55 protein-coding genes, 2 tRNA genes and 1 riboswitch (1 of these 58 only partly in view) are annotated in these 56021 nt (G+C 63.0%); of the genes, 32 read left to right on the top strand and 25 right to left on the bottom strand.

The annotated features are described in order from the left end of the window. The 6 genes from AC1Q61_RS08215 to AC1Q61_RS08190 all read right to left on the bottom strand — a co-directional run. Positions 1–337: the 5' portion of a DUF998 domain-containing protein gene (locus tag AC1Q61_RS08215; RefSeq protein ID WP_030536614.1), read on the bottom strand. It extends 440 nt beyond the left edge of the window; only the first 337 of its 777 coding nucleotides appear in the window; its start codon is at positions 335–337; its stop codon lies off the left edge, out of view. Between the two features lie 94 nt (positions 338–431). Beyond that, entirely contained in the window at positions 432–1187 is a 756-nt protein-coding gene (locus tag AC1Q61_RS08210) for a sirohydrochlorin chelatase (protein ID WP_118602583.1), read from the bottom strand. A gap of 4 nt (positions 1188–1191) precedes the next feature. Next, entirely contained in the window at positions 1192–2478 is a 1287-nt protein-coding gene (locus tag AC1Q61_RS08205; protein WP_020969973.1) for a sulfate adenylyltransferase subunit 1, read from the bottom strand. Beyond that, positions 2478–3413, bottom strand: a complete 936-nt coding sequence (gene cysD, locus AC1Q61_RS08200; RefSeq protein ID WP_058039499.1) for a sulfate adenylyltransferase subunit CysD — start codon at positions 3411–3413, stop codon at positions 2478–2480. The genes AC1Q61_RS08205 and cysD overlap by 1 nt, the downstream gene beginning before the upstream one ends. Beyond that, positions 3410–4123, bottom strand: a complete 714-nt coding sequence (locus AC1Q61_RS08195) for a phosphoadenylyl-sulfate reductase (RefSeq protein ID WP_042924073.1) — start codon at positions 4121–4123, stop codon at positions 3410–3412. Before AC1Q61_RS08195 ends, cysD begins: the two co-directional genes overlap by 4 nt. Continuing rightward, positions 4120–5850, bottom strand: a complete 1731-nt coding sequence (locus AC1Q61_RS08190) for a nitrite/sulfite reductase (RefSeq protein ID WP_019749031.1) — start codon at positions 5848–5850, stop codon at positions 4120–4122. The genes AC1Q61_RS08195 and AC1Q61_RS08190 overlap by 4 nt, the downstream gene beginning before the upstream one ends. Before the next feature lie 503 nt (positions 5851–6353). Between AC1Q61_RS08190 and hemW the strand changes: the two genes are divergently transcribed. Continuing rightward, positions 6354–7580: a radical SAM family heme chaperone HemW gene (gene hemW / locus AC1Q61_RS08185; RefSeq protein WP_492650873.1), complete on the top strand. Its 1227-nt coding sequence runs from the start codon at positions 6354–6356 to the stop codon at positions 7578–7580. 35 nt (positions 7581–7615) lie between these two features. Then, complete coding sequence (locus AC1Q61_RS08180; RefSeq protein ID WP_492650872.1) at positions 7616–8236, top strand: CG0192-related protein; 621 nt, start codon at positions 7616–7618, stop codon at positions 8234–8236. A gap of 26 nt (positions 8237–8262) precedes the next feature. Here the strand turns inward: AC1Q61_RS08180 and AC1Q61_RS08175 are convergent, their stop codons facing one another. Then, positions 8263–8586 (bottom strand): type II toxin-antitoxin system VapB family antitoxin, encoded by a 324-nt coding sequence (locus AC1Q61_RS08175; protein ID WP_003944521.1) that lies wholly within the window; start codon positions 8584–8586, stop codon positions 8263–8265. Between the two features lie 157 nt (positions 8587–8743). On the opposite strand from AC1Q61_RS08175, the gene hrcA reads away from it, so the two are divergent. The 5 genes from hrcA (at position 8744) to AC1Q61_RS08150 (ending at position 13977) form a co-directional block, all read left to right on the top strand. Then, on the top strand, positions 8744–9787 hold the full coding sequence (hrcA, locus tag AC1Q61_RS08170) for a heat-inducible transcriptional repressor HrcA (RefSeq protein ID WP_019749027.1): 1044 nt from the start codon (positions 8744–8746) through the stop codon (positions 9785–9787). Positions 9788–9868: 81 nt separating this feature from the next. Then, entirely contained in the window at positions 9869–11020 is a 1152-nt protein-coding gene (gene dnaJ / locus AC1Q61_RS08165) for a molecular chaperone DnaJ (protein WP_019749026.1), read from the top strand. Positions 11021–11022: 2 nt separating this feature from the next. Continuing rightward, positions 11023–11784, top strand: a complete 762-nt coding sequence (locus tag AC1Q61_RS08160) for a 16S rRNA (uracil(1498)-N(3))-methyltransferase (protein ID WP_021333396.1) — start codon at positions 11023–11025, stop codon at positions 11782–11784. A gap of 163 nt (positions 11785–11947) precedes the next feature. Further along, positions 11948–13186 (top strand): L,D-transpeptidase, encoded by a 1239-nt coding sequence (locus AC1Q61_RS08155; RefSeq protein ID WP_020908192.1) that lies wholly within the window; start codon positions 11948–11950, stop codon positions 13184–13186. A 14-nt stretch (positions 13187–13200) separates the two neighbouring features. Beyond that, on the top strand, positions 13201–13977 hold the full coding sequence (locus AC1Q61_RS08150; RefSeq protein WP_021333395.1) for an alpha/beta hydrolase family protein: 777 nt from the start codon (positions 13201–13203) through the stop codon (positions 13975–13977). On the opposite strand, the gene AC1Q61_RS08145 is transcribed toward AC1Q61_RS08150, so the two are convergent. Continuing rightward, positions 13969–15573 carry an MFS transporter gene (locus tag AC1Q61_RS08145; RefSeq protein ID WP_492650871.1) on the bottom strand — a complete coding sequence of 535 codons (1605 nt, stop codon included), beginning with the start codon at positions 15571–15573 and terminating at the stop codon, positions 13969–13971. The genes AC1Q61_RS08150 and AC1Q61_RS08145 overlap by 9 nt on opposite strands. Positions 15574–15701: 128 nt before the next feature. Between AC1Q61_RS08145 and AC1Q61_RS08140 the strand changes: the two genes are divergently transcribed. From AC1Q61_RS08140 to era, 5 genes are all read left to right on the top strand, one after another. Beyond that, positions 15702–16397: a TetR/AcrR family transcriptional regulator gene (locus tag AC1Q61_RS08140; RefSeq protein ID WP_019749021.1), complete on the top strand. Its 696-nt coding sequence runs from the start codon at positions 15702–15704 to the stop codon at positions 16395–16397. 112 nt (positions 16398–16509) lie between these two features. Next, positions 16510–17598, top strand: a complete 1089-nt coding sequence (locus tag AC1Q61_RS08135; RefSeq protein WP_019749020.1) for a PhoH family protein — start codon at positions 16510–16512, stop codon at positions 17596–17598. Positions 17599–17646: 48 nt separating this feature from the next. Next, positions 17647–18189 (top strand): rRNA maturation RNase YbeY, encoded by a 543-nt coding sequence (gene ybeY / locus AC1Q61_RS08130; protein ID WP_003944525.1) that lies wholly within the window; start codon positions 17647–17649, stop codon positions 18187–18189. A gap of 21 nt (positions 18190–18210) precedes the next feature. Continuing rightward, positions 18211–19515, top strand: coding sequence for a hemolysin family protein (locus AC1Q61_RS08125; RefSeq protein WP_019749019.1), 1305 nt, complete (start codon positions 18211–18213; stop codon positions 19513–19515). 24 nt (positions 19516–19539) lie between these two features. After that, positions 19540–20457 (top strand): GTPase Era, encoded by a 918-nt coding sequence (era, locus tag AC1Q61_RS08120; protein ID WP_019749018.1) that lies wholly within the window; start codon positions 19540–19542, stop codon positions 20455–20457. A 49-nt stretch (positions 20458–20506) separates the two neighbouring features. Here the strand turns inward: era and AC1Q61_RS08115 are convergent, their stop codons facing one another. Then, positions 20507–21061 (bottom strand): TetR/AcrR family transcriptional regulator, encoded by a 555-nt coding sequence (locus tag AC1Q61_RS08115; RefSeq protein WP_019749017.1) that lies wholly within the window; start codon positions 21059–21061, stop codon positions 20507–20509. 4 nt (positions 21062–21065) lie between these two features. After that, complete coding sequence (locus tag AC1Q61_RS08110) at positions 21066–22484, bottom strand: amidase (protein ID WP_020908187.1); 1419 nt, start codon at positions 22482–22484, stop codon at positions 21066–21068. 329 nt (positions 22485–22813) lie between these two features. On the opposite strand from AC1Q61_RS08110, the gene kdpF reads away from it, so the two are divergent. Genes kdpF through AC1Q61_RS08080 form a run of 6 tightly spaced genes read left to right on the top strand, consistent with a single transcriptional unit; the run spans position 22814 to position 30581 of the window. After that, the gene (kdpF, locus tag AC1Q61_RS08105) at positions 22814–22912 is read left to right on the top strand and encodes a K(+)-transporting ATPase subunit F (protein ID WP_007731078.1); all 99 of its coding nucleotides are present in this window, start codon (positions 22814–22816) and stop codon (positions 22910–22912) included. After that, on the top strand, positions 22912–24597 hold the full coding sequence (gene kdpA / locus AC1Q61_RS08100; RefSeq protein WP_113683712.1) for a potassium-transporting ATPase subunit KdpA: 1686 nt from the start codon (positions 22912–22914) through the stop codon (positions 24595–24597). Before kdpF ends, kdpA begins: the two co-directional genes overlap by 1 nt. Beyond that, positions 24594–26699 (top strand): potassium-transporting ATPase subunit KdpB, encoded by a 2106-nt coding sequence (kdpB, locus tag AC1Q61_RS08095; RefSeq protein ID WP_020969963.1) that lies wholly within the window; start codon positions 24594–24596, stop codon positions 26697–26699. Before kdpA ends, kdpB begins: the two co-directional genes overlap by 4 nt. A 6-nt stretch (positions 26700–26705) precedes the next feature. Continuing rightward, positions 26706–27356, top strand: a complete 651-nt coding sequence (locus AC1Q61_RS08090; protein ID WP_492650870.1) for a potassium-transporting ATPase subunit C — start codon at positions 26706–26708, stop codon at positions 27354–27356. 7 nt (positions 27357–27363) lie between these two features. Beyond that, complete coding sequence (locus AC1Q61_RS08085; RefSeq protein ID WP_492650869.1) at positions 27364–29904, top strand: sensor histidine kinase; 2541 nt, start codon at positions 27364–27366, stop codon at positions 29902–29904. After that, a complete protein-coding gene (locus AC1Q61_RS08080; protein WP_003944545.1) occupies positions 29901–30581 on the top strand; it encodes a response regulator in 681 nt (226 codons plus the stop codon). The genes AC1Q61_RS08085 and AC1Q61_RS08080 overlap by 4 nt, the downstream gene beginning before the upstream one ends. Before the next feature lie 9 nt (positions 30582–30590). Here the strand turns inward: AC1Q61_RS08080 and AC1Q61_RS08075 are convergent, their stop codons facing one another. Both AC1Q61_RS08075 and AC1Q61_RS08070 read right to left on the bottom strand, forming a co-directional pair. Further along, positions 30591–31571 (bottom strand): zinc-binding alcohol dehydrogenase family protein, encoded by a 981-nt coding sequence (locus AC1Q61_RS08075; RefSeq protein ID WP_042924097.1) that lies wholly within the window; start codon positions 31569–31571, stop codon positions 30591–30593. Then, a complete protein-coding gene (locus AC1Q61_RS08070) occupies positions 31568–32029 on the bottom strand; it encodes a MarR family winged helix-turn-helix transcriptional regulator (RefSeq protein ID WP_007731082.1) in 462 nt (153 codons plus the stop codon). Before AC1Q61_RS08070 ends, AC1Q61_RS08075 begins: the two co-directional genes overlap by 4 nt. A gap of 121 nt (positions 32030–32150) precedes the next feature. Here AC1Q61_RS08070 and dinB point away from each other — a divergent pair, with 121 nt between their 5' ends. Further along, on the top strand, positions 32151–33449 hold the full coding sequence (gene dinB, locus AC1Q61_RS08065) for a DNA polymerase IV (protein ID WP_492650868.1): 1299 nt from the start codon (positions 32151–32153) through the stop codon (positions 33447–33449). On the opposite strand, the gene AC1Q61_RS08060 is transcribed toward dinB, so the two are convergent. Both AC1Q61_RS08060 and AC1Q61_RS08055 read right to left on the bottom strand, forming a co-directional pair. Continuing rightward, positions 33446–34726 (bottom strand): LLM class flavin-dependent oxidoreductase, encoded by a 1281-nt coding sequence (locus AC1Q61_RS08060; protein WP_054187674.1) that lies wholly within the window; start codon positions 34724–34726, stop codon positions 33446–33448. The genes dinB and AC1Q61_RS08060 overlap by 4 nt on opposite strands. After that, a complete protein-coding gene (locus AC1Q61_RS08055; RefSeq protein WP_042924124.1) occupies positions 34726–35490 on the bottom strand; it encodes a 3-oxoacyl-ACP reductase in 765 nt (254 codons plus the stop codon). Before AC1Q61_RS08055 ends, AC1Q61_RS08060 begins: the two co-directional genes overlap by 1 nt. 17 nt (positions 35491–35507) lie before the next feature. Beyond that, positions 35508–35601, bottom strand: a riboswitch (TPP riboswitch). A 138-nt stretch (positions 35602–35739) separates the two neighbouring features. On the opposite strand from AC1Q61_RS08055, the gene AC1Q61_RS08050 reads away from it, so the two are divergent. Further along, positions 35740–36180 carry a DoxX family protein gene (locus tag AC1Q61_RS08050; RefSeq protein ID WP_042924126.1) on the top strand — a complete coding sequence of 147 codons (441 nt, stop codon included), beginning with the start codon at positions 35740–35742 and terminating at the stop codon, positions 36178–36180. 103 nt (positions 36181–36283) lie between these two features. Continuing rightward, complete coding sequence (locus tag AC1Q61_RS08045) at positions 36284–37273, top strand: AurF N-oxygenase family protein (RefSeq protein WP_003944493.1); 990 nt, start codon at positions 36284–36286, stop codon at positions 37271–37273. Here the strand turns inward: AC1Q61_RS08045 and AC1Q61_RS08040 are convergent. Then, positions 37270–38019 (bottom strand): TetR/AcrR family transcriptional regulator, encoded by a 750-nt coding sequence (locus AC1Q61_RS08040; protein ID WP_042924100.1) that lies wholly within the window; start codon positions 38017–38019, stop codon positions 37270–37272. The genes AC1Q61_RS08045 and AC1Q61_RS08040 overlap by 4 nt on opposite strands. 96 nt (positions 38020–38115) lie before the next feature. On the opposite strand from AC1Q61_RS08040, the gene recO reads away from it, so the two are divergent. The 3 genes from recO to AC1Q61_RS08025 are packed head-to-tail and all read left to right on the top strand — an operon-like array spanning position 38116 to position 40125. After that, the gene (gene recO / locus AC1Q61_RS08035; protein WP_029255636.1) at positions 38116–38931 is read left to right on the top strand and encodes a DNA repair protein RecO; all 816 of its coding nucleotides are present in this window, start codon (positions 38116–38118) and stop codon (positions 38929–38931) included. Next, complete coding sequence (locus tag AC1Q61_RS08030) at positions 38888–39706, top strand: isoprenyl transferase (protein WP_030536597.1); 819 nt, start codon at positions 38888–38890, stop codon at positions 39704–39706. Before recO ends, AC1Q61_RS08030 begins: the two co-directional genes overlap by 44 nt. After that, complete coding sequence (locus AC1Q61_RS08025) at positions 39703–40125, top strand: YbjN domain-containing protein (RefSeq protein WP_019749000.1); 423 nt, start codon at positions 39703–39705, stop codon at positions 40123–40125. The genes AC1Q61_RS08030 and AC1Q61_RS08025 overlap by 4 nt, the downstream gene beginning before the upstream one ends. Before the next feature lie 5 nt (positions 40126–40130). On the opposite strand, the gene AC1Q61_RS08020 is transcribed toward AC1Q61_RS08025, so the two are convergent. Both AC1Q61_RS08020 and AC1Q61_RS08015 read right to left on the bottom strand, forming a co-directional pair. Then, entirely contained in the window at positions 40131–40562 is a 432-nt protein-coding gene (locus AC1Q61_RS08020; protein ID WP_042924128.1) for a Fur family transcriptional regulator, read from the bottom strand. 11 nt (positions 40563–40573) lie between these two features. Further along, entirely contained in the window at positions 40574–40957 is a 384-nt protein-coding gene (locus tag AC1Q61_RS08015; protein WP_003944457.1) for an ArsR/SmtB family transcription factor, read from the bottom strand. Between the two features lie 198 nt (positions 40958–41155). Between AC1Q61_RS08015 and AC1Q61_RS08010 the strand changes: the two genes are divergently transcribed. Then, positions 41156–42547: a glycine--tRNA ligase gene (locus tag AC1Q61_RS08010; protein ID WP_003944491.1), complete on the top strand. Its 1392-nt coding sequence runs from the start codon at positions 41156–41158 to the stop codon at positions 42545–42547. Between the two features lie 94 nt (positions 42548–42641). Then, positions 42642–43223 (top strand): dihydrofolate reductase family protein, encoded by a 582-nt coding sequence (locus AC1Q61_RS08005; RefSeq protein ID WP_042924103.1) that lies wholly within the window; start codon positions 42642–42644, stop codon positions 43221–43223. Here the strand turns inward: AC1Q61_RS08005 and AC1Q61_RS08000 are convergent. Together AC1Q61_RS08000 and AC1Q61_RS07995 are read right to left on the bottom strand one after the other, a co-directional pair. Further along, positions 43198–43674, bottom strand: a complete 477-nt coding sequence (locus AC1Q61_RS08000; protein ID WP_042924106.1) for a MepB family protein — start codon at positions 43672–43674, stop codon at positions 43198–43200. The two genes, AC1Q61_RS08005 and AC1Q61_RS08000, sit on opposite strands and share 26 nt — an antisense overlap. A 48-nt stretch (positions 43675–43722) precedes the next feature. After that, positions 43723–44088: a nuclear transport factor 2 family protein gene (locus AC1Q61_RS07995; protein WP_042924108.1), complete on the bottom strand. Its 366-nt coding sequence runs from the start codon at positions 44086–44088 to the stop codon at positions 43723–43725. Between the two features lie 138 nt (positions 44089–44226). On the opposite strand from AC1Q61_RS07995, the gene AC1Q61_RS07990 reads away from it, so the two are divergent. After that, positions 44227–45033 carry a helix-turn-helix domain-containing protein gene (locus AC1Q61_RS07990; protein ID WP_042924110.1) on the top strand — a complete coding sequence of 269 codons (807 nt, stop codon included), beginning with the start codon at positions 44227–44229 and terminating at the stop codon, positions 45031–45033. Here the strand turns inward: AC1Q61_RS07990 and AC1Q61_RS07985 are convergent. Next, positions 45008–45745, bottom strand: a complete 738-nt coding sequence (locus tag AC1Q61_RS07985) for a polyprenol monophosphomannose synthase (RefSeq protein WP_003944487.1) — start codon at positions 45743–45745, stop codon at positions 45008–45010. The genes AC1Q61_RS07990 and AC1Q61_RS07985 overlap by 26 nt on opposite strands. 99 nt (positions 45746–45844) lie before the next feature. After that, on the bottom strand, positions 45845–47935 hold the full coding sequence (locus AC1Q61_RS07980; RefSeq protein ID WP_042924111.1) for a TPM domain-containing protein: 2091 nt from the start codon (positions 47933–47935) through the stop codon (positions 45845–45847). A gap of 69 nt (positions 47936–48004) precedes the next feature. Here AC1Q61_RS07980 and AC1Q61_RS07975 point away from each other — a divergent pair, with 69 nt between their 5' ends. After that, complete coding sequence (locus tag AC1Q61_RS07975) at positions 48005–48694, top strand: YdcF family protein (RefSeq protein WP_007731109.1); 690 nt, start codon at positions 48005–48007, stop codon at positions 48692–48694. Positions 48695–48699: 5 nt separating this feature from the next. Continuing rightward, the gene (locus tag AC1Q61_RS07970; RefSeq protein ID WP_003941643.1) at positions 48700–49998 is read left to right on the top strand and encodes a deoxyguanosinetriphosphate triphosphohydrolase; all 1299 of its coding nucleotides are present in this window, start codon (positions 48700–48702) and stop codon (positions 49996–49998) included. A 13-nt stretch (positions 49999–50011) separates the two neighbouring features. On the opposite strand, the gene AC1Q61_RS07965 is transcribed toward AC1Q61_RS07970, so the two are convergent. Then, positions 50012–51562, bottom strand: a complete 1551-nt coding sequence (locus tag AC1Q61_RS07965; protein WP_064113213.1) for a serine/threonine-protein kinase — start codon at positions 51560–51562, stop codon at positions 50012–50014. 72 nt (positions 51563–51634) lie between these two features. On the opposite strand from AC1Q61_RS07965, the gene dnaG reads away from it, so the two are divergent. Continuing rightward, on the top strand, positions 51635–53554 hold the full coding sequence (dnaG, locus tag AC1Q61_RS07960) for a DNA primase (protein WP_030536590.1): 1920 nt from the start codon (positions 51635–51637) through the stop codon (positions 53552–53554). 1 nt (position 53555) lies between these two features. Here dnaG and AC1Q61_RS07955 read toward each other — a convergent pair whose 3' ends face one another. Next, positions 53556–53807 (bottom strand): hypothetical protein, encoded by a 252-nt coding sequence (locus tag AC1Q61_RS07955; protein ID WP_003941570.1) that lies wholly within the window; start codon positions 53805–53807, stop codon positions 53556–53558. Between the two features lie 136 nt (positions 53808–53943). Here AC1Q61_RS07955 and AC1Q61_RS07950 point away from each other — a divergent pair. Next, a tRNA-Asn gene (locus AC1Q61_RS07950) sits at positions 53944–54016 on the top strand. A 56-nt stretch (positions 54017–54072) separates the two neighbouring features. On the opposite strand, the gene AC1Q61_RS07945 is transcribed toward AC1Q61_RS07950, so the two are convergent. Both AC1Q61_RS07945 and AC1Q61_RS07940 read right to left on the bottom strand, forming a co-directional pair. After that, entirely contained in the window at positions 54073–54696 is a 624-nt protein-coding gene (locus tag AC1Q61_RS07945; RefSeq protein ID WP_223304513.1) for an HAD-IA family hydrolase, read from the bottom strand. 131 nt (positions 54697–54827) lie between these two features. Then, entirely contained in the window at positions 54828–55025 is a 198-nt protein-coding gene (locus tag AC1Q61_RS07940) for a hypothetical protein (RefSeq protein WP_003941659.1), read from the bottom strand. Positions 55026–55202: 177 nt separating this feature from the next. Here AC1Q61_RS07940 and AC1Q61_RS07935 point away from each other — a divergent pair. Beyond that, a tRNA-Ile gene (locus tag AC1Q61_RS07935) sits at positions 55203–55276 on the top strand. Positions 55277–56021 lie beyond the last annotated feature (745 nt).

The raw sequence follows: 56021 nt of genomic DNA, 5'->3' as shown, positions 1-56021 counted from the left end.
CAACGACGACGGCAAGACCGAGAATCCACTTCTTCGCACGACCGTCCGGAATGTACTTGTGCAGCAAGGCTGCACCGAGGATGGTGAGCGCACCGAGGATCATGAAGGCCGCGTTCATCACGTCGTGCATCGGCGAACACGAATCCACGCTGCATGTCGTCACGCCCAGCGAACTGATGGAGTCGCGCGCGAAGCTGTACGGCGTCTTCCATGCTCCGGCTGTGAAGATTTCGACAAGCAGGTAGAGCACCGACAGGACCCATGCGATGCCGGCTGTGCCGAGGCGAAGATTGTGAGTGATGGTGTTCCCTCTCGCGGCGCTCTGAGGGGATTGCACCCAAAGATCTGTTTCGCAGGCGAAGGAGGTACCTTCGCGAGCTGGACAGATCCAACACTACGGTAACAATCTGATAACGGCCTGTGAAACCGGATCAGGCGGAGCGGACCAGACGGTCGGGTAGTGCATCAGCGACTTGTCGGTAACGGTCGATCATCGTTTCGATCAGTAGAGAGTGCCCACCGATCGTGTCGGCGAAACGCGCGCGCGGACATGCAGTTGCTGCGGCAGCGCTGAGTCGATCGGTCAGTAGGCCGGGAGCCAAGAACCACGGCGCGACGACAACACGTTCGGCGCCGTCCTGCTCGAGTGCGGAGATCGCCTGGGTAACTGTCGGTTCCGCGGATGTTGCGAAACAGATTCGAACGCCCGACCAGTTGGTTCCGCCGAGGAGAGTGGACGCCAATTCTGCGGTCGCGGCATTGGCGCGCGCGTCGGACGAGCCGACTGCCGCAAGAGCGACACCGACCGACGGATCGTCCGGCCGGGCACCCGCTTCGAGAATTCGCTCGCGTACTGCCTCGATCAGCCGAGCATCGCGACCCAGTACGTCTGCTTGGAACACGGTCAACTGGGGGTGGCGTGTCGCGGCAGTGGCCAAGAGTCCGGGCAGATCTACCCGAGCGTGGAAGGCATTGCCCAGCAGCATCGGAACAACAACGGCGTGAGTGTGGCCGTCGTGTGCAACTCCGTCCAGGACCTGATCGATGGACGGTGCATTGAGGTCGAGAAACGCCAGCCGGACATCGAGGTCTGGCCGGACTTCACGAAGAGCTGCCACAGCAGCCGCGATCACCCGAGCAGAACGGGGGTCACGGCTGCCGTGCGCGACAGCGATGAGCGGAACCATCGACTTAGACGCGCTCGCCCAATTCGACAGCGGAAATGACGTCGCCCACCAGGCCGGCTGCGAGAGTGTTTCCACCAGCGGGATCGATCAGCAGGAAGCTGCCGGTGTGGCGGTTCACGGCGTAGTCGTCAGCCACGATCGGCTCGGCCACCCGGATGGAGATCTTGCCGATCTCGTTGAGCTCGAGAGTGTCCGGACCCTGATCCGTGGTGAGGTCCTGCTCGTTGAAGCGTTCCACCAAGCTGCCCACGATGGCCTGCGTCGTTCGCGTGCCGTGCTTGAGCAGCAGACGTGCACCGGGGCGCAGTGACTTCTCGGCCAGCCAGCAGACAGTGGCGTCGAATTCGCCGATCGGCTCGGGTGCGTCGGACGGCGATGCGATGGTGTCGCCGCGAGAGACGTCGACGTCGTCGGCCAGGATCAGCGTGACGCTGCGTCCGGCGTGGGCGACGTCCAGTTCGCCGTCGGCCGTGTCGATACGTGTGACGGTGGTGCGCGTACCCGAGGGCAGGATCACCACTTCGTCGCCGGGCACGACGGAACCGGCAGCGACCTGACCGGCGTAGCCGCGGTAGTCGAGGAACTCTGCGGTGCGGGGGCGGATCACGTACTGCACCGGGAAACGTAGACCGACGCGATGTGGCTCGGCGTCGACCGGAATCGACTCGAGGTGCTCGATCAGCGTGGGGCCGGTGTAGTACGGGGTCTTGTCGGAGCGGATGGCGACGTTGTCACCGTGCAGTGCCGACACCGGGATCTCGACGACGTCTTCGCTTGCCCAGCCCAGTGAGCTGGTGAGTTCGTTGAACTCGGCGGAGATCGAGGTGAAGACCTCTTCGGGGTTCTCGACGAGGTCGATCTTGTTCACGGCGAGAACGAGCTTCGGGACACCGAGCAACGCGAGAACCGCTGCGTGCCTGCGAGTCTGCGCGATGACGCCCTTGCGAGCATCGACCAGCAGGATCACGAGCTGAGCCGTCGAGGCACCGGAGACCGTGTTGCGGGTGTACTGCACGTGGCCCGGTGTATCGGCGAGCACGAAGGTGCGCTTGGGGGTCGCGAAGTAGCGGTACGCCACGTCGATGGTGATGCCCTGCTCACGCTCGGCGCGCAGTCCGTCCACCAGGAGCGACAGGTCAGGGGTGTCGAGACCGCGGTCCACCGACGCACGGGTCACGGCGTCGATCTGGTCGGCGAGAACGGATTTCGTGTCGTACAACAGGCGGCCCACGAGTGTGGACTTTCCGTCGTCGACGCTGCCGGCAGTTGCCAGTCTGAGCAGATCGCTCATCAGAAGTAGCCCTCTCGCTTGCGGTCTTCCATGGCCGCTTCGGAAACTCGGTCGTCGCCACGGGTCGCGCCGCGCTCGGTCAAACGTGATGCCGCAACCTCGGCGAGGATCGCTTCGTTGTCGGCCGCATCGGAGAGAACAGCACCGGTGGTCGAACCGTCGCCGACGGTGCGGTATCGCACCGAAAGGGTCTGCAGCTCTTCGCTGTCAGCCGGACCACCCCAGACTCCGGGGGTCATCCACATGCCGTCGCGCTGGTACACCGGACGCTGGTGGGCGTAGTAGATGCTGGCGAGTTCGACGTTGTCGCGGGCGATGTAGCGCCAGATGTCCAGCTCGGTGAAGTTGCTGAGCGGGAAGACGCGCACCTGCTCGCCGGGGGAGTGGCGACCGTTGTAGAGGTTCCACAGCTCCGGGCGCTGCTTCTTGGGATCCCACTGGCCGAAAGCGTTGCGCAGTGAGAAGATCCGCTCCTTGGCGCGGGCGCGCTCCTCGTCGCGGCGAGCACCACCGAAGACGGCGTCGAAGCGATTCTCCGAGATCGCGTCCAGCAACGGCACGGTCTGCAGCGGGTTGCGGATACCGTCGGGGCGCTCGGTGAGGCGGCCGTCCGCGATGTACTCCTCGACGCTGGCCACGTGCAGGCGCAGGTTGTACTTGGCCACCACGTGGTCGCGGAAGTCGAGGACTTCCTGCAGGTTGTGGCCGGTGTCGACATGCAGCAGGGTGAACGGCAACGGCGCAGGCCAGAAGGCCTTGATCGCCAGGTGCAGCAGCACGGTGGAGTCCTTACCGCCCGAGAAGAGAATGACCGGGCGTTCGAATTCGCCGGCCACCTCTCGGAAGATGTGGATCGCTTCGGACTCGAGGGCGTCGAGAGTATCGAACTGTGTGCCGTCGAGCTGAGGCCGTGAAGGTGTCAAGTCAACTGTCATGATGCGTGCAACCCGCATTCTGTCTTGGAGGCACCGGCCCAACGACCGCTACGCGGATCGCTGCCGGGGGCTGGCTTGCTGGTGCAGGGTGCGCAGCCGATGGACGGATATCCCTCGTCGACAAGGGGATTGACGAGGATGGAATTGGTGTCGATGTAGTTCTGCATCTCCTCGTCCGACCAGGGAGCGATCGGGTTGATCTTCACGAGTCCGAAGGCTTCGTCGAAGGAGATCAGGGGAGCGTTGGCGCGGGTGGGCGCTTCGACGCGGCGGATGCCGGTCACCCACGCGCTGTACCCGGACAGTGTCTGCTTGAGCGGCGCGACTTTGCGTAGTGCGCAGCAGCGGTTGGGATCACGGGCGAACAGATCCTTGCCCTCGGCGACATCCTGCTCGGCGACGCTTGCCAGCGCACGAGCGTTGATGACGTTGACGCCGTACACCTGCTCGACCGCGTCACGCGTGCCGATGGTTTCGGGGAAGTGATAGCCGGTGTCGAGGAAGAGTACGTCGACGCCCGGATGCACCTGTGCGGCAAGGTGAACCAGCACTCCATCCTGCATGTTCGACGCAACAATGTACGAGTCGCCGAACGTGTCCTCGGTCCACTGCAACAGTTCCTGCGCGCTGGCTCCGTCGAGTTCTACGGCACCGCGCTCGGCGATGGACCGAAGCTCGTCGGCAGTTGCTCGCGAAATGTCCACTGTCATCGCAAATCTCCTTCGTCTGCGCGCACTGCCCATTCGGCGAACCGTTCACCTTCGTTGCGGTTCTTGACGAACTGACGTACGACGCGGTCGATGTAGTCACCCATCTCGACGCTGGTGACCTTGTGCTGGCGCAGCTTGCGTCCGAAGGCGCTGTCGAATCCGAGGCTGCCTCCCAGATGAACCTGGAAACCCTCGACTTGATTCCCCTCACCGTCGTCGACGAGTTGGCCCTTGAAGCCGATGTCGGCGATCTGCGAGCGAGCGCAGGAGTTGGGGCAACCGTTGATGTTGATGGTGATCGGCACGTCGAGCTGGCTGTTGATGTCGGCAAGACGCTGTTCGAGTTCGGGCACGAGCACCTGCGAACGCTTGCGGGTCTCGGCGAACGAGAGCTTGCAGAACTCGATGCCGGAGCAGGCCATCAGGTTCTTGCGCCAGTGCGACGGACGGGCGGGAAGACCCAGCGCGTCGAGATCGGCGATGAGCGGCTCGAGCGTCTCGTCGGCGACGTCGAGGATGATCAGCTTCTGGTACGGAGTGAAGCGGATCCGGTCGCTGCCGGCCTTCTCGGCGGCGTCGGCGACCTGAGCCAGGATGTCTCCCGAGACGCGGCCGGCGATCGGAGCGAAACCGACTGCGTTGTGGCCGTTGCGGGTCTTCTGGATACCGACGTGATCGATCGGGCGCTTGGGCTTCTCCGGCGCGGGGCCGTCGATGAGCGGGCGCTTGAGGTACTCCGTCTCGAGAACCTCGCGGAACTTTTCGATGCCCCAGTCCTTGATGAGGAACTTGAGCCTTGCCTTCGCGCGCAGACGGCGGTAGCCGTAGTCACGGAAGATCGAGACGACTCCCTCCCAGACATCGGGGACCTCGTCGAGCGGAATCCAGGCGCCGACGCGCTGCGCCAGCATCGGGTTGGTGGACAGTCCGCCGCCGACCCAGAGGTCGAGGCCCGGGCCGTGTTCGGGGTGGTTCACGCCGATGAAGGCGATGTCGTTGATCTCGTGAACGACGTCCTGCTGACCGGAGATGGCGGTCTTGAACTTGCGCGGCAGGTTGGAGTACTTGGGGTCGCCGATGTAGCGGCGCACGATCTCGTCGATCGCCGGGGTGGGATCGAGGACCTCGTCGAGCGATTCGCCGGCCAGGGGAGAACCGAGGACGACGCGGGGGCAGTCACCGCACGCTTCGGTGGTCTTGAGTCCGACGGCTTCGAGCCGCTTCCAGATCTCCGGAACGTTCTCGACCTCGATCCAGTGGAACTGGACGTTTTCGCGGTCGGACAGGTCGGCGGTGTTCCGGCCGAATTCCTTCGAGATGCCGGCGATGGTGCGCAGCTGCTCGACGTTGAGAGCGCCGGCGTCGCAACGCACGCGCATCATGAAGTATTTGGCCTCGAGCAGGTCGATGTTCTCGTCGCCGGTGAAGGTGCCGTCGTAGCCTTCTTCGCGCTGGGTGTAGAGACCCCACCAGCGGAAGCGGCCGCGAAGGTCGCCCTTGTCGATGCTGTCGAAGCCCTGCTTGGAGTAGATGTTCTCGATGCGGGCCCGAACGTTGAGCGGGTTGTCGTCCTTCTTGGCCTGCTCGTTGGCGTTGAGCGGCTCGCGGTAACCGAGGGCCCACTGACCTTCGGCGCGACGCTTGGCGGGACGTGCAGCGCGTGCGGGCCGGGCTTCGGCAGGTGCTGCCGAATCGGCGGGTGTGGCGGCGTCGGTGGTCGACGTCATCGATGAACTCCTGGATCTGGGCGGTTGATCGGCACGCGGCACGCACTATCGACGAACTGTGGCGGTGTCTGATCGGGACGCACCGGTCCGTGTCGGAAATCGAGGGGGCTGTCCTCGGTCTCGGAAAGCTCGCGGCCGGCAGGTGTGCTCACGAAAACGAACAGCTGGAGAAGCTGTATCTCTGAAACGACGTGTCTCTGCAGAGAGTTGTTTCGGTGAAGCAGATGGAGATGAGCGGGAAAGGCTGGAAGATCAGTGAAAGATCAACAGCTACACAGGTGCAGACACGACGAGCTGCACACACGCTTGAAGTCGACATGGCGACGCGCCACAAGTCGCACTCCGAGTCCGGTCATGCGGACCATTGTGCCACGTCAACTCGATAATTCCGACTCGGGCGCATATTTCCACGAAAAACGGGGGAAATATCGAGTTCAGGCCACGCGCCGACCTGCATCGCAGGCTGAATAGGTGTGCGTTCCGGATGCTGGGACACTGGAGGCGTGAATGCCACCAGCACGACTCCCACTCGACAGAGCGAGGCGACCCCCTTCGCCTTGCCCGCGCGATCGCTCGAGGGTGTCGGGAAACGGCCGTTCGGGATCTACATCCACGTCCCGTTCTGTGCCACCAGGTGTGGGTACTGCGATTTCAACACCTACACGGCTGGTGAGCTCGGAACCTCGGCGTCGCCGCAGTCGTGGCTGGAGGGTCTGCGACGCGAACTCGATCTCGCGGCCGAGATGACGGGCGCCCCGGCGGCGAAGACGGTGTTCGTGGGCGGTGGAACGCCGTCGCTGCTCGGTGGCGACGGGCTGTCCGACGTGCTGTCGGCGGTTCGCAGCAGCTTCGGCTTGGCGTCCGGCGCCGAAGTGACCACGGAATCGAACCCCGAATCGACGTCGCCGGAATTCTTCGACGCCCTCCGCAGTGCGGGATTCACCCGCATTTCCCTCGGCATGCAGTCCGCGGCTCAGCACGTCCTGAAGATCCTCGACCGCACCCACACTCCCGGCCGCGCCGTCGCTGCCGCGAAAGAGGCTCGCGCAGCTGGTTTTTCGCACGTGAACTTGGATTTGATCTATGGAACGCCGGGGGAGCGAGACCAAGATCTGGACGCCTCACTCGACGCGGTTCTCTCCGCCGATGTCGACCACGTCTCGGCCTACGCGTTGATCGTCGAGGACGGCACCGCCATGGCTCGCAAGGTCAGGCGCGGCGAGCTGCCCGCGCCGGACGACGACGTGCTGGCCTCACGATACGAACGAATCGATTCACGCCTGTCCGAGGCCGGCTTGCACTGGTACGAGGTCTCCAACTGGGCAAAGGCGGAAACCGCGGACTCCGGTGACACCCGGTGCCGTCACAACCTCGGCTACTGGGACGGTGGTGACTGGTGGGGCGCCGGACCGGGCGCGCACAGTCACGTCGGCGGAGTGCGGTGGTGGAACGTCAAGCACCCGGCACGGTACGCGGAACAGTTGGCCCTCGGTGAACTTCCCGTCGGCGGCAGCGAAGACTTGACCGCCGAGGACGAACACATGGAGCGCGTCATGTTGACCGCGCGGTTGCGTACGGGACTTCCGTTGTCGGAACTGTCTGCATCCGAACGCCTTTCGGCCGAACAGGTGGTAGTCGACGGGTTGGCCGCGATCGAGAACGATCACGTGGTTCTCACCGACCGTGGCCGCCTGCTCGCTGATGCGGTGATTCGCACGATCCTGACCTGACGCGGCACCATCCTTCGCCGCGTAATGTGGCCGTGGTGGCCATCATTCATCGTGCGCAGCTGAATCCGTCCAAGAACGACCTGCTCCGAGCGTGGGTGCCCAAGCAGCCATGGGTCGGGTCGGTCGACTGTTCGACGCTCGAACGCGTCGACGCCTATCGTTTCGACGACCCGGACGGCGAGGTCGGAATCGAGACGCACCTGCTCCGCTCTGCCGACGGTCGAATTCTTCAGGTCCCGCTCACTTATCGTGGTGCTCCGCTGGACGGGGCGGAGACTGCGCTGATCGCAACCATGGATCATTCGGTACTGGGCGAGCGGTGGGTGTACGACGCTTGCTGCGATCCGGTCTACGTGAGCGTGGTGGCGACCGCGATTCTGACCGGTGGGGCCGGAGTCGATCTGGTTTTCGCGGACTCCGCCGATCACATCCCGGTGACGGCTCACGTAGTAGGCAGCGGTACGGCCGGCGCTTCCGTACCGGACGTCGAATCGGTGACCTGCTCGACAGTCGGCACCGACTCGATCATCAGCGCGGGAGAACTGGAATTGACCGTGGTGAGAGTGATCGACGCAGATCGAGTGTCAGGCTCGGCGACGCTCACCGGAACCTGGCCGGGGCAGCCGAATCCCGCACTGCTCGCGTTCGTCGGTTGAGTCTCGGCGCCTGAGTCGCGTGAGCGTCAGCGGACGCCCTCGATGACACCGGGCATCGCGTCGAAGTCGAAGACACGCGCGTGCAGCACGACGCGGTTTCGCAGGGCCGAACGAACCGCTCGGTGCAGGCCGTCCTCGAGGTAGAGAGTGCCGCGCCACTGCACTGCGTGAGGGAACAGATCGCCGTAGAAGGTCGAGTCCTCCGACAGCAGGCGATCGAGTTCGAGGACCTTCGTGGTGGTCACGATCTCGTCGAGTCGAACCTGACGTGGAGGGAACTTCGACCAGTCGCGTAGAGACAGTCCGTGATCGGGATACGGTTTGCCGTCCATCACGCCTTTGAAGATCATGTGCCGCCTTGTCCATGGTTGTGCGATCGACCCTTCGCCGATCTCACTCCACAGTAAGGGCAACAGCCGTCTCTGGCGCTCGGGCGATTAGACTGCCAGTGGGAACCGATGTGTAAATGTCGGTGTTCGTTCTGTTCAGGAAACGGAGGTGGCAACGATGTCGAGTACCGACGACAGGCGTTTCGAGGTCTTACGTGCAATCGTGGCCGATTACGTCTCCACCCAGGACCCGGTGGGATCCAAGGCCCTGGTCGAGCGTCACAACCTCGGAGTGTCGAGCGCCACTGTGCGCAACGACATGGCATTCCTCGAGGCCGAGGGCTACATCGCCCAACCGCACACCAGTTCCGGCCGCGTCCCCACCGACAAGGGATACCGCGAATTCGTCGATCGCATCGCCGACGTCAAGCCCATGTCCGGGCCCGAGCGCCGAGCGATCCTGGAGTTCTTGGAGTCGGGTGTCGACCTCGACGACGTTCTGCGTCGTGGGGTGCGACTGCTCGCGCAACTGACCCGTCAGGTCGCGGTTGTCCAATATCCGTCGCTGTCCGCGTCGTCGGTTCGCCACCTCGAGGTGGTCGCATTGACGCCGGCGCGCCTGCTCCTCGTTCTCATCACCGATTCCGGCCGCGTCGATCAGCGAATCGTCGAACTCGGGGACGTCCTCGAAGACGAAGACCTGTCCCGGTTGCGCGCGCTTCTCGGCGGGGCCCTGGAAGGCAAGCGCCTGGCCGCCGCGTCGATTGCCGTGGCGGAACTGGCCGACGAGTCTCCGGCCGACCTGCGCGACGCCGTGATCCGGTCGGCAACGGTTCTGGTCGAGACCCTGGTCGAACATCCGGAAGATCGCCTCGTCCTGGGCGGAACCTCCAACCTCACGCGCAACGCCGCCGATTTCTCCGGTCTGGCCGGCTTCCCCGGTTCGCTGCGCGCAGTGCTCGAAGCACTGGAAGAGCAGGTAGTGGTCCTCAAACTGCTCGCTGCGACGCAGAATTCCGGCACGGTCACCGTTCAGATCGGTGAAGAGACGCAGGTCGAACAGATGCGCGGAACCTCCGTGATTTCGACTGGCTACGGCGCGGCCGGTACCGTTTTCGGTGGTGTCGGTGTGCTCGGACCCACTCGGATGGACTATCCGGGAACAATTGCATCGGTTGCCGCCGTTGCCAGATACATCGGCGAAGTTCTCTCCGAGCGATGACGGACGTCGACATTTGGTCGGCACACCTCCTCGCGAGGACTGAGGAAAACCTAGAAGTAAGAGAAGGACGAGAGACTCAACGTGGCACGGGATTACTACGGATTGCTCGGCGTCGGCAAGAACGCGACAGACCAGGAGCTCAAGCGCGCTTACCGCAAGCTGGCACGCGAACTGCACCCGGACGTCAACCCTGACGAGGCTGCGCAGGCCAAGTTCAAGGAGATCTCAACGGCCTACGAGGTCCTGACCGACCCGGAGAAGCGTCGCATCGTCGATCTCGGCGGAGACCCGCTCGAGTCCGGTGGCGGCGGAGGTGGTGGCTTCGGTGGCGGATTCGGAGGCGGTGGCCTCGGCGACGTCTTCGAAGCATTCTTCGGCGGCGGTGGCGGCGCAGGTCGTGGGCCGCGCGGTCGCGTTCAGCCCGGCGCCGACTCGTTGCTTCGCACCAAGCTGACCCTCGCAGAATGTGCGACGGGCGTCAGCAAGCACGTGACCGTCGAGACGGCCATTCTGTGCGACAGCTGCACCGGAGCCGGAACCAACGGCGACTCCAAGCCTGTCCGCTGTGAGACCTGCAACGGTGCCGGCGAAGTTCAGTCCATCCAGCGCTCGTTCCTCGGCCAGGTCATGACCTCGCGTCCCTGCCCGACGTGCCGCGGTGCCGGTGAGACCATCCCGGATCCCTGCCACAAGTGTGGCGGCGACGGCCGAGTTCGGGCCAAGCGCGACATCACGGTGAAGGTTCCGGCGGGCGTTGCCGGTGGCATGCGCATCCGTTTGACTGCGCAGGGTGAAGTCGGCCCAGGCGGCGGACACCCCGGCGACCTCTACGTCGAGATCGTCGAGCAGCAGCACGACGTCTTCGTTCGGGACGGTGAAGACCTGCACTGCACCATCCGTGTTCCCATGGTCGACGCAGCACTGGGTACCAGCGTCACCGTCGACACCATCATCGACGGCCCCAAGGAAATCACCATCGAGCCAGGCACCCAGCCCGGGCACGTTGCTGTTCTTCGCGGTCACGGTATGCCGAAACTGCGGTCGGGAGTGCGCGGCGACGTCCACGCTCACCTCGAGGTGGTCATCCCGAGCCGCCTCGATCACAAGCAGTCCAAGCTGCTCAAGGAATTCAAGCTGCTCCGCGATCGTGACGAGGCCGAGGTCGTTTCGACGACGTCGCAGAACAGCGGTGGTCTGTTCTCGCGTCTTCGCGAAGCATTCAGCGGCCGCTGACGGTGGCCGCAACGGTCTTCTTTCTCGACCCGGTTCCCGGCGTCGGTGAAATCGCAGTTCTGGACGGGCAGGAGGGTCGCCACGCGGCCACTGTCCGCCGGATCGGTGTCGGCGAGCGTTTGGTGTTGGCCGACGGCCGTGGCCGGGTAGCCGACGCCGAGGTGACGAGCGTCGGCAAGGATCGCCTCGAACTGTTGGTCAGCGACGTTCAGGTTCTCGAGCAGCCCAAGCCGTTGGTGACCCTGATTCAGGCACTGCCCAAGGCCGAGCGCTCCGAGTTGGCCGTCGAACTGGCCACCGAGGCCGGTATCGACGCCGTGATTCCGTGGCAGTCCCTGCGTTGTGTCGCCAAATGGGAAGGCCCGAAGCTCGCCAAGGGCGTCGCACGCTGGCGAAGTGCCGCAGTGTCTGCGGCGAAGCAGTCCAGACGCGCGTTCGTTCCGGAGATTTCGGATCTGCACAAGACGGCGGCGGTGATCGCGTTGGTTCGCGACGCCGTTGCCCGCGGCGCTGTGGTTGCGGTGCTTCACGAATCGGCGACGACGCCGTTGGCCGGCTTGCCGTTGGCGAGCGCGGACGAGGTATTTCTCGTTGTCGGTCCCGAAGGTGGGCTCGACGATTCGGAGATCAGTGCGTTGTCGGAGGCCGGGGCCACTCCGGTGCTTCTCGGGCCGACGGTCCTGCGCACGTCGACGGCCGGAGCCGTCGCTCTCGGCGCAATCGGAGTGCTGACCGATCGCTGGGGACCACGGCCACTGCACTGATCTTGTTGTGACTGCACTGATCTTGTTGTGACTGCACTGACGTTGGTGTGATCCCGAGCTGAATCGGATCCGGCGCTCAGCGAAGTGTCAGATTTGCGCACTATCGTAAGGACGTCGGGGGTCGCCTTCGGCGTGAGTTGGTTCGGGGATTTCAGGAGGCCAGATGTTGTCACGTGCGCATATGCGAATTGCCGGAGCGGTGTGTGCCGCGGCGGCGATGATGCTGGTTGCGGGGTGCACCGTCTCCACCGGAGACAATCCTGGCTCTTCCGGTAATGCCGTCACCACCACACCGACCAGCGAGGCGCTCGTCACCGTCACTCCCGCCGACGGCGGAACCCCCGTGAGCCCCCTCGATCCCATCGAGGTCCAGGTCGCGAAGGGAACACTGACGACCGTCGCGCTGACCAATCCCGAAGGTAAGGAAGTCGCCGGTATCACGACGCCTGACAAGACGTCCTGGAAGCCGAGCGAACCACTCGGATACGGCAAGACCTACAAGCTTGTCGTCGATGCCGTCGACGCGAATGGTGTTGCCACGACCAAGAACACGACGCTGACCACCGTCGCGCCGAGTAATCAGACTCGCGCGTACATCAACACCACCGGTGGCGCCTCGATTTCGGACGGTGGCACGTACGGCGTCGGCACGGTCGTCGCCGTTCATTTCGACGAGTTGATCGGTGACAAAGCCGCGGCCGAGAAGTCTCTGGTGGTCACCACCAATCCGCCCGTACAAGGATCGTGGTACTGGGTCGACGGTCAGAACGTTCACTGGCGTCCGCAGAATTACTACGCACCAGGCACGACGGTCTCGGTGAACGCGAACATCTACGGCAAGCAGTTGGGCAACGGACTGTACGGCCAACAGGACGACACCGTGTCCTTCAAGATCGGCGACTCCCACGTCTCGGTCGCCGACGACAACACCAAGATGGTGACCGTCTACGAAAACGGTCAGGTGATCAAGGAGATGCCGACCTCGATGGGTATGGGCGGCACCGAAACGATCGGCGGCACGACGCTCTCGTTCTGGACCCAGCCCGGCACGTACACCGTGATGGACAAGGCCAATCCCGTCATCATGGATTCGTCGACCTACGGTCTGCCGATCAACTCGCGCCTGGGCTACAAGGAATCCATCAACTGGGCCACCCGCATCAGCACGGACGGTATCTATCTTCACGAGTTGGAGAGCACCGTCTGGGCGCAGGGAAACACCGACACCTCGCACGGTTGCCTCAATCTCAGTGCGGCCAATGCCAAATGGTTCTTCGATTTCTCGCAGCCAGGAGATGTCGTCGAGATCAAGAACACCGGCGGGGCTCCGCTGGAGGTGTGGCAGAACGGCGACTGGACCCTCTCGTGGGCAGACTGGGCCGCAGGCAGCGCCCTCGCCTGAGATAGATTTCCTCGGTGCCTCGATTCAAGATTCCGTACGGCCGACACGAGCAACAGTTCGGGCATCTCTACGTTCCCGACGAGGCGGTTGACGGCCCGATTCCGATCGTCATGCAGATCCACGGAGGCTTCTGGAGCGGGCAGTACGGATTGAATCTGGGCACCGCATTTGCCGTCGAACTCGCGCGGCACGGCGTCGCAGTGTGGAACATCGAATACCGCCGCCTCGGGGCGGGCGGTGGTTGGCCGGAAATGTCCGCCGACGTGAAAACGGCGTACGACGAAATCCCCGGACTGGTTGCCGCGAAGTCCTCGGCCGAATTCGATCTGAATCAGATTCGCCTGCTCGGGCATTCGGCCGGCGGACATCTTGCAGTGTGGCTGGCGGGGGAGAAGGACACGTTCACCCGGCCTGAACGGGTCATCGCGCAGGCTGCCGCACTCGATCTGGCGTCGGCAGGCGAGCGTGGACGACGGATCAGTTTCATCGAGGATCTGTTCGGCGTTCCGTTCGAAGCGGACCCGGATCTGTATCGCAATGCGTCGCCACAGCATCGACTGCCGATCGGCGTACCCGTTGTGTGCGTCACGGGTGCGGAGGATCTGCAGGTGCCGGCCAAGGTGAGCTCCCGGTATGCGAAGGCTGCCGAAGCGGCTGGTGATCCCGTGGCACTGCGCGTGATCGAGGGCGAAGGACACGACGCATTCCTCTCACCCTCGACCGAGTCCTGGCGGGTCTCCCGCGAGTTGGTTCTCGCCGAAGACCCGCTGGCTCCGAGCACGTCAGACTGACACGGGGCCTTCTTGCACAGGGGCCTTCTTGCCCGGCAGGATGAACGCCACGACAACTGCCCCCACGAACAGTGCAAGACCGCCCGCCCAACTGGCCGCCGAAATCGCGTCGGCGTAGGCACTGCCGGCGGCGTCGAGCAACGGCGCTGCCTGAGCTGCAGCCAAGGGGTTGCCTGCCATCTCTTCGGCGACCAACGAAGCGCCGCCGACGGATTCTCCGGACACCTCCATCGCGTATGCGGCCTGTTGCGCCAGCTCACCCGTCAACTGCGGAACCTGCATGCCGCTGATGAATCCTGCGATCGAATCCTTGTAGCTCGCGGCGAGGATCGAGCCCAGGATCGCGATTCCCAGCGAGCCGCCGAGTTCGATGGCGGTGTCGTTGAGGCCACCAGCAGCGCCGAGATCGTCCTCGGAGAAGTTGTCCATGATGGCGTCGGTGGCCGGCGGTTCACTCAAGCCGATGCCCAAGCCGAGCAGGATCAGTGGGACAGCGAACATCCAGTAGCCCGAATCGCCGTCTACCTGCGTGAGAATCAGAACACCGACCGCGGCGACGACCATGCCGCCGACGATGGATGCCCGGACGCCGATCAGCGGAGTGATCCGGCCACTGACCACGGCGCCGATCGAAACGGCAATTGCCAAGGGCAGCAGACGAACACCGGTTTCGAGTGCGCCGTAGCCGAGGATGAACTGGAACTGCTGTGAGATGAAGTAGATGGCACCGAAGGCGGCCAGGAAGAGCAGAAGTACGGCGAGTGTCGCGCCGCCGACCATGCGCTGGCCGAGTTTGCGGACGTCGAGCAGTGGCTGCGGGTGACGCAGTTCCCAGACGACGAACGAGACGAGGCCGATCGCAGCGAGCATGGCGGCGCCGATGGGTCCGCCGGTCCACCCGAAGTGGAATCCGTTGATGATCGAGTACACGAGCGAGCCGATGGTGACCACCGAGAGTGCTCCGCCGATCCAGTCGATCCGGCCCAGGTGCTCGGCCTTGCTCGGAGGCACCAGGATTACGGCGGCGACGGCAGCGACTGCGGCGATCGGGACGTTGATCAGGAAAGTGATGCTCCAGGAATGGCTGTCGAGAATCCATCCGGCCAACAGCGGGCCGAGGGCAATCGCCAGACCCGACGTCGCCGCCCACGCCGCGATGGCGCGTGATCGCTCCGCTTTGGGAAAGGTCGCGACCAGAAGCGAGAGCGTCGCGGGCATGATGATCGCGGCGCCGACGCCCATGATCATTCGTGCCGCGATGGCGGCGTTGGTGGTGTCCGCGATACTGCCGAAGACGGCGCCGCCGGCGAACACGGCGAGTCCGGCCAGAAGCGCTCCGCGGCGACTGTACTTGTCACCGATCACGCCGAACAGCAACATCAGCGCGGCGTAGGGGACTGTGTAGCCGTCGATGACCCATTGCAGTTGCGTGCTGGTGAGCCCGAGGTCTCTGGTCATGTCCGGCGCCGCGACGATCAGCGCGGTATTCGCCATCACGACGATCAGCAGACTCAGGCACAACACCCCGAGCGCGGCCCACCGCCGTGAGTACGGCTGGTCCATCTCCGAGACAGGTTTGCTCATGAGTGTCGTCATGACGCGACTCCGTTCCTGATGATCGAAGAGACTCCTCGATCTATTTGCACACTGATGTGTAAGTTAATAACTTGCACACCGATGTGCAACTATGATTGACCTAGATCACAGTTGGGCAGTCGAAAGAGGTGGAACGCGCGTTGACGCATTCGGGCACAGTCGTTTCGGGAACTGCCGAATCGGGCGGAAGGCAGCGTCGTAGTCAGGCCGCGGCGAATCGCAATCGCATCATCGAGGCGGCGATCACGGCGTTCGCTGCTGATCCGGATGCGAGCATGGACGACGTCGCAAAGGCTGCCGGTGTGGTCAGACGAACCGTGTACGCGCATTTCGACAGCCGTGAGGCGCTGATCAACGGCATCGTGGACGAGGCGTCGACCGATCTCGTTGCTGCGCTGAGCCAAGCCGGTGAGCCGCCCGAGCGCCCCGATCTGGCGACTGCCGTTCTGGCATTGCTGTCATGGCCGGTCGGTGATCGATTCCGGATGCTGCTCAGTTTTGCTCGCAAAGAGTTGGGGGAGCAGCGGATTCTCGATTTGATGGAGCCCGCGCGCGCCGTGAGTATCAGCGTCGTCGAGCGAGGTCAGCGTGACGGCACCTTCTCGACATACCTGCCGGCCGAGACTCTGGTAGCGATGACCGAGGCGATCACGATCACTTTGTTCGATCAGGCCAACAGTGGGCTCATCACCGACTCTGGCGAATCCTTTGCCGCCGTATGCCTGGTCATCGCGGGTATCAGTCCGGATAGAAGCGCCGAGATCGTCGCCGAAGCGTCGGAATGGATCCGAGAATCGCTGCCGTCCGGTCGCCGCGAGGATTAGGCCGGGACGATTAACAAGTGGGCCGTGTCCGACTCTGGCGCTAGACTTCGAAGTATCGAGGCTCACGAGTCGAGTGGGCTGATCGGACCAGAAAGCAGGCCATATTCACCACGTGAGTGAACACAGTGAACTCGACGGGAACCGTGTAACCACCATCACCGATCGCGCTCTGCCCGCAGAGCGCACCGTCCGCTCGAGTATGGATCTGGCGCCGGAGACCGTGCGCCAAATCCTGGGGGCGACGGACGAGAACCTCACCGCGATCGAACGTGAGCTTCGTGCCGACATTCACGTACGTGGCGGAACTGTCTCATTGTCGGGGACGGCTGCAGACGTTGCGCTGGCAGAACGTGTGTTCAGTGAATTGGCGTCGCTGGCCGGTCGGGGGCAACCCATCGCACCGGATGCTGTTCGACGAACCATCGGCATGCTCACCAACGAGGTCGGCGAGTCTCCGGCCGAGGTGCTCTCCCTCGACATTCTTTCGCGTCGGGGCAAGACGATTCGGCCCAAGACCCTCAACCAGAAACGCTACGTCGACGCCATCGACGAGAACACCATCGTGTTCGGAGTCGGCCCGGCCGGTACCGGCAAGACCTACCTCGCCATGGCCAAGGCCGTTCAGGCGTTGCAGGCCAAGCAGGTCTCTCGGATCATCCTGACCAGGCCGGCAGTCGAGGCCGGCGAGCGACTGGGCTTTCTGCCCGGCACGCTGCACGAGAAGATCGATCCGTATCTGCGCCCGCTGCACGACGCATTGCACGACATGATGGATCCCGAGGCGATTCCGAAGTTGATGCAGGCCGGAGTCATCGAGGTCGCTCCGCTCGCTTACATGCGCGGCCGGACGCTCAACGACGCCTTCATCATCTTGGACGAAGCGCAGAACACCACGGCCGAGCAGATGAAGATGTTCCTGACCCGTCTCGGGTTCGGTTCCAAGATCGTGGTCACCGGAGACGTGACCCAGGTCGATCTACCTGGTGGAGCCCGTTCGGGTCTGCGTGCGGCATCCGAAATCCTCACCGGGATCGACGATATTCATTTCGCCACCCTCGACAGCAGTGACGTCGTACGTCATCGGCTGGTCTCCCACATCGTCGACGCTTACGAGCGTCACGAATCGGATCGGTCCGGCGAGTTAGCGGTCGGAAACCGGGCGCAGCGCCGCGCTGCACATGCTCATTCACCGCGACGGTAGGCTGATCGACGCATCAACCCCTACTTTTCCCAGGAAAGAGCGTCGCACATGAGCATCGAGGTCTCGAACGAATCGGGCATGGACATCTCCGAACCGGAGTTGATCAGCGTTGCCCGTTTCGTGATCGCTCGGATGGATGTCCATCCGGCGGCCGAGCTGTCGATGGTTCTCGTCGACTCCGCGACGATGGCGGATCTGCACGTTCGCTGGATGGACCTGCCGGGCCCGACCGACGTCATGTCGTTCCCGATGGACGAACTCGAGCCGGGTGGCCGTCCTGATTCCCCGGAGCCTGGACCGTCGATGCTCGGTGACATCGTGTTGTGTCCGTCTTTTGCCGCGGATCAGGCTGACAAGGCCGGGCATTCACTGGCTCACGAACTTGCCCTCCTGACCGTCCACGGTGTGTTGCACCTCCTCGGCTACGACCACGCGGAGCCGGAAGAGGAGAAGGAGATGTTCGGCTTGCAGAACAGCCTCCTCGAAGAGTGGTACGAAGACCTTCGCCGTATCGACCGCGAAGCAGCACTGGCCGAACGCGATCAGAAGCTGCTCGGTAAGACCGGTTTCGTCGACGGAGTGGACCGATAACAGTTATCCGGGGGTTCTGTAGTGAGTAGCGCCATAGCGCTCTTTGTTCTGGCGATTGCTCTTGTCCCGGTCGGTGGTGTCTTCGCGGCCGTCGACTCGGCGCTCAACACCATTTCGTCGGCGCGCATCGACGAGATGGCAAAGGAAGAGCGAGCCGGCGCCGCGCGCGTGCAGCGCATTCTGACCGATCGTCCGCGATACGTGAATCTGATGGTCCTGCTTCGCATTTTGTGCGAGATCACGGCCACCGTCGTACTAGTTGGCGGTCTGATCGACATCCTCTCGTTGGGCTGGGCGCTGACCGTCACCGCGGTGATCATGGTTCTCGTCTCGTACGTGGTCATCGGTGTCGGACCGAGAACGCTTGGGCGCCAACATGCGTACTCCATCGCGATGGCCGCGTCGTTGCCACTGCTGTGGATCGGTGTTCTGCTCGGGCCGATCAGTCGCGTCCTGATCCTCGTGGGTAACGCCTTGACCCCGGGTAAGGGCTTCCGCAACGGTCCGTTCGCTTCGGAAATCGAGTTGCGTGAACTCGTGGACATGGCGCAGGAACGCGGTGTCGTCGCCGACGAAGAACGCCGAATGATCCAGTCCGTCTTCGAACTCGGAGACACGTCGGCACGCGAGGTGATGGTGCCTCGCACCGACATGGTGTGGATCGAAAATGACAAGAATGCCGGACAGGCGACGTCGTTGGCCGTGCGCAGTGGTCACTCGCGCTTGCCGGTCATCGGGGAGAACGTCGACGACGTGCTCGGTGTCGTCTACCTCAAGGATCTGGTCAAGCAGACCTACCACCTGCCCGACGGCGGCCGGAACGTCAACGTCTGCGACGTCATGCGGCCGGCGGTCTTCGTTCCCGATTCGAAGCCACTCGACAGCTTGCTGGCCGAGATGCAGCGCGACCGCAATCACATGGCGATCCTTGTCGACGAGTACGGCGGAATCGCCGGGCTGGTCACGATCGAGGACGTCATCGAAGAGATCGTCGGTGAGATCGCCGACGAGTACGACGAGGACGAGACGCCGCCCATCGAGGATCTCGGTGACGGAATGTTCCGCGTATCCGCGAGACTTCCCATCGAAGACCTCGGCGAATTGTTCGATCTCGAACTCGAACTCGACGAGGTGGAGACCGTCGGCGGGCTGATCGGATACGTGCTCGGCCGAGTTCCGCTTCCTGGTTCCGAGGTGGAATACGACGGTTTGATCCTGCGCGGTGAGGGAACCAACACGGGCCGAGGTCGGGTACGCATCAGCACGGTGTTCGTGCAGCGTATCCCGCGGTCCGAAGACGAAGAGACAGAAGACACCGATGACTGAGCGAGTGTTCAGCGAGGAGCAGTTATGAGCAAGAACGAATTCCGGTCAGGCTTCGTGTGTTTCGTGGGTCGACCCAATACGGGTAAGTCCACGCTGACCAATGCGTTGGTCGGCAGCAAGATCGCGATCACGTCCTCGCGCCCGCAGACGACGCGCCATACGATTCGTGGCATCGTTCACCGCGAGCATGCGCAGCTGATCCTGGTGGACACCCCTGGACTGCACAAGCCGCGCACATTGCTCGGGCAGCGCCTCAACGACCTGGTTCGTGACACGTACTCCGAGGTCGACGTCATCTGCCTGTGCATCCCGGCCGACGAGGCCATCGGGCCCGGAGACCGCTGGATCGTGCAGCAGATCCGTCAGATGGCGCCCAAGACCAAGCTGGTCGGCATCGTCACCAAGATCGACAAGGTCAGCCGCGACGCCGTCGGAAAGCAGTTGCTCGCGCTGTCCACCTTGCTCGGTCCCGAATCCGAGGTCGTTCCGGTGTCCGCGAAGTCGGGCGAACAGGTCGAGATCCTGGTCGACGTCCTCGCCGGTCTGATGGACGAGGGCCCGGCCTTCTACCCGGACGGCGAATTGACGGACGAGCCCGAAGAGGTGCTCATGGCCGAACTCATCCGTGAGGCTGCGCTCGAGGGTCTCGGTGAGGAATTGCCGCACTCCCTGGCCGTGGTGATCGAGGAGGTCATCCCGCGCGAAGGACGCACCGAGAAGCAGGGCGAGATGCTGGACGTCCACGCGTTGCTCTACGTCGAGCGGCCCAGCCAGAAGGGCATCGTCATCGGTAAGGGCGGAGCGCGTCTGCGGGAAGTCGGTACCAGTGCGCGCCTGCAGATCGAGAAGCTGCTCGGTGTGCGGATCTTCCTGGAGTTGCACGTCAAGGTCGCCAAGGACTGGCAGCGCGACCCGAAGCAGCTCGGCCGGCTGGGCTTCTAGGGCCTCCGGCCCCGTGAGCGGTTAGGGAGTCCAGGGACTGCCTAACCACTCACAGGGGCCGTAGGACCCTGAGGATCGCCGCGCCGATGTCCTGCTCGTCGACGCCGGTGGCCAGGCGTCGGAGTTGGAGTCCAGTGATGACGGCAACGAGCGTCGATGCAATCGATTCGGGATCCGGTACGCCGAGTGCCGTCAGAATCGTGACGGTCAAATCGTCGTAGGCGGCAAAGCATTCGACCGCAACTTCGTGGAGTTCGTGGTCGCGGCCGGCGGCGATGTACATCTCGAACGGCGCGATTCGCTCGGCCGAGAACGAAAGATCTCGCGTCACCTTCTCAGCTATTGCCGCGGCATCCTCGACGCTGAGACCTTTGTCGCGGTACTCCTCGGCCAAGGCGCGCAGGCGCGTCGTCTCGTCTGTCACGAATCGAGACAGAGCAGCGCGAAGCATGTCCGACTGGCTCGCGAAGTGATACGTGATCGATCCGAGTGAGACGCCGGCCTGCGCGGCGATGCGCCGGTTGCTCACACCCGGGATGCCGTCGGTACCGACGACGTGCAGAACGGCGTCGAGTATTCGCTCGCGAACGTCCCGGTTACTCATCGGGTCACCACCACGGCTCGGGTCGGACCTGATCCCAACGCAGGACCGATTCCAATTGTGAAGCGAGGGAGACCAACAGAGGTTCGGTGTTCTCGTTGCCCATCAACTGCGCACCGATGGGCAGGCCGGCCTTGCTGAATCCGGCCGGCACGTTGACCGAGGGCCAGCCGAGGACGTTCCACGGCCACGCGTACGGGCAGGCGCCGGTCATGACCTTGTCAGTGTCCCAACCACCGATGCCGTCGATCGCGGTCGCCATGATCGGTGGAGTTGCCGTCGTGGGTGCCAGGACGACGTCGTAGGTGTCGAAGATCGCTCCGATCCGCTTTCGCATCCGCGGTTCGGCCGCGCGGGCCGCGCGCAGTGGCGCACCACGAAGTAGCTTGCCGTTCTGTGCATTTCCGCGTGTTCGGGCATCGACCAGTGTCGGGTCGGGAACGCGTCCGAGCCAGTCGTGGACCCCGACGAGTGAGCGGGGCAGAAAGTTCAGGCCGAAGATCAGGCCGTATGCGGGATCGTCGACGACGACGTGGTGTCCGAGTTCCCGCAGCGTGTCGGCGATCGAATGCACGGCCAGGCGCACTTCCGGGTCCAGCTTCACAGGAGTGGCGGTGAACGGATTACGAAGGGAAAGAGCGATTTTCAGCTTTCCGGGGTCGCGTCCCACCGCGTCGCTGACGGTGACCGGTGTCGGCTTGTGGAGATCGCCGTCGTGGTTGCCGGCAGCGACGTCGAGCAGCAGTGCCGCGTCGGCGACGGTGCGAGCGAGCGGGCCGTTGACCGTCAGGCCGTAGAAGGCTTCGGCGTCGGGCCAGGTGGAGATGCGCCCGCGCTGCGGTTTGATTCCGACGAGGTTGGTCCAGGCCGCGGGGATTCGGATGGAACCGGCTCCGTCGGAACCGATTCCGGCGCTGACCAATCCGGCAGCGACGGCCGCGGCGGTGCCGCCCGACGATCCGCCTGGAGTGTGGTGACGCGACCACGGATTGCGCGTGTAACCGAAGGCTGAACCGCTCGTGAGCGGCCACTGGCCCAGTTCCGGGCTGTTGGTCTTGCCTACGATCACTGCACCGGCGTCGCGGAGGCGTCGAACCATCTCCGAGTCCTCGGTCTTGGCCGGGAAATCGCCAGGGCAACCGAAGGCGGTGGGTTCGCCGGTGATGTCGACATCGTCCTTCACTGCGATCGGCACGCCGAGAAGAGGTAGGCGCTCGCCGAGTGCGAGACGCCTGTCGGACTCGGCAGCTTCTTCGAGTGCCTTCTCGCGCCGCACGATCTTGAACGCATTGAGGTGAGGCTGAGTGGCCTCGATCCGGCTCAGCGTTGCCTCCGTGGCCGCGACGGACGAGGTAGCACCCGAAGCCAGACTCGCAACCTGGTCGACAAGGCCGGGGGCGAGATCGTGGTCGGTTCGAGAAGTCATCAGGTTCCCTTCGCAAAACTGTTCGTTCGAACGAACAGTAACTTGTTTCAGTATTAGCGAACTTGGGTTCCGCGTCAAGATCGCGTCAAGACGCCAGGTCAGTGCGTAAGTGGATCGTCAGAGACACGGAATCGGCCTCTCTGGAGGTCGAAGCTGAGAGAGCGCATCCGGTCGAGGGCGACCGAGCGTCATGGCTGCGATGCACAGCAGCACGGCAAAAGATTTCGAAGAGGGAAGCTCATGGCCGATCTGGCCTACGTTGCTCTGATTCTCGGTGGTTTTCTCGTGTGCGCGCTGGTGCTGCGCGCCCTACAGGCGAGCGCTCCCAAATGACGGTTGCCGGTGTGGTCAGCGTGGTTCTGATCGCCGTCGCCGCGGCATTGGTCATTTATCTGCTCGTTGCACTCGTAGATCCTGAGAGGTTCTGATGTCGCCCGCTCTTGCAGCCGGCCTGCAGATCGCTTTTGTCCTCGCCGTTCTGGCAATTGCCTACGTTCCGGTGGGCGACTACATGGCACGCGTTTACTCGTCGACGCGGGATCTGCGGGTCGAGAGTGTGATCTACCGCGTCGGCCGGATCGACTCGCGGGCCGAGCAGACGTGGTACGGCTACGCCGCAAGCGTTCTCGGATTCTCGTTGGCGAGCGCATTGTTCTTGTACTTTCTCCAACGGATTCAGGGTGTACTACCGCTGAGTGACGGACTGTCCGGCGTCAGCCCTGCCGTTGCCTTCAACACCGCGATTTCCTTTGTGGCGAACACGAACTGGCAGTCGTACACGCCGGAAACGACGATGAGCAACTTCGTGCAGCCCGTCGGCCTGGCGGTGCAGAACTTCGTCTCTGCCGCAGTCGGGATGGCGGTGGCCATCGCATTGGTTCGTGGCTTCATTCGGGTTGCCCGGGGCGGCGAGATCGGCAACTTCTGGGTCGATCTGACGCGTGGTTCTCTGCGCATCCTCCTCCCGTTCTCCTTCGTGATCGCCCTGATCCTGTTGAGCCAGGGAGTGATTCAGTCGTTCCACAACGGTTTCGCCTCCACCGGCCTCGACGGCAATGCGGTGACCAATGCACTAGCTCCCGTCGCGTCCCAGGAAGCGATCAAGGAACTCGGCACGAACGGCGGCGGGATCTTGGCTGCCAACTCGGCGCACCCGTTCGAGAACCCCACCCCGCTGAGCAATATCGTCGAGATTCTGGCGATCCTGTTGATTCCGGTCTGCCTCACACGAACATTCGGAACTCTCGTCGGTGATCGTAGGCAAGGCCTCACCCTGCTCGCAGTGATGGGAATCCTGTGGAGCGGACTGCTCGCGGTGACGCTCGCTGCCGAATCCGGCGCACGCGGTGTTGCCGCCACAGCAGCTGGTTCGATGATGGAGGGCAAGGAAGTTCGCTTCGGAATCCCCGGATCGGCATTGTTCGCGGTGGCGACCACGGGAACGTCGACGGGTGCGGTGAACTCGGCCCACGACAGCATGTCGCCCCTCGGCGGCGGCGCGGTCCTGCTCAACATGTTGCTCGGCGAAATCGCGCCGGGCGGAGTCGGAACCGGCCTCTACGGGATTCTTGTGCTGGCGCTGATCGCAGTGTTCGTCGGCGGACTGTTGGTCGGTCGCACGCCCGAATACCTCGGCAAGAAGTTGGGTCGACGCGAGATAACCCTTGCAGCGCTGTCGATCCTGGTCATGCCCGCACTGGTCCTGATCGGTACCGCCATCACCGTGATCCTTGGTTCGACCACCGGTTATCAAGGCAACGGGGGAGATCCGGGCACGCCGGGATCGATCCACGGGTTCAGCGAGGTGCTCTACGCTTTCGCTTCCGCCTCGAACAACAACGGCAGCGCGTTCGGCGGTCTGACCGTCACCAGCGACTGGTTCCAGTCGTCTCTCGGAATCTGCATGCTTCTGGGCCGATTCCTGCCCATCATCTTCGTTCTCGCTCTGGCCGGTGCGCTGGCCTCTCAGAAGAAGGTGGCGCCGACGGCCGGCACCCTCCCCACATCCGGTCCGATGTTCACCGGCCTGTTGACCGGAACCGTCGTTCTTGTTGCTGCACTTACATTCTTCCCGGCCCTCGCGCTGGGCCCGCTAGCGGAGGCTCTTCAATGACCGTGCGTATCAGTGAGAAACCCGTGGTAGCGCAAGACGCTGCCGACAAGGTTGATCCAGGGCAGTCCCGTCAAGTACACGCAGGCGTATTCAACCCGCGGCAGATGATCACCGCGTTGCCGGGGGCCGTACGCAAACTCGATCCACGCCACTTGGCGCGTAACCCGGTCATGTTCGTGGTGTTCGTCGGTTCCGTCATCACCACCGTCATGGCGATCGCCGATCCCTCGGTGTTCTCATGGGTGATCACCCTGTGGCTCTGGTTCACGGTGATCTTCGCGAACCTCGCCGAATCCGTGGCCGAAGGGCGAGGCAAGGCTCAGGCGGCCAGCCTGCGCAAGGTCAAGCAGGACACCACAGCACATCGGATCACGATGAGCGGCGCGATCGAATCGGTTTCCGGCACCGAACTGGTGGTCGGCGACCGGGTGATCGTGGTTGCCGGCGAGGTCATCCCCGGCGACGGCGACGTGGTCGAAGGTATTGCCTCCGTGGACGAATCAGCGATCACCGGTGAATCCGCCCCGGTAGTCCGTGAATCCGGTGGCGACCGCTGCGCCGTCACCGGTGGTACGACGGTTCTCTCCGACCGGATCGTCGTGGAAATCACCGCAGCACCGGGCAGTTCGTTCGTGGACCGGATGATCGCGCTCGTCGAAGGCGCCTCGCGTCAGAAGACACCCAACGAGATTGCGCTCAACATCCTGCTCGCGTCGTTGACGGTCATCTTCCTCCTCGCCGTCGTAGCCATCGGCCCGATGGGCTTGTACGCGGGGCACGAGCAGGATCCGATCAAGCTGATCGCACTCCTCGTCTGCCTGATCCCGACGACCATCGGAGCGCTGCTCTCGGCAATCGGTATCGCGGGCATGGACCGCCTCGTCCAGCGCAACGTTCTCGCGATGTCGGGGCGTGCCGTGGAAGCTGCGGGCGACATCGACACCCTGTTGATGGACAAGACCGGAACCATCACCTTCGGCAACCGCCGGGCGACCGCGCTCCACCCGGCACCCGGCGTATCCGCCGACGATCTTGCTGCGGCAGCGCGCTTGTCGAGCCTGGCTGACGGAACTCCCGAGGGACGGAGCATCGTCGAGTTGTGCGCAGCAGAGTTCTCTCTCGCGGCCGAACCGACGCTCGACGAGGAACGCGCCGAGTTCGTTCCCTTCACGGCACAAACGCGGATGAGCGGACTCGACCACTCCGGACGCCAAATCCGAAAGGGTGCAGCAGATGCGGTGATGAACTGGGTCGTCAGTGGCGGTGGACATGCAGAGACCGCGGTGACCGATACCGTGAACGACATCGCCCAAGCCGGCGGAACACCACTGGTAGTTGCCGTCAAGCACGGTGAGAGCACCTCGATCCTCGGCGTGATCGCGTTGTCCGACGTCGTCAAGCCGGGAATGGCTGACAGGTTCGCCGAACTCCGGGCGATGGGTATTCGCACGATCATGATCACCGGCGACAATCCGTTGACCGCGAAGGCGATTGCCGATGAGGCGGGCGTCGACGACTTCATGGCGGAGGCCACCCCGGAAGACAAACTGGCCCTGATCCGGAAGGAGCAGGAAGGCGGACGTCTCGTCGCGATGACCGGTGACGGGACCAATGATGCGCCCGCCCTTGCTCAGGCGGATGTCGGGGTCGCGATGAACACGGGAACCTCGGCAGCCAAAGAGGCCGGGAACATGGTCGATCTCGATTCCGATCCCACCAAGTTGATCGAGGTAGTGGAAATCGGCAAGCAATTGCTGATCACCCGTGGCGCCTTGACCACATTCTCGTTGGCGAACGACCTGGCGAAGTACTTCGCAATCCTGCCGGCGTTGTTCAGCGGCATCTACCCGCAGCTGGACGCGTTGAACATCATGCGGCTCGCCACCCCCGAATCGGCGATCGTCTCGGCCGTGATCTTCAACGCCTTGGTGATCATCGGGTTGATTCCGTTGGCACTCAAGGGTGTTCGATACCGACCGTCGACAGCATCGCAGTTGCTCGGACGTAACCTGCTCGTCTACGGTCTCGGCGGTGTGATCACACCGTTCGTCGGTATCTGGTTGATCGATCTCGTCGTGCGTTTGATTCCTGGAATTGGGTGACCTGACATGCGTTTCACTATCGGTTTTGCCAAACAGGTATGGGCGGGTTTGCTCGTATTACTTGCACTCACGGTCGTTCTCGGTGTGAGCTATCCCGCCGCGGTGTGGGGGGTCAGCCGGATCAGCTCCGGATCTGCCGAAGGCTCACCGGTCACTGATGCCGCCGGTTGCGTGGTCGGCAGTGCCTGGGTGGGTGTTGATCCGCAGGTTGCCGAAGGGCAGCAGGACCCGTTCTTCCACAACCGCGTTGTCGGATCCGTTTCGGACGAGGATCCTTTTGCCACCGGTGATCCCGCTGCGGCACTGCCGTCCAACCAGGGGCCGAGCAGCGAGATTCTGGCCGGATTCATCATCGAGCGCCGGGCAGCCATCGCGGCACGTGAGGGCGTCGACCCGGCATCGGTTCCCGTCGACGCAGTCACCGGTTCGGGCTCGGGTATCGATCCCCACATCAGTCCGGCGTACGCCGAGCTGCAGGTCGCGAGGGTGGCGGCGAACAACGGCATCTCGGAAGACCAGGTGCGGGACTTGGTGGCTGAGCACACCGACGGTCGGCAACTCGGATTTCTCGGAGCCGAGCGAGTCAACGTCCTGGAATTGAACCTGGCACTCGGATTGACGGCACCTACGTGTGCTGCGCCGACGACTGGTGGATGATTGTCACGTGAGTTCTTCGGAGAAGGTCGGTCAATCTTTCGGTAGGGCACGCAAACGTGGTGAATTGCGTATCTACCTCGGCGCTGCCCCCGGCGTCGGAAAGACCTTCGCGATGCTCGGTGAGGCTCATCGGCGTCGAGATCGTGGCTGTGACGTGGTCGCGGCCGTTGTGGAGACACACGGCCGCGCCCGCACGGCGGCGCAGATCGGTGACCTCGAGATCATTCCGCCGAAGCTGGTGGACTATCGCGGAACACGGATGCCGGAACTGGACGTCGAGGCCGTGTTGGCTCGGCGGCCGGCCCTTGTCCTCGTGGACGAGTTGGCACACACCAACACGCCGGGGAGTGAGAATCACAAGCGCTGGCAGGACGTACAGGAACTGCTCGAAGCCGGGATCGACGTCCTGTCCACGGTCAACGTGCAACACCTCGAAAGCCTCAACGACGTTGTCGCGCACATCACCGGCGTGGTTCAGCAGGAGACGGTTCCGGACGCGATAGTGCGTAGTGCGGCGCAGGTCGAGCTGGTCGACATCACTCCGGAGGCGCTGCGCCGCAGACTTTCTCACGGCAACGTGTATTCGCCGGAGCGTGTCGATGCGGCATTGGGTAACTACTTCAGACGCGGAAACCTCACGGCGCTACGCGAACTGGCTCTGCTGTGGGTGGCCGATCAGGTGGACGCCGCCCTGGCGAAGTACCGGGCCGAGAACAAGATCACCGATACCTGGGAGGCGCGCGAGCGTGTCGTCGTTGCCGTGACCGGGGGACCGGAGTCGGAAACGCTGGTACGACGCGCATCCCGTATCGCGTCGAAATCGAGTGCCGAACTGATGGTGGTCCACGTCGTACGCGGTGACGGACTTACCGGAGTCTCGGCCCCGGAGATGGGCAAGGTGCGCGCGTTGGCCGTCGGGGTCGGCGCCACGCTTCACACCGTTGTCGGTGACGACGTACCGTCGACGCTTCTCGAATTCGCCCGCGAGGAGAACGCCACACAGTTGGTTCTGGGAACGTCTCGACGTTCTCGGCTGGCGCGCATCCTCGACGAGGGGATCGGCGCCGCGGTGGTTCAGCAGTCCGGTGGTATCGACGTTCACATGGTCACGCACGAGGAAGCGACGGCGCGACGACGCATTTCGGTGCTGGGGCGCTCGGAGCGCCGGGTCCTGTCGTGGATTGCGGCGATCGTCGTGCCTTCGCTCGCGGCCGCGATCATGGGTCTCGTCGACCGAATCTCCGGGGTCAACGGCGAGAACGCGCTGTTCTTCGTCGTGGTCGTTCTGGTCGCCCTCCTCGGCGGCGTCGGCCCGGCGATATTGTCGGCCCTGATCTCGGGACTGCTGCTCAATTACTTCTTCACCGATCCGCGGTACAGCTTCACCATCGCCGAACCTGACAACTTCATCACCACTGTCGTGCTGTTGATCGTGGCTGTGGCAGTTGCCGTTCTGGTCGACGCCGCAGCAAAGCGCGCCCGCGAGGCGAAGCGCGCATCCGAGGAAGCCGAACTGCTCACACTGTTCGCGGGATCAGTTCTCCGCGGAGCGGATCTGTCGACACTTCTGGCGAAGGCACTCGAAATCTATCGCCAGCGAGGGGTTTCCGTCATTCATCACGACGACGGAGTCATCGCCGCCGTGGGTACGCAGCCGCCGACCACGGACGACGAAGCGGATACGGTCTGTGAGGTCAACGACGGGGAATACGCGCTGTTGTTGGCTGGGCCCGACCTGAGTGCGCGGGATCGACGAGTGCTGACGGTGGTGGCTCACCAAGCAGTTGGGATGATCCGCCAGGAGAAACTGACAGTCGAGGCGAGCAAGGCTGCCGCGCTCACCGAGGCTGATCAACTGCGTCGAGCCCTGCTGTCAGCGGTAAGCCATGACCTGCGAACGCCTCTCGCCGGAGTGAAGGCGGCGGTGTCGAGTCTGCGCAGCGACGACATCGAGTTCTCGCCCGAAGACACCGCTGAATTGTTGGCAACCATCGAGGAGTCGGCGGATCAGTTGACGGCGCTGGTCGGGAACTTGCTCGACTCGTCCCGACTTGCCGCCGGGGTGGTGAAACCCACGCTGCGGCCGGTGTATCTGGACGAGGTGGTTCACCGCGCGTTGCTGGGCCTCGGCATCGGTGGACGCTCGGATTCGCGGGCTCGAAGTGTAGTCGTCGACGTGGGTACCGTTGCAGTGCAGGCAGATCAAGGTCTGCTCGAGCGGGTGATTGCGAACATCGTCGACAACGCTCTGCGCTACGGGGGAGAAACCCCGGTGCGCGTCGGGGCGGCGCAACTCGGTGATCGTGTGGTGATCAGTGTTGCCGATACGGGCCCGGGTGTTCCGCGAGGTGAGGCCGAAACGATGTTCCAGCCGTTCCAACGGATGGGAGATCGCGACAACACCGGCGGAGTGGGCCTCGGACTTTCCGTGGTGCGCGGATTTGTCGATGCGATGGGCGGAACTGTCAGCGCCACAGACACACCTGGTGGGGGATTGACGATGATCGTGGAGTTGGCTGCGGCCGGTACGAATGGGAATGGATCATGAGTCGAATCCTGGTAGTGGACGACGAACCGCAGATTCTGCGAGCTCTGCGTATCAATCTTTCGGTGCGCGGGTACGAGGTGGTGACCGCGTCGACGGGCGCCGGTGCCTTGCGGGCTGCTGCCGAGCGTCCACCGGACGTCGTGGTACTCGATCTCGGACTGCCCGACATGGACGGCACCGAAGTGCTTGCCGGCCTGCGTGGCTGGTGCACGGCGCCGGTCATCGTGCTGTCGGCGCGCACGGATTCCGCGGACAAGGTCGAGGCTCTCGACGCCGGTGCGGACGACTACGTCACCAAGCCCTTCGGGATGGACGAGTTTCTGGCCCGCGTGCGCGCTGCGGCGAGGCGGGGAACCTCCGCGGCGGACACTTCGGAACCGTCGGTCGAGACCGCGTCCTTCACGGTGGACTTGGCTGCGAAAACAGTGAGTCGGCGCGGTGAACAGGTGCACCTGACTCCGACCGAGTGGGGCATGCTCGAGATGCTTGTGCGCAACCGCGGAAAGCTGGTCGGGCAGAAGGAGTTGCTTCGGGAAGTGTGGGGACCGGCGTACGACACCGAGACCCACTATCTACGTGTCTACCTGGCTCAACTTCGTCGGAAGCTCGAGGATGACCCGGCGAACCCCAAGCATCTGATCACCGAGGCAGGAATGGGTTATCGATTCGTGGTGTGAGAAGCCAGGTCAGAGCACAACTACCAATTTGCCACGTGCCGTACCGGCTTCCATCTTGGCATGTGCTCGCGCGATGTCCTCGAACGCGAACACCTCGTCGATCGGTACCACCGCCTCGCCTGACGCCACAGCGGAGAGGAAGTCTTGCAGTACGCCGGCAGGCAGGTCGGACGCGTCCCCACCGTACGAGGTCAATCGCACTCCGCGTGGAATGTAGTCGATCGGATAAAAGTCTTTGACTGTCCACTCGTTGGACAGCATTCCCGTGAAACACACGGTGCCGTGAACGCGGGTCGCGCGCAACGTGTCGGGAAGTGTTGGTGTTCCGACCAATTCGAGGGCCAGATCAACACCGCCCGGGAGGATGTCTCGAACCTGGCCGGCCACAGCACCGTCGTCGACGATAACGTGGTCAACCCCGATCGCGGTCAACGACGACGCTTTGTTCGCATCTCGGGTGGTCGCAAGGACAGTGAGTCCCCACTGCTTCGCCAGGACTGCGGTTGCCATGCCGACCGAGGAGGTTCCTCCCCGGATCAACAGGGATTGACCGGATTTCGCGTCCAGTCCTACCGTCAGCGAGCCGTAGGACGTCTGCAGCATCTCGGGAACAGCTCCCACTGTCGACCAGTCCAGTTCGCTCGAGAAGGGAACGACCTGACTGACGGGAACGCACGTGTACTCGGCATAACCGCCGTCGAACGTCCTCCCCATCCCACCCATCATGGCGGCGACTTGCCGGCCTTCGGTGAGCTCCCCGCCGGGGCAGTTCACCACTTCGCCGACGGCCTCGATGCCCAGCACCCTCGGGAATGTCACGCCTTCGGCGAGGCCGAGGCGGGTGTGAAGTTCGGATCGATTGAGGCCGAAAGCCTTCACCCGGACCAGTACCCAGCCCGCAATCGGCACGGGTATCGGAATCACTTTGATAGTCAATGCTTCTGGCGGGCCGGGGGCGTCGAGCACGATTGCGCGCATTGTGTCGGTCATGCTTTTTCCTTCGTGGTCGGTGTCAGGTTTCGATTGGCTTCACGCAGCGTGGCCAGTGTGGCGCCGAATCGATCGAGAGCGTCGGGCGTCAGCACGGAACCGAGACGGCGCTCCAATTCGCCGTCGAACGTTGCCTTCGCCCGCCGCAACAGCTCATTGCCCTCGGGAGTCAACTCGATGAGTGAGGATCGTTTGTCGGTGGGATTGGATTTTCGACGGCAGTGTCCAGCCGCTTCGATTCGATCCACCAGCTTGCTCGTGCCACCGACGGTGATCGCGAGGGCCTCGGCGATGTCGAAGACCCGACAGGAGCCGAGCCTGTCGATGATCTGCATCGGCTCGAATCGACTCAGTGGCAGGTCGTGCTCGATTCGGAGTCGCTGGTCGACGGCCGTCCACAGTTCGGTTTCGAAGCGGACGAGGTTGTCGAAGTGCCTGCTCAGGGCTGATCTGGTCACGAGCAGACTCCGAACCGATATGCATTCCGTGGAATCATTTTCTCACCGTACGCCCGATTCGTGATTAATTCCATGGAATCTATTTGCGGCCTTTCATTGTGTCGGTGGCGCATGGGAACATATGTTCGTGTCGCATGAACCGCTGGATCAAGAAACGCCAGGTAATCACCCTGGCGGTGCTCGTTCCGGCGGTAATCATTCTGGCGGTAGTCGGTCCACAGGTGACGCAACAATCCTGCATGCGGACCTCGATTCGTTCTACGCATCAGTCGAGCAACGCGACGACCCGACTCTGGCCGGCAGGCCGGTCATCGTCGGTGGTGGGGTGGTCTTGGCGGCAAGCTACGAGGCCAAGGCGTTCGGGGTTCGCACAGCCATGAGCGGTGGTCAGGCCCGATCACTGTGTCCTCAGGCGATAGTCGTCCCTCCGCGAATGTCGGCGTACTCGCAGGCGAGCAAAGACGTGTTCGACGTCTTTCACGACACGTCGCCGCTGGTCGAAGGAATCTCCATAGACGAGGCCTTTCTCGAGGTCGGCGGGCTCGCCAAGATCGTGGGAAACCCGCTGCAGATCGGAGCCAACCTCAGACGCGATGTGGCCGAGCAGGTCGGACTACCGATCACGGTCGGAATCGCACGCACCAAGTTCCTGGCCAAGGTCGCCAGTGCATTCGCGAAACCCGACGGATTGCTGCGAGTGCCGCCGGAGGGCGAGACCGAGTTCCTGCATCCCTTGCCGGTCGAGAAGCTGTGGGGCGTCGGCAAGATCACGGCCCAGAAGCTGCGAAACTTCGACATCGTGACGGTGGGTGACATCGCTCGGCACGACGAATCCTCGATCGTCTCGATTCTCGGGGGCGGCGCCGGTCGCCATCTCTACGCACTCTCACACAATCGAGATCCGCGCCCCGTCCGCGCCTATCGTGGCCGCAGTTCGATGGGTGCTCAGAATGCGCTGGGTCGCGGATCCCATCCCCGCGCAGAACTCGATGCGTCGTTGATGTCCCTTGTCGACCGTGTCAGTCGACGCATGCGTTCGGCGCAGCGGACGGGGCGCACGGTCACGCTCCGGCTCCGCTTCGCGGATTTCACGCGGGCAACTCGATCTCACACGCTGCGCCGGTCCACCGCCGACACAGCGGAATTGCTGAGCGCCTCGATGGTGCTGCTGGACGAAGCGATACCGATGATCGCGGACAAGGGCATCACGTTGATCGGTGTCGCTGTCTCCAACCTGGATCGGGACGGCGCCGAACAACTCGAATTGCCCTTCGACGGTCCAGGATTCGCGGGTCCGGACACTGCCGCCCTCGACTCGGCAATGGACAGTGTCCGGAAGAAGTTCGGCTCCGCGGCCCTCACGAGGGGAGTGCTCCTGGGACGCGATCCGGACCTGTCGGTGCCGCTACTGCCGGACTAGGTGAGGTTTTCTCGCAGAGTCGCTCCCTCGTATTCGCGACGGAACAACCCACGCGCCTGCAGCACCGGAATCACGTGATCGACAAAATCTTCCAGACCCTGCGGATAGGTCGGCGGCATCAGATTGAAACCGTCGGCACCGCGGCCGTTCAACCAGGATCCCATCTCGTCGGCAATCGACTCCGGTGTTCCGATCATCGTTGCGTGACCACCACCCGCAGCCAGCGTCCCGAGGAGTTCCCGCACAGTCGGTGCGTCCTTCTCGACGATCCGCAAAATAGTGGCGTAGCGTCCCTGCGGCCCTGTGAACGCTTCGAGTGGAGGCAACGGGGGCACGGGCCCGTCGAGATCCCAGTTCTCGCAATCCTGTCCGGTGAACAACGAGAGTTGGCGTATCGACTGTTCGGTGGGCAGCAGGAGATCGAGTTCGGCCTTCTTCGCCCTGGCCTCGGCGACGGTGCTGCCGACGTAGGTGACCAGTCCCGGCATCACGGCGACAGAGTTCGAATCCCGGCCGGCTCGCTCGATTCTCGATTTCACGTCCGCGTAGTAGGTCTGTGCGCTGGGTAAGTCGTAGGCAACCGAATAGATTGCCTCGGCGCGACGCGCCGCCAGATCGCGGCCCTGCTCGGACGCCCCGGCTTGGAACAAGACCGGCCGGCCTTGCGGGGAGTGCGGAACCGTCAACGGCCCGTCCACCCGAAAATGTTTGCCGTCGTGATTGATTCGAGAAATCCTGTTTGCGTCGGCAAAACGCCCCGACCGGTCGAGAATCAGCGCGTCTTCCGACCATGAATCCCACAATGCGAGGGCCACTTCGACAAATTCGTCGGCTCGTTCGTATCGGGATGCATGATCGGGCATCGCCTCGAGTCCGTGGTTGCGCGCCTCCTGGTCGAACATCGAGGTCACGACGTTCCAGCCGGCCCGTCCGCCGCTGATGTGATCGAGCGAGGCCAACAGTCGCGCCGCGTGAAACGGCGTGTAGAAAGTGGTGGAAATGGTGGTCACCAGGCCGATGTCCGCTGTCGCTCGTGCCATGGCAGTCAATGCGGTGATCGGCTCGAGAAACCACGACGCACCCGACTCCGGTTCGCGAACACTGTGACCGTCAGCGAAGAAGACGGCGTCCAGCTTTCCGCGTTCGGCGATCTGGGCGAGCGACTCGTAATACGTGATGTCGCCGAGACTTTCGACCGGTGAGTCGCGATGACGCCATGCCGCACTGTGATGTCCGCACCCGAGCAGGAACGCACCTATCCGTAATTGCGCGCCCATCAGTTCTTGACGAGTCCGCCGTCGACAACCAGGTTCTGACCGGTCACGGCCCGTGACCATGGTGAGGCGAAAAAGAGTGCAGCGTCGGCAAATTCGTCCGGCGTGGTGACTCGGCGCAGGGGAGTGCTTGCAGCGATCATGTCGAAGACGGCTTCGGGTGTTGCGGCGCTCGCATCGGTGGTGCGGAGCAAGCCGCCCGAGACCATGTTGACTGTGATCCCGTCCGGACCGAGGTCGGCGGACAGCGTCCGTGTCAGTGCCAACAGTGCGGCCTTGGCAGCGGTGTAGTCGTGGTACGGAACTACCGGATTCTGGACCAGATTGGTTCCGACAGTGATGATTCGGCCGAAGCCGAGTTCGCGCATGCCTGGTAGCGCTGCCTGGGTGGTATTGAGTGTTCCGGCAACAGCTCCGCGTAGTTGAGAGTCGAAGTCGGCCCAGGTGATCGTGTCCGCGTTCGGCCGTGCATCGCCGTTGAACGAGAAGTCGACCAGTGCATTGTCGACCACGGTCGAGATCGGTGCGTCGAATCTCTCGCGTGCAGCGGAGAACAACTGGTCGACGGAACTGCGGTCCGTCACGTCCGCCTGGACTGCGAAGGTGCGATCCTCACCCAGTTCGGCGACCAGGGCCTCGGCGGCATCGTGGCTCTTGTTGTAGTTCACGATTACGCGGGCGCCCGAGCGGGAGAATGCTCGGCTCAGTGCGGCGCCGAGCCCGCGGGCGCCACCGGTGATCAGAACGATCTGCTCGTCGAGGTTCAATGCGCGCTGAAATTGCTGTTCGGTCACGTCGACATCCCTCCGCCAGTGCTAACTGGTCAGGTTCATCGGGTCTGATCTCAGCCGACTTTTTCGGCACCCCGTGTCACCGTCCATCAGACCACGTGAGGTGAATCGTCCTGAACGCCGGGTGCGTTGTAACGGCCGGCGCGATGAGTTTTCGATCGCTCGGGAGTCGTAATTGCAAGCGAAGTGGCAACCGGCCGCTCGCCTTCGCCCCAGGAGATTCCGATGACCACCCAGCCCGTCCACAACGAAACTGTTTCCGGTAACGCCACGACGACGACACCTTCGGCCACGGCTCGCAAGCTCGGACACGTCCTGAGTGGGCTGTTCGTCGTTTTCATGCTCTTCGACGGCATCATCCACATTCTCAACCTTCAGACAGTCAAGGATGCGTCGGCTGAACTTGGGTTGCCGGACTCGCTGGCATTGACGGCTGGGGTGGTGCAACTGATCTGCCTTGCGCTGTACGTGATTCCGCGAACGTCGATACTCGGCGCGATTCTGCTCACCGGTTACCTGGGGGGAGCGGTGTTGACCAACCTTCGAGCTGAACAGCCTCTGCTGAGCACGACCCTGTTTGCCGTCTACACCGGAATCGTCATGTGGGCGGGACTGTATCTCCGGGACGTGAAGGTTCGCGAGATCATCCCGCTGCGTCGGGCATGAAATAGGCCCCCGAGGGGGTTGCGTGGGACGCGGTGTCCCATTATGTTTGACCTCATTCAAGTCCGTCGACTGCAATCGACGGACTGGCCGTGAGGAGACACCGATGGCTCGGTCAGCGTCGATCGAAGTGGAAAAGCCGTACCACCAGGTACTGCAGACTTTGTCCGAGGGCTCAGTTGCCCGCAGTTTCGATCCCTATCTCGACATCGACTGGGATTCACCAGAGTTCGCGATCGATCCGCATGATCCGAGATGGGTGCTCTCGTCCGTGTCGGACCCCCTCGGGGCGACGCAGTGGTACCAGGATCAGTCGTTGGAGCGTCGAATCGCCATGGGAATGTGGCGTCAGGCGAACGTGACCAAGGTGGGTTCGGCCTTCGAGAGCATCTTGATCCGGGGAATGCTGCAATACATCATGGCGCTACCCAACCAGTCGCCTGAGTTCCGGTACTGCCTGCACGAGATGACCGAAGAGTGCAATCACATCCAGATGTTCCAGGAACTCGTCAATCGCATGGACATCGACGTGCCGGGTATGCGTCCGATGTTCCGGCGACTGTCGCCGATCATCGGAGTGCTGGGAGCAAAGTTCCCGGTCATCTTCTTCATCGGCATTCTGGCTGGTGAAGAACCGATCGACCACTTCCAGAAGGATCTCATCCGTGAGGGTAAGGACACGCCGCCGGCGATGCTCCGCACCATGGAGATCCATATCGCCGAAGAAGCGAGACACATCTCGTTTGCTCACGAGTTCCTGCGCAATCACGTCCCCAGACTCAGTCGTACGAGTCGAGCCATCACATCGGTCGCCTTCCCCGGCGCGATGCGTTGGCTTGCGGGTGAAATCATGTCACCGCCAAAGGAATTCGCCGAAGAATTCGGAATCCCGGACGAGGTGATGAAGAGCGCCTTCTGGGGGAGCCCGCATTCACGCCGCATCCTGGGTAACTACTTCGGCGAAATGCGAGCCCTGGCAGACGAACTCGGATTGATGAATCCGGTGTCGAAGCGTGCGTGGCGAAAGCTGCGCATCGACGGCGACTACGCCCGCTACCGCGGCGAGCCGAAGCGTTCCGACAAGACCCGGATCTAGTCCGGCCGCGAAGTTCCTCCGTCGGAGGACACCAGCTCGGCTATGAGCGTGGACAATTCGACATGGGGATCGATCTGTAGTCCGCTCGAGCGGGCAACGCCGTCGAACATGTACCAGGTGTATTTCGCGAGGTCGGCGACGATCTCTTCGCGGCTCGGCTTCGGATCGGTGCTTCGGACCCAGTGGGTGAGCGTGCCCTCGACCATTGTCACCACTGCGAACGGTAGTGAATCGAAGGGTGAGGAGTCGATCCCCACGGATCGACCGACTTCGGTGATAGTGGTGAGGGCGGAGTCGGCGATTGTGGCCTTCAGACTGCTGATCGCGTCGATGCTCTCGTCGTCGTAGTCGGTGGGGCCGGTACCCATGAACTCGTGAATCCGCGGATGCTCGGTGATCCACTCGGCGACGGCGCTGATGGTTCGGGTCAGGATCTGGTCGAGAGTGCCTACCGAAATGCTCATCGAAGCATCCAGGGCCGCCGCAAATTGGCCGAGCACGAACGCTCGCACTCGTCGATCGAGGTCGTCTCGGCCGCTGAATTGGCGGTACACCACCGACTTGGCGAGGCCGGCACGATCGGCGATCTGCTGGACGGACACCTCGGCACCTGCCGCACGCTCTTCGATCAGTTCGACCGCCGAGGTGAGTATCCGTTTCTGACGCTCGGAGTTGTGTCGCTCCCACCGCGCTTCGCGACCGGTCAACTCTGCAGTGACAGGTTGCACAATTGCGTCGCTCGGCATCGCGCCAGTCTATCCGGACGGACCTGCCGTGTTTCCGACTTGTCATCGGGCGCGGCATCGGGATCGGTCGTCGGTACAACGTGGGACACTGGTCGAGTGAGGTTGTATCGAGACACGGCGGTGGTGCTGCGCCTGCACAAACTGGGCGAAGCCGACCACATCGTCACGTTGCTCACCCGTCAGTTCGGGTTGGTACGTGCCGTGGCCAAAGGTGTCCGCCGAACCACCTCCAAATTCGGTGCCAGACTCGAACCGTTTGCTCACATCGACGTGCAACTACTTCCGGGCAAGAATCTCGACATCATCACTCAGGTGCAGACGGTCGACGCATTCGCCACCGACATCGTCGACGACTACAGCCGGTACACCACGGCCTGCGCCGTACTCGAAACTGCCGAGCGGTTGGCCGGCGAGGAACGCGCGCCGGCCCCGCAGCTTCAGCGATTGACGGTGGGAGCACTGCGTGCGATCGCCGAGCAGGCACGACCGGTCGAGTTCGTGCTCGACGCGTTCTTGTTGAGAGCCATGGGCTATGCGGGTTGGGCGCCTGCCCTCGAAGAGTGCGCCCGCTGCAGTGCTCCTGGACCGCACCGGGCCTTTCATGTCGCCGCAGGCGGAGCCGTGTGTACCTATTGCCGCCCGGCGGGTGCTGCGACGCCGTCGCCCGGAGTGCTCGACTTGATGGAAGCCCTGCTCCGAGGGGAGTGGGAGGGTACCGATTCGGCGCCCGCGACGCTGCGGACGCAAGCCAGCGGACTGGTCGCGGCACACCTGCAGTGGCATCTCGAGCGCCAATTGCGGACGTTGCCGCTGATCGAGCGTTCGAGGCCGCATGCAGCCGTCGAGGTCGACTTGCCCGTGAGGCAGGATGGAACACGTGATTCGACGACGCGAACCGCGAACTCCGCTTGATTCTGCTGCTGACCGGGTGATCCGACCACCGGACCCACATCCGTCCGGGGCGACCCCGCCGATCCTGCAGACCGAACTGATCCCGCGCCACGTCGCTTTGGTGATGGACGGCAACGGACGATGGGCGCAGGAGCGCGGTCTGCCCCGAACCGCCGGGCACGAACGCGGCGAAGCTGTCCTGATGGACACCGTCTGCGGGTGCATCGAGATGGGTGTCGAGTGGCTCTCCGCTTACGCCTTCTCCACCGAGAACTGGAAGCGCAGTCCCGACGAGGTTCGATTCCTGATGGGCTTCAACCGTGATGTCATCCGCCGTCGACGCGACGAGATGAACGAAATGGGTGTGCGTGTTCGCTGGGCCGGTCGTAAGCCACGCCTGTGGGCCAGCGTGATCAAGGAACTCGAGATCGCCGAAGAACTGACCAAGAACAACACCGTCATGAACTTGACCATGTGTGTGAACTACGGCGGCCGGGCCGAAATTGCCGATGCGGTAAAGGAAATCGCGAAGCGTGTCGCGGCCGGTGAGATCAATCCGGACAAGATCACCGAGGCGACGGTTGCCAAGTACCTCGACGAACCCGAAATGCCCGACGTCGATCTCTTCCTGCGTCCGTCGGGGGAACAGCGGACGTCCAATTTCTTGATCTGGCAATCTGCCTACGCCGAAATGGTGTACCAGGAGAAGCTGTTTCCCGATTTCGACCGCCGCGACCTTTGGGCCGCCTGCGTCGAGTACGCCTCACGTGACCGTAGATTCGGTGGCGTCAAATGACAGGGGAGAACATGACCGACACCACCGACGAAGCAGCCCGCCTACAAGAACGCGCGGCCGCCTCGCTGGCGCATTTCGTGACGGTCGATGTGGCTGCCGACGGATCACTGGGTTTCCAGTACTCCGGCGCGCTGTGTTCCATCCAGGCGATGAATCTGTCCGAGGGTCTGGACGTGCTGTCCATGACGTGTGTTCTCGCATGGGACCGACCGGTGAGCGCGGCACTGCATCGCAAGGTGGCCGAGCGGAATCGCACCATCCAATTCGGCTCCATCGCGGTGTTCGGCCACGGCAGTCTGGCGGACGTCATCCTGCGTTACACGTTCCCTGCCGCCGGACTGGACGACGAGGCACTGACCACGATGTTGCTACTGGCGCTCACCGGTGCCGATACCGCCCGGCAGGGTTTGATTCCCTGACGCTCTCAGGCGGCGGCGCAGTCGCGGCAGGTGCCGAAGATCTCGATGGTGTGACTCACTTCGGTGAAACCGTTGTCCTCGGCGATGGTCTGTGACCACTGCTCGACCGTCGGGCCCTCGACCTCGACGGTGAATCCGCAGTTGCGGCACACCAGGTGATGGTGGTGCCCGGAGGAGCAGCGTCGGTAGACGGACTCACCTGTGTCGGTGCGTAGGACGTCGATGGTTCCGGCGTCGGAGAGTGCCTGCAGCGTGCGGTAGACGGTGGTCAGGCCGATGCCTTCACCTCGCTTGCGCAGTTCGTCGTGCAATTCCTGTGCCGACTTGAATTCGTCGATGTCGTCGAGCAGGGCGGAGATGGCGCTGCGCTGTTTCGTGGAACGAACGCCGACTGTGGCCGGTCCACGTTTCGAGGTCGTACTGCCCGGGGTGTTCATGCGGTGGAATCTCATCCTTCTTCGGCGTGGGCGACAGCGTCGACGACGATGTGTGCGAGGTGATCGTCGACGAGTCGATAGAGAACTTCTCGTCCGTTGCGCTCGCCGCGGACGACGCCCGCTGCTTTGAGTACGCGCAGATGCTGGCTGATGAGTGGCTGAGTGACACCGAGAGCTCCGACGAGTTCGTGAACGCAACGCTCCGACTCGTGCAACTGAAGCACGATCGCGATCCGAACGGGTGCAGCGAGCGCCCGCAGAATTTCGCCGGCGGCCGCCAGGGTTTCCTTGGGCGGCACGGGCGCGGGCGGTGCGGCTTCGAACGGGTCGTGCGTGTGTCCGAGGTCGGAATGATCATGGCTTTTGTGGAGATCGCCGGTATCCGCAATGCTCACAGCGAGGCTCCTTCGAGGGGTAGATCATGATGTCCGGGCATAGCCATCTCACCACATTATTGCAAATCACTTTCATTTTGATATGCACAAGTATGCATGTCAACCTTGGACGGAAGTGCGTGGCAGCCGCCAGATAGGCTGATGGTGCGAAAAGCGCACGAAAATCATGCATCTATTACCCAGATGGAGAGCAATCGAGTGGCACCCAAGTCCAAGATCGAAGCCGTTGTCAATCTCGCCAAGCGGCGAGGCCTGGTCTACCCCTGCGGTGAGATCTACGGCGGTACCAAGTCCGCATGGGACTACGGCCCATTGGGTGTCGAGCTCAAGGAGAACATCAAGCGCCAGTGGTGGCGCAACATGGTCACCAGCCGCGAGGACGTCGTCGGCCTCGACTCGTCGGTGATCCTGCCCCGCGAGGTGTGGGTCGCGTCCGGTCACGTCGGTGTCTTCAACGACCCGCTCGTCGAGTGCCTCAACTGTCACAAGCGTCACCGTCAGGATCACCTGCAGGAGGCGTACGCGGAGAAGAAGAAGCTCGACAACCCGGACGACGTCTCGATGGATGTCATCGGTTGCCCCGACTGCGGCACCGTCGGCCAGTGGACCGAGCCGCGCGACTTCAACATGATGCTCAAGACGTACCTCGGCCCTGTCGAGAGCGAAGAGGGCATGCACTACCTGCGCCCCGAGACCGCACAGGGCATCTTCGTGAACTTCGCCAACGTGCTGACCACCTCGCGTAAGAAGCCGCCGTTCGGCATCGGTCAGATCGGCAAGAGCTTCCGCAACGAGATCACCCCCGGCAACTTCATCTTCCGCACCCGCGAGTTCGAGCAGATGGAGATGGAATTCTTCGTCAAGCCGGGCGAGGACGAGCAGTGGCATCAGTACTGGATCGACTACCGCCTTGACTGGTACACCGGCCTCGGTATCAACAAGGACAACCTGCGTCTGTACGAGCATGCGCCGGAAAAGCTTTCGCACTACTCGAAGGGCACGACCGACATCGAGTACCGCTTCCACTTCCAGGGCAGCGAATGGGGCGAGCTCGAGGGCATCGCGAACCGTACCGACTTCGATCTCTCGACGCACTCCAAGCACTCGGGCACCGAGCTGAACTACTACGACCAGACGACGGGCGAGCGGTACACGCCCTACGTCATCGAGCCGGCGGCCGGTCTCACGCGTTCGCTGATGGCCTTCCTGGTCGACGCCTACACCGAGGACGAAGCGCCCAACTCCAAGGGCGGCGTCGACAAGCGCACAGTGCTCCGCCTGGATCGTCGACTCGCTCCCGTGAAGGCTGCCGTTCTGCCGCTCTCGCGTAACGCGGACCTGACGCCGAAGGCCAAAGATCTTGCAGCGCAGCTGCGTCAGAATTGGAACGTCGAGTTCGACGACGCCGGCGCCATCGGTCGTCGTTACCGTCGCCAGGACGAGATCGGCACACCGTTCTGCATCACGGTCGACTTCGACACTCTCGAAGACCAGGCTGTGACGGTGCGTGAGCGTGACTCCATGGCGCAGGAACGCGTCGCCCTCGATCAGGTGGAAAGCTACCTGGCCGCACGGCTGATCGGCTCCTGATTCTCGTTCTAAGCTGACGGGCGGTCCTTCTCAATCGAGAAGGACCGCCCGTTTTCTCTTTCCCCGATGGTCCTTCAGGCGCAGGATCGAAGTTATGAGAAAACTCAGCGTGACCAACAGCGTGACTCTCGACGGTGTCATGCAGGCACCTGGTGGGCCGGACGAGGACCGTCGTGGCGGATTCGAGCACGGTGGGTGGGCAGCACCCTTCAACGATTCCGTCATGGCGCAGAAGATGGGGGAGGGGATGGCGAAGAAATCGGAGTTGCTGTTCGGACGCAGAACCTACGAAAACTTCGCCTCGTACTGGCCGTTTCAGACCGACAATCCGTTTACCGAGGTGCTCGACAACACGCAGAAATACGTAGTTTCAAGGACTTTGGGTGAACCGCTGCCGTGGAAGAACTCGACCTTGTTGAAAGGTGATGCCGCCGACGCGGTCGCCACGCTCAAGGAAAGTGAGGGCCCGGATCTGGTGATTCTGGGCAGTGGCGACTTGATCACGTCCTTGGCTGATCGGCGTCTCGTCGACACCTACACTCTGCTGATACATCCGCTGGTTCTCGGAACCGGGCGCAGATTGTTCCCCGACGGAGCTGCGCTCGCTCAGTTCACCCTCACCGACAGCGTCCCTACGACAACAGGCGTCATCATCGCGACGTATCAGTTGAGCTGAACACAGTCGAGCTGAGTACATCAGGGAACTCGCCGAAATGCCGAATCTGCCAGCGCTGAGTTCTGACTGCTTGCGCGCTGGTCGGCGTAACCCAGGGCGCATAGACCCGGACAGCGCGCTTACCGCCGGAGAAGTTCGTCGAGACGATGTCGTGTTCGACGAGGGTTTCGACGGGAAAGACGAAGTGCCCCGAATGCTCTTCGTCGTATACCTTCACCACGAACAGCATCACGCGGTCGCTGGTGTCGAATGGGCGGATGGGCCCGGCCTCGGAACGGCGCCACAGTGTGACGAACTGACCGAGCTTGGTCGGCGTCGTCTTGGCGGTTCGATAGACGGTGGGAAGGCCGTTGACGGTCAGCGTGTGAGCGTCGTACTCAGCACCCTCGGACTCGGGAATCGGTGTGGACCAGGTAAATCCGTCGGCGTTCATCGGCACCGATGATGCCACGAACCACCGACAACCTTCGTGACGAACGCTGTCGGTGGTAGTCCCGATTCAGGCCGAAGGCACCTTGTCGAGAAACCCGAGGACAAGCGTCACCCGGCCGTCGTCGTCGCGTTCGAGTACGTCGAATCCGTCGATCAGTGACTCGGCCCCCGACGGGCCGAGAGCCCAACCGAATCGGGCCTGTCGGTGATGCGCGTCCACCGGTCCGACGAGGGTGAAGTGCATGCCCGGAAATTGTTGCTGCACAGCGTCGATCATCGCGTCGATCTGATCGTGTCCGGTGACGTCCGCGAGCGGATCGGTGTAGCGACCGCCGGGTGCGAACAATTGCTCGACCCGTGCTTTACGGGCGGTGGTATCGGTTTCGTTCCACATGTCGATGTAGGCGTCGGCGATTGCGTCTAAGTCGCTCATGGTCGCTCCCTTGATCAGTTTCCGGTGGTGAATGTCCGGCGGCCTCGCCGGCTGAGACCACTGTTCCTCCGAAACTGCTTCGGGTCGATTACCTCTGAGGTCATGGCCTCGGCTACCTCGGGTCGCTAACTTGAAAGAATGACCTTCGAGACGATGGACGTGGGCTCCGAACTCAAGCGGTGGCGGGAGCGGCGAAGGCTCACTCAGTTGGGTCTCTCGGCCGCGGCAGGAGTGTCGACCAGGCATCTGAGCTTCATCGAAACCGGCCGCTCCAAGCCAAGCCGGGACATGATTCTTCACCTGTCCGAATGTCTGGATGTTCCTCTACGACAACAGAACACGCTTCTGCTGGCAAGTGGCCACGCGCCGGAGTACTCGCAGAAGTCGTTGGCAGAAGCGCCGATGTCAGCGGTCAGTGAGGCCATCGATCGCATCATCGACGCGCATGACCCGTATCCGGCCGTGGTGGTCGATCAGCAGTGGGAGATGGTCGCCGGGAACCAGGCCGTGGGAATTTTGACCGCGGGCGCCGCTGATTTCCTCCTGGAACCACCGGTGAACGTATTGCGTCTGAGCTTGCATCCCGAGGGCATGGCGCCGCGGATCGTGAACCTCGCGCAGTGGCGGGCCCACCTGCTCACAAGGCTGGCTCGGGAAGTGGAGGTCAGTGCGGATGCGCAGCTATCGTCGTTGCTCGACGAGCTGCGCGCCTATCCCAGCGGCGGAGACTGGCACGACGACCGCGCGAATTCCCTGCTGGTTCCGTTGCGTCTACGCGTCGGCGATACCGAACTGGCGATGTTCAGCACCACCACAGTGTTCGGTACGCCGCGCGACGTCACGCTCGCAGAGATTGCGATCGAATCGTTCTACCCGTCGGACACGCAGACGGCCGACTACTTTCGATCGGCCGCCGAGGTCACAGGGACTTCTTGCCGAACTTGAGCTTCCACGGCACCAGTGCAGACTCCAACTGAACCGAGAGACTCATCTTGGAGACGCCTTCGGTGCGCTCCTCGAAGCGGATGGGCGTTTCGGCGATCTTCATGCCGCGCTGAACAACTCGGTAGTTCATCTCGACCTGGAACGCGTAGCCGTTGCTCTGCACCGATTCGACGTCGATGTCGCGCAAGGTCTTTGCATGCCACGCCTTGAAGCCGGCGGTCGCATCCTTGACGTGCAGTCGCAGAATGGCGTTGACGTAGAAGTTCGCCCAGGCGGACAAAGCCTTGCGGTGCCACGGCCAGTCGCCGGCGACTGCGCCGCCTTCGACATAGCGGGAGCCGAGAACGACTGCCGCATCGGTAGTGGTGAGGATCTCGATCATGGCGGGGATCGCCTCGGACGGGTGCGAGAGATCTGCGTCCATCTGAATGACGATATCTGCGTTCTCCGCCAGAGCCCGGCTCATGCCCGCGACGTAAGCACGGCCGAGACCGTCCTTGACCGTGCGGTGAAGCACTCCGACCGGGATGGGACCGTCGATACCCAACTTGTCCGCAACCTCACCCGTGCCGTCGGGGGAGTTGTCATCCACCACGAGGACGTGCAGGTTCGGGATCTTCAACGCGGCGAGGCGATCGACGAGCTTTGGCAGGTTCTCACGCTCGTTGTATGTAGGTACAACGACGGTTATCTGCGGGGCGACGCTTTCCATAACACCTTCGTATGATCTGTGATCCCGACTTGCCGGATGAAGCGTACGACGAGTGCGGTCGTGAACAAAGTAGGGATTTTACTACCTCGACGGGATCCGTCAGAACCGGCCGCCGCCGCCTCGACTGGTTCGGCCGCCGCCCCCGCCGCCGAAACCACCGCCGCCGCCACCGCGACCGGAGCGTCCGCTGCTGCTCGGTCCGCCGTACGAGCGGGGCCCGCCGCCACCTCGCAGAATGCTGTTGATCAGGATGCCGCCGAGGATCGCTCCCGTCGCATCGCCGCCGCCACCGCGGGGTCGTTGGTTTGCTTCCCAGGTGTTGACGTCGTTCTGCGCGGCGCGAAGTGAGTGCGTCGCCAAGGTGGTCGCGGCCTGGGCGTGTTGCAGTGCCTTCGACGGATCCGAGGCCTGCAATTGCTGGGCCGCCTGCAGGTGCCGCTGAGCCTCGGCGTAGCGAGTGCGCGCCTCCGCCCCGATCGCGCCGCGCCTGGTTCCGAGGAAGTCGCCTGCAGCGGTCACCTGAGCCTGTGCGGCCAGAATGTCCTGGGCGAGGCGCTGCTGTGCACGTTCGAGCTGCTGCTTCTGCTCCTGAGCGTCGGCAAGAAGCGCGTCGAGTTGGGCGTCGGCTGCGACGATCTGGTTGAAGGCTGTCAGCGGATCGCTGTCCTTCGACGTCTGAGCATTCGCCAACGCTGCCTGGGCTGCGGCCTTCGCGTCCGCCAACTTCTGCCCGCCTTGCGCCAGGTAAGCGTCCGCAGCGGTGATGCCCTGTTGGACGTCGTCCATCGCGGACGGAAGTGTCGCGATGGCATTTCGGATGTCGTCGGCGGCGTGATCGACGCCGTCGAGTAGCTTGCGTGCCTGATCGAGGGCGGCTTCGGCCGTGCGAATCGCAGTGACGGCAGCGCCTTGCTTACCGGCCGGCAGCGCGGTGGCATCGCGGCCTTCCTCGATCGACTTCTCGGCGAGCGTCAGGCGTTCACTGGCCATCGTGACGTTGTTCACGACAGATGCCAGCGTCGGCGCGGGGAATTGATCCTTCAATTTGGTCAGAATCGCCTCGGATTCGGGCAAGCGCACGCTGAGAGAAACAACACTCTGCGTCAACGCATCGAGACGTGCGGGGGCGTTGATGAGAAGGTCGCGAAGCCCGTCGAACTCCTCGACGCGAGCTTCGAGTTCTTGGTCGGCTCGACCGCACGAGGAAATGATGTCGATCAGCATCTGTCGGCGTTGATCGGGAGTTTCCGGGATGGCGTCGTCGAGTCGCTGCCTGATCGCGAAGGCTTCGGCGAGGGTGGCCTTGGCCTTGTCGAATGCTGCCGAGAAGGGTGCGACGGCGGAATCTCCGAACTCGCTGCGGGCCAGATCGAGCTCCTCCTGGCTGCCGGCGATCGCGTTGTCCGTCTCGACGAGGATCTCCTTCGCGCGTTCGTCGAGCGTCGGCAGCGGGAGTGCGTTGAGGCTGGCGATGTCGTCGGGGGAGATGTTCTTCGCGGCTTCGACGCTTGCCTTGTTCTTGTCGTTCTTGCGCTTACGGTTCTTGTCGTTCTTGCGCTTACGTGAGTACAGGACCACACCGCCCGTCCCGACCACCACAGCGCCGCCCGCGATGAGGAGTGTTCCGACTCCCATTCCGCCGCTCGTGTTGTTCGCGTCGCCGAGTGCGCCGGCCGCGGCAATTGCCGCGCCGGTCCAATCATCCTCGGCAAGAGCCGGTTCCACCGCGTCGGTATTGATCGATTCGATGTCGGAATCCGTGATGTTGCTCAGCTCAGCGGGCACATCGAGGTAGTAAGCACGCTCCGCCGTGGCAACTGCAAGCAGGACGGACTTGGTACTCAGCGTCGACTTCGTGGCTGTCTGCTGTGCCCACGCCTGGCCACCCAGGTTGTTGAAATCGGGGACGAACGCGACCCACAGATCGATCTGGTGGTCTTCGCCGAGTTGATCGATCGCGGCTTGTATATCGCTGCGTTGCCCGGAATCGAGGACCCCGGAGGTGTCGGTGATGTGATTCGGCAACACCATCGGGGCGTCCGCCGAGGCGAGCGCAGGACTGAAGACGAGCGCCAGCAAAGCGAAAATCGCAGCGACGGCGGCGGCGCTTCCCCGACGCCGAACGGGTCGGGTGGTTGTCCGACTCTGCTCTACCGAGGACAACTGCGCGAAGTGTGGTGCGAGGGCCATGACGCAAATCTATCCGTTGTGGCGCGTCGGCATCGGAGGTGATCGCTGCGAACTGGCAGAATTGCGGGAGTGAAACCTGCTTTCGGTAACCGCCCCCACGACCCATCACCCTCGCGGGCGGGCGGCTTCGGGGCAGGATTGGCTCGCTGGACGCGCCGTCTGATCGCCGGTGCGGTGTTGATGGCCGTGGTTCTGGTCGGGGGTACTGCGTTCCGGGTGTGGCAGGTGGCGCGCATCGACGACACGCGGCCGGCCGACGCGATAGTCGTTCTGGGCGCGGCTCAGTATTCCGGCACTCCGTCGTCCGTCTTCGAGGCCCGACTCGAGCAGGCGTACAAGCTGTACAAGCGCGGAGTGGCTCCGCAGATCATCACTGTCGGCGGTAAACAAGAAGGCGACGAGTACACCGAAGCGGCGTCGGGAAAGATGTATCTGACCGATCGCGGAATTCCTTCGAGTGCGATCACCGCGGTGGAGACCGGTTCGGACACACTGCTCAGCATCGACGCAGTCAGTGCCGAGATGTCTTCGCAGGGAATCAATTCCGCCGTCCTGGTCAGTGACCCGTGGCACTCCTTGCGAACGCGGACGATGGCCCGCGACACAGGACTCCAGGCGTGGACCGCACCTACTCGTCAGGGCCCGGCTGTCTTCACCCGCGAATCCCAGTTGCACGGAATCGCTCGCGAAACCGGCGCGCTGCTCTGGTATCAGCTCACGCACTTCTCGGCAGACTTCCCCTACACGGCAGGGCAATAGAGACCATGACAGCTCACACCACCTACGGAGGCGGCACCTACTCCGAACACGACCTCGAACGTCGTGTCGTCGAGGCGCCGAAGCGAGCGGGGTTGCCGGGTTCGCAGATCGCAGCGGCGCAGCATCGTTCGGACTTCTCGCGAGATCGGGCGCGTGTCCAACACTCCGCGGCTTTGCGGCGCTTGGCCGACAAGACCCAGGTTGTCGGCCCGCGCGACGGTGACACACCTCGCACGCGGTTGACGCACTCGATGGAGGTCGCACAGATCGGGCGAGGGATCGCCGACGGACTCGGTTGCGATCCGGACCTGGTGGACCTCGCCGGTCTCGCGCACGACATCGGGCACCCACCGTACGGTCACAACGGCGAGAAGGCCCTCGACGAAGTCGCCAAGGACTGCGGAGGTTTCGAGGGCAATGCGCAGAATCTGCGGATCTTGACCAGCCTCGAACCCAAGATCCTGCGCCCCGACGGTCTGAGCGCAGGCCTCAATCTCACCAGGGCGTCACTCGACGCAGCCATCAAGTATCCCTGGACCCGCCCTGAGCCCGGCGCGAAGTTCGGGGCATACGACGACGACGCAGAGGTGCTCGCCTGGGTTCGCGAGGGAGCGCCCGAGCGTCGGCAATGCCTGGAAGCTCAGGTCATGGACTGGGCCGATGACATCGCCTATTCCGTGCACGACGTGGAGGACGGGGTGATCGCAGGCCGCATCGACCTTCGCTCGCTTGCCGATCCGTCCGAGCAGCGCGCACTGGCAGAACTGGGGGCCTCCGAGTTTCGCGGATTGGTAGTCGACGATCTGATCGAAGCCGCCCAACGGCTGTCCGAACTCCCCGTCGTACGCGGGGTCGGAAGTTTCGACGGAACACTCGGAAGTTCCGTCGCGTTGAAGAATCTGACGAGTGAATTGGTGGGACGCTTCGCCACCGCGGCGATCGCCAGCACCCGGCTGACACACGGTGACCGACCCCTCTCGCGCTATCAAGCCGACCTCGACATACCCGAGGCCGTCGCATCCGAGGTGGCATTGCTCAAGACCGTGGCGCTGTACTACGTGATGTCCGACGCCGGACACAAAGCGCGTCAGGATCGGCAGCGTGATCGTGTTCATCGCGTCGCGGAATGGCTGCTGGCAACTGCGCCGGCCGGGCTCGATCCGATCCTGCTGCCCGCGTGGGAACGCGCCGCAGACGACGGTGCTCGGGTCCGGGTGGTGGTGGATCAGATCGCGTCGTACACGGAGAGTCGGCTCGAACGGGTGGACAAAGCGAGCCTGGGCGCGCAGGCCAGCTGGGGCTGAGCCACTTACGCCCTCAGCAAGTCATCCGCGTCGACGGGTCGGTAGTGGTATCGAGCCACTTGCCGTAAGCGTCGCCACCTGCTGCGCGAACGTCCTTGCAGATCTTCGACTCGGTGTTCCCGGATTCGCGATACACCGTGTAGATCGCCGTCCCCGAATCGGAGACTTGACGCAGTGACGGGCAGGACTGGTCTGTGCGTAGGTATTTCGAGCCGGGGAACGCGTCGAGGTAGTTCTGGATCTCGCTGGCGTACGTTGCCGGATCGGTGGCATTGGCCAACACCACGATTCCGGTTCCTTTGCATGAGGGGACGGTGATCGGCTTGCTCACCCCGAGATCGCCGTTCTTCGTGGCGGGGTTCGGCGCCCGCGTGGTGGTGGTTGCCTGCTGTCCGGCGGTGGGTAGCGGCTCGAGCTTCGGCGTTCTGACCGGATCCTGAATGGGTGCCAGTGCCGACGTGGCGGTGGAAGCTGCTACAGCGGTTGGTGATTCGGGGCCCGAATTCCCCAGCGTCACCCAGGCCGCCGTGCCTCCTGCGGCCAGAACGAGTGCAACTCCAGCCGCACCGATCGCGATCGGTGCTCGGTTTCGCTTGGTCTTTGTCACGATGTGCGTGTAGTTCCCGTGAGCGGGATTCGCCGTGGTGTAGGTGGGCTGCCCGACGATCGTGGGTTGCAATCCGCCGGCGGCACCGGGGGTGTGGGTCGTCGAGAGGGCCTGCCGCGCTTGGAGTGCGAGCGCTCCCGTAGTCGGATAGCGGTGTGCGGGATCCTTTGCCATGCCGCGAGCCACGGTGGCGTCAAGGCCTTGCGGGAGCGACGGAACCGCCAGTGTGGGGCGTGGCGGCGGAGCGTTCAGGTGCGAATTGACCAGATGCTCGATGCTTGTGGTGTTGAAAGGTGTTGTTCCGGTGAGTGATTGGTAGAGGACACAAGCCAGGGAATAGACATCCGCTGCGGCCGTCGGCGTTTCGATTCCGAACCGCTCCGGCGCCATGTATGCATACGAACCGACTGCGCTTCCCTCGGTGGTGATCTTCGTGTCCGTCTGTGAGTATGCGATTCCGAAGTCGACGAGGTAGGCGAAGCCGTTGTTCGTGAGAATGATGTTGTCTGGTTTGACGTCACGATGGATGAGCCCGCGGGCATGGGCGGCGTCCAACGCCGACGCGATTTGCGAGACGATGTCGACGGCTCGTACAGGCGTGAGTCGGCCGAATTCGGTCAACTCGGCTCGCAATGTGTGGCCTTCGACCAAACGCATGTCGATGAAGAGGACTCCGTCGATTTCGCCCCAGTCATGCACCGGGATCACGTGCGGTTCGTTCAGGGCGGCGGTGGCGCGAGATTCTCGGCGGAAACGAGCTTGGAATGACGGGTCGGCCGCAAGCTCTCGATGGAGCAACTTGAGTGCGACCAGGCGATCCTTCGAGGTGTCGTACGCCTCGTACACTTCACCCATTCCGCCTCGGCCGAGGAGGCTACGCAACTCGTACACGCCGAATCGGGTTCCTGATCGCCCTTCGTGCGCGCTCGAGGCGTTTTCAGTCATCGTCGGTCCCATCGCTGCGGTGCAGAGTCGGCCATCAACATATCGTTGTCAGGAGGTGCCGGGGGACCGCCTAGACTGATGTACGTGGCGGGCCGAATTTCTGACAGAGACATCGCGGCCATTCGCGAACGCACTCGCATCGAGGACATCGTCGGTGAATACGTTTCACTCAAGCGTGCCGGTGGCGATTCGATCAAAGGTCTGTGTCCCTTTCACGACGAGAAGTCGCCGTCGTTCCACGTGCGACCCAACCACGGCCTCTACCACTGCTTCGGCTGCGGTGAGGGTGGTGACGTGTACTCGTTCCTGCAGAAGATGGATCACATCAGCTTCGTAGAGGCCGTCGAGCAGTTGGCGGATCGACTCAGCTACACGATTTCGTACGAGGGCGGCGGACCGTCCGTTCAGCGCGATCGCGGCACCCGTGCACGCTTGATCGCAGCAAACGCGGCGGCTCAGGAGTTCTACGCCGCTCGTCTGCGCGAACCCGATGCCCAGGCGGCTCGCGACTACCTCACCGAGAGAAACTTCGACGGTGCAGCGGCCCTGCAGTTCGGGTGTGGATACGCGCCAGAAGGTTGGGACACTCTCACAAAACACTTGATGTCCAAAGGTTTCGAGTTCAAAGAACTAGAAGCAGCCGGGCTGTCCAAAGAAGGCCGGCGAGGTCCGATCGACCGGTTCCATCGCCGACTTCTGTGGCCGATCCGCAGCGTCGCCGGTGACGTCATCGGCTTCGGTGCCCGCAAGCTCTTCGACGACGACACCATGCCGGGTAAGTACGTCAACACGCCGGAAACGATTCTCTACAAGAAGTCTCAGGTCCTGTTCGGCTTGGACCTCGCCAAGCGCGACATCGCCAAGGGACACCAGGCGGTAGTCGTCGAGGGTTACACCGACGTCATGGCGATGCATTTGGCCGGCGTCAAGACCGCCGTCGCTTCGTGCGGGACCGCCTTCGGTGAGGAGCACCTTGCGATGCTCCGTCGACTCCTGATGGACGACAGCTACTTTCGCGGTGAAATCATCTACACCTTCGACGGTGATGCCGCGGGGCAGGCCGCTGCGATGAAGGCGTTCGAGGGTGATCAAAAGATGGCCGGGCAGACGTTCGTCGCCGTCGCGCCCGACGGAATGGACCCGTGCGATCTGCGACTGAAGTCTGGTGACGCCGCCGTTCGCGACCTCGTGGCACGGCGCACTCCGATGTTCGAGTTCGTGGTGAAGTCCATCCTCACCGAACACGATCTGGAGACCGCTGAAGGTCGTGTCGAGGCACTGCGTCGTACCGTGCCCGTCGTTGCGCAGATCAAGGAATCAACTCTGCGCGACAGCTACGCGAATCTGTTGTGCGGATGGGTCGGTTGGGACGATCTTCCGTCGGTTCGACGACGCGTGCGTGACGAAGCTCGCAAACGGGCGTCGACGCGCGGATCGTCACCGGCGCCCAAGCGTCGTCAGGTTGTCGACCAACCTGCTGCCGATGCGCTTGCGCTGCCGATCGGAATCTCCAGGCCCCGGCCCAACGATCCCGCGCTCTCGACGCAGCGAGCTGTCCTCAAGGCCGCATTGCAGCACCCTGGCATCGCCGGCAGTGTCTTCGACTCGTTGCCGCCCGAGACGTTCACCCACCCCGCCTACGTTGTCATCAGACAGGCAATGGCTGACGCCGGTGGAACGAGCAAGGGACTCGGCGGCGCCGAGTGGATCGAAGTCGTCACCAAGGGCGTCGAAGACATGACGGTGGCCTCGGTTGTATCTGAGCTGGCCGTCGAACCGATGCCGTGTGACGAAGACACGGTTCCGCGCTACATCAACGGAGTGCTCGCACGACTGCAGGAAGCGTGGGTGGGCGAGCAGGTTGCCGACCTCAAATCCAAGCTTCAGCGCGTTTCACCTGCTGCAGCCCCCGAGGAGTACAACTCACTGTTCGGCGACCTCGTGGCGCTGGAGCAGTATCGCCGACAGCTGCGTGAGCAGGCTGTCGGCGACCAAAGCGTCTGACCTAGCGGTTTTTCTTCAACTGGTCGTGGGGGACCAGAATCGTAGTCTCCTCGTTGATCGGCTTCATCGGCTCGAGCTTGGGCTGAGTACTCAGTGAGTCGGCCAGCTTCTGCCGTGACGCGTCCAACACCTTCTTGGTGGCCGGACTGGTGGCCACCGCCTTCGCGGCCCGGCTGATCTGCTCGTATCGTGCGCGGCCCGCTTTGGTTCCCAGGACGTACCCAGCTGCAACACCGATCAACAAACGCATCATTCCTGCTTCCCTCCAGCACCGATCGTCCTGACTCCATCCTGCCTGATGACTCGCTGGGCAGGCGATTTGGTACTTCGGTGAAGGATTCGCTACAGTTTCTCAGGCAACGCCGGAACGGGCGAAGCGAGCAAGACAATCCCCTGTAGCTCAATTGGCAGAGCTTCCGACTGTTAATCGGACGGTTGCTGGTTCGAGTCCAGCCGGGGGAGCAGCAAAGCCCCTCACCTGAGAAATCGGGTGGGGGGCTTTCTTGTTTTGATCTGACCTAGTGCGCTCGCAGCAGACCCACCGATCGAAGTGCCGATTCGACGTCTGCCGCCTTGTTTGCTTGTTCGCCGCGAATTCCCAGCCGTCGAGCGCTGAGGACGTTCACCGGGTTGTCGTCGACGAAGAAGGTCTGCTGTGGACGCGCATCGAGCAACTCCAGCGCAGCCAGGAAGGCCGCAGGTTCGGGTTTGGTAGCTCCGAGCATGCAGGAGAAAACATGCTCGTCGATTGCCGATGGAGTTACGACACTCTCGATGGCGGCCAAGAGAACAGGTCCGTTGTCGGAGAGTGTGGCGACCACGACCCCCTCGCTTCGAAGCGCGATTGCGAGATCGATGACCGCGCGGTCCGGGATGAAGGCCTTGGCCCAGGCTCGGCGTAGCTCGTCGCGGTCACCAGGAAACCCGAGTCGTCGAAAGCGTTCCAGGATCGCGGTTTCGGAGTGAATGCCGAGATCGCATTCCTGGTCGAACCCGGACGCGAACACGAGGGCATGAATCTCGTCTTCCGTGACGCCGATGGCCGCAGCCAGTTCTGCGGCGCGACGGTCAGGCTCGAATCGACACAGCACACCGCCCAAGTCGAACAACACGAGTTCAGGTGGTCCGCTGTCGTTCGCCATGTCGGAGAGGATAGGCGGCATCAGCACCCGTGAACGCGACGCGAAGATATTGGCGACAGATACACCAAAGCCCGACGCAAGTGTCTGCGTCGGGCTTTCGGTGGAACCGTCGAACTGTTTGACCGGTGCGCCTACTTCGCTGCGCGATCCGACGGCTCGAACAGCCGGATGATGTGGCTGGGGTTGATGTAGTAGACACCATTCGGAGAATTGAGAACGAGAGTGTCTTCGGTGAAATCGGTGACGGTGCCGTTCAGTTTCGCGCCGTCGGACATGATGATCCGGATCGTGGCCTTCGAGTTCTTGAATTCGGTCAGTGCAAGCTTCATGTGGTGATCCTGTTCCGTGGGGTGTGCACTCCCACGGTATCGGCTCATCGCGCCTGTGCCGACCAACCTTGGAAGACTCGACTCGAAAGAGTGCAACGCGTCACCGCCTGCCCGATTGTGATCCGCGTCGGATGTGCCGGTAGCATTCGGATTCGCCGCGATGCATCGCATCCGGATGGGGCGGTAGCTCAGTCGGTTAGAGCCGTGGACTCATAATCCATTGGTCGCGGGTTCGAGCCCCGCCCGCCCCACGTTCAGTTGCCGTGAGCCCGCAGGTCAGACCCAATGACTTTTGTCGAAAGTCATGCTGCCGACGATCGCAACGGCGACAAGTGCGCAGAGTGCAATCAACAGGGCAGTTGCCCACAGGTAGTTGGTGCAGTTGCCCACACATAGTTGGTATTGAATCGCACGCAACGCGCATGCGGGTACGGCTGAGTTGATCCTTCGTGGCTACACAAGTAAATGTCGTACCGCGATCGTCGATCTCGGACGAGGTGAAAGTCTCGGATCCGGATACCCAATCCTCGACAAGTATCGGGAGCGCAGTGCAATTGGGCGCAACCGAGCGAGCGACGTGCCGGACGTGAAGGAAAAGTAGGTACCTATCCGGGTATTTCAGCGTATGTGCTCGACGTACAGAAGTGTCACGCTTTAGACGTGCCTACCGGTGTAGGTACAAGGCAGTCGAGCCGTCCCCCCCGCGGCTCGGCTGCACCCAAATGTTGACGCGCTGACCGGCAGCCGACTGTCGGAAACGACTCCACGCGAGGAACGGCAACGATAGTGGGCCCCGCAACTGCGGGGCCCTTTCTCTGTCTGAAAAGCGCTGTCGGACTTGGGCCATCACCATTGAGCACTTCGTGCTCGATCACTGGAAATGAGAGCCAACGAGGGCTGTCTCGCCGTCCTTGTCTGCGTCGGATCCATTTTGCCGAGCTTCGTGAATTGCAGAATCCGCAGCCCGCGAGAGCTCAGTAGTTGCCTTGATCGGGT

It is taken from the genome of Rhodococcus sp. MPR-R1B, from assembly GCF_058793255.1.
This window is presented reverse-complemented; position numbering and strand designations above follow the sequence as displayed.

Excerpts from the sequence above, each read along its gene's own strand:
- AC1Q61_RS08210 (WP_118602583.1), bottom strand. The coding sequence starts at position 1,187 with ATGGTTCCGCTCATCGCTGTCGCGCACGGCAGCCGTGACCCCCGTTCT.
- AC1Q61_RS08205 (WP_020969973.1), bottom strand. The coding sequence starts at position 2,478 with ATGAGCGATCTGCTCAGACTGGCAACTGCCGGCAGCGTCGACGACGGA.
- cysD (WP_058039499.1), bottom strand. The coding sequence starts at position 3,413 with ATGACAGTTGACTTGACACCTTCACGGCCTCAGCTCGACGGCACACAG.
- AC1Q61_RS08195 (WP_042924073.1), bottom strand. The coding sequence starts at position 4,123 with ATGACAGTGGACATTTCGCGAGCAACTGCCGACGAGCTTCGGTCCATC.
- AC1Q61_RS08190 (WP_019749031.1), bottom strand. The coding sequence starts at position 5,850 with ATGACGTCGACCACCGACGCCGCCACACCCGCCGATTCGGCAGCACCT.
- AC1Q61_RS08175 (WP_003944521.1), bottom strand. The coding sequence starts at position 8,586 with ATGATCTTCAAAGGCGTGATGGACGGCAAACCGTATCCCGATCACGGA.
- hrcA (WP_019749027.1), top strand. The coding sequence starts at position 8,744 with ATGTCGAGTACCGACGACAGGCGTTTCGAGGTCTTACGTGCAATCGTG.
- AC1Q61_RS08155 (WP_020908192.1), top strand. The coding sequence starts at position 11,948 with ATGTTGTCACGTGCGCATATGCGAATTGCCGGAGCGGTGTGTGCCGCG.
- AC1Q61_RS08145 (WP_492650871.1), bottom strand. The coding sequence starts at position 15,573 with ATGACGACACTCATGAGCAAACCTGTCTCGGAGATGGACCAGCCGTAC.
- ybeY (WP_003944525.1), top strand. The coding sequence starts at position 17,647 with ATGAGCATCGAGGTCTCGAACGAATCGGGCATGGACATCTCCGAACCG.
- era (WP_019749018.1), top strand. The coding sequence starts at position 19,540 with ATGAGCAAGAACGAATTCCGGTCAGGCTTCGTGTGTTTCGTGGGTCGA.
- AC1Q61_RS08115 (WP_019749017.1), bottom strand. The coding sequence starts at position 21,061 with ATGAGTAACCGGGACGTTCGCGAGCGAATACTCGACGCCGTTCTGCAC.
- AC1Q61_RS08110 (WP_020908187.1), bottom strand. The coding sequence starts at position 22,484 with ATGACTTCTCGAACCGACCACGATCTCGCCCCCGGCCTTGTCGACCAG.
- kdpF (WP_007731078.1), top strand. The coding sequence starts at position 22,814 with ATGACGGTTGCCGGTGTGGTCAGCGTGGTTCTGATCGCCGTCGCCGCG.
- kdpA (WP_113683712.1), top strand. The coding sequence starts at position 22,912 with ATGTCGCCCGCTCTTGCAGCCGGCCTGCAGATCGCTTTTGTCCTCGCC.
- kdpB (WP_020969963.1), top strand. The coding sequence starts at position 24,594 with ATGACCGTGCGTATCAGTGAGAAACCCGTGGTAGCGCAAGACGCTGCC.
- AC1Q61_RS08090 (WP_492650870.1), top strand. The coding sequence starts at position 26,706 with ATGCGTTTCACTATCGGTTTTGCCAAACAGGTATGGGCGGGTTTGCTC.
- AC1Q61_RS08080 (WP_003944545.1), top strand. The coding sequence starts at position 29,901 with ATGAGTCGAATCCTGGTAGTGGACGACGAACCGCAGATTCTGCGAGCT.
- AC1Q61_RS08075 (WP_042924097.1), bottom strand. The coding sequence starts at position 31,571 with ATGACCGACACAATGCGCGCAATCGTGCTCGACGCCCCCGGCCCGCCA.
- dinB (WP_492650868.1), top strand. The coding sequence starts at position 32,151 with ATGTTCGTGTCGCATGAACCGCTGGATCAAGAAACGCCAGGTAATCAC.
- AC1Q61_RS08060 (WP_054187674.1), bottom strand. The coding sequence starts at position 34,726 with ATGGGCGCGCAATTACGGATAGGTGCGTTCCTGCTCGGGTGCGGACAT.
- AC1Q61_RS08050 (WP_042924126.1), top strand. The coding sequence starts at position 35,740 with ATGACCACCCAGCCCGTCCACAACGAAACTGTTTCCGGTAACGCCACG.
- AC1Q61_RS08045 (WP_003944493.1), top strand. The coding sequence starts at position 36,284 with ATGGCTCGGTCAGCGTCGATCGAAGTGGAAAAGCCGTACCACCAGGTA.
- AC1Q61_RS08040 (WP_042924100.1), bottom strand. The coding sequence starts at position 38,019 with ATGCCGAGCGACGCAATTGTGCAACCTGTCACTGCAGAGTTGACCGGT.
- AC1Q61_RS08030 (WP_030536597.1), top strand. The coding sequence starts at position 38,888 with ATGGAACACGTGATTCGACGACGCGAACCGCGAACTCCGCTTGATTCT.
- AC1Q61_RS08025 (WP_019749000.1), top strand. The coding sequence starts at position 39,703 with ATGACAGGGGAGAACATGACCGACACCACCGACGAAGCAGCCCGCCTA.
- AC1Q61_RS08020 (WP_042924128.1), bottom strand. The coding sequence starts at position 40,562 with ATGAACACCCCGGGCAGTACGACCTCGAAACGTGGACCGGCCACAGTC.
- AC1Q61_RS08005 (WP_042924103.1), top strand. The coding sequence starts at position 42,642 with ATGAGAAAACTCAGCGTGACCAACAGCGTGACTCTCGACGGTGTCATG.
- AC1Q61_RS07995 (WP_042924108.1), bottom strand. The coding sequence starts at position 44,088 with ATGAGCGACTTAGACGCAATCGCCGACGCCTACATCGACATGTGGAAC.
- AC1Q61_RS07990 (WP_042924110.1), top strand. The coding sequence starts at position 44,227 with ATGACCTTCGAGACGATGGACGTGGGCTCCGAACTCAAGCGGTGGCGG.
- AC1Q61_RS07985 (WP_003944487.1), bottom strand. The coding sequence starts at position 45,745 with ATGGAAAGCGTCGCCCCGCAGATAACCGTCGTTGTACCTACATACAAC.
- AC1Q61_RS07980 (WP_042924111.1), bottom strand. The coding sequence starts at position 47,935 with ATGGCCCTCGCACCACACTTCGCGCAGTTGTCCTCGGTAGAGCAGAGT.
- AC1Q61_RS07970 (WP_003941643.1), top strand. The coding sequence starts at position 48,700 with ATGACAGCTCACACCACCTACGGAGGCGGCACCTACTCCGAACACGAC.
- AC1Q61_RS07965 (WP_064113213.1), bottom strand. The coding sequence starts at position 51,562 with ATGGGACCGACGATGACTGAAAACGCCTCGAGCGCGCACGAAGGGCGA.
- AC1Q61_RS07955 (WP_003941570.1), bottom strand. The coding sequence starts at position 53,807 with ATGATGCGTTTGTTGATCGGTGTTGCAGCTGGGTACGTCCTGGGAACC.
- AC1Q61_RS07945 (WP_223304513.1), bottom strand. The coding sequence starts at position 54,696 with ATGGCGAACGACAGCGGACCACCTGAACTCGTGTTGTTCGACTTGGGC.
- AC1Q61_RS07940 (WP_003941659.1), bottom strand. The coding sequence starts at position 55,025 with ATGAAGCTTGCACTGACCGAATTCAAGAACTCGAAGGCCACGATCCGG.